Raw genomic sequence first — 57,220 nt, forward strand, 5'->3', positions numbered from 1 at the left:
TCCTCGACGAGGTGGTGATCCCCGCCGATCGGCTGGTCGGCGCGGAGAACGAAGGCTGGCAGGTGGCCCAGCGCACCCTCGGCGCCGAACGCGGCATGACCATGCTCGAACTGGCCGAACGGCTGGGCAACAACGGTTTCCGCCGCCTGGTCGAGAGCTGTCCGCTCGACGATCCGCTGGTCGCCGACCGTCTCGCCGAACTGGAGATCGAGCTCACCGGGCTGCGCGCGCTGTGCGCCGATATCGCGGGCGCCGAGGATCGGCCAGGCCCGGCCGACGCCTCGATCGTGAAACTGTTCTACAGCGAACTGCTGCAACGGATGACCGACTTCGGCACCGAGATGGCCGGGCTGGCCACCCACACCGAGCTGCGCAAACCACTGTCGAGCGGCTGGGAGTCCGGCGCCTGGATGCTGGACTTCCTCGGCTCGTGGGAATGGACGATTCCGGGCGGCGCCAGCGAGATCCAGCGCACCATCATCGGTGAGCGCGGCCTCGGCCTGCCTCGAGAACCCAGGGGAAAATGATGACCTCCGACGAGCACGACCTCGCCGACCTACACGACGAGGTGGCCGAGGTGGCGCGCGAGCTGCTGCGCCGATCCGCCGCCGCGCCCGACTGGACGGCGATCGCGGACGCGGGCTGGCCCGGCCTCGAGATCCCCGCCGCCTTCGACGGCGCCGAGGCCACCTTCGCCGAGGTCGCGGTGGTCCTCGCCGAGATCGGCAGGGCCGCCGCGAGCGGCGCGTATCCGGCGGTCGCGGCGCTCGGCGTCGGCGCGCTCACGCGCGTCGTCGCGACGCCGCGGCGCGACCAGCTCCTGCGCGAGACCGCTGTGGGCGCGGCCGTCCCGATCCTCGTGCTCGCGGGTGAGGCGACGGGACCGACGCGGTTCCGGATCGAGCCGTCGACGCGGGGGCCGCTGCTGCACGGCACGGCCGATTTCGTCCTCGACGCACCGGCTGCCGGACATTTGCTCGTCCCCGCACTCGATCGGGCGGCCCGAGGGGTGCTCGTCGAGGTCGATCCCCGCGCGCGGGGGCTGCTCATCGCCGAACAGCCGGTGCTCGACGCTACCCGCCGGTTCGGCAGCGTCGTCGCCGACGGGGTGGCGGTGGCCCCGGAGTCGTTGTGGCCCTTCGTCGATGACGATGCCGTCCGGGTGCTCGATCAGCTGCGTGACCGGGCCGCCGTCGCGGTGGCCTGTGACAGTCTCGGCCTGAGCCGGGCCATGCTCGACGCAACCGTCGCCCATGTCGGTACGCGCGAACAGTTCGGCCGACCGATCGGCTCGTTCCAGGCCGTCAAACACGCATGCGCCGACATGCTCGTGCGGGTGCGGGTCGCGGGCAAACTGGTCGAGGCCGCGGTGCGCGACCAGGCGCGTGAAGCCGCCGACGCGTCGACCTCGGCGTCGATGGCCAAGTCCTATGCGTGCGCGGCGGCGGTCGACATCGCGGGTAAGGCGATGCAGTTGCACGGGGGGATGGGCTACACCTGGGAGAGCGGCATCCACGTCTATCTCAAGCGGGCCGTGCTCAACCGTTCGCTGTTCGGTTCGCCTGCGCGACATCGCGCCGCGCTGGCCCGGCGGTATTCCGTTCAGGCGCCGCATCGGGCGGGCGCCTGAACGGAACCGGCCCGGCTACCCCCGCAGCCGGGCCTCGGCCAGTTCGCGCAGATCGCTGGACTTGATCTTGGCGCTGCCGGTGAGCGCGATATCGGCGTCGTCGAAGAACAGCACGTGGCGCGGCACCTTGTAGCTGGCGAGCTGCGCCTTGAGGAAGGCGCGGATCTCCTCGGCCGCGGGCTCCGCCCCGGCGTGCGGCACGATGCACGCGACGACCACCTCGCCGAGGGTCGGATGCGCGACGCCGACCGTGCGGGTGACCTTCACGCCGGGATGGTTGTTCAGGGCCGCGTCGACCTCGAGCGGTGAGACGTTCGCCCCGCCGGTCTTGATGATGTCGGTGAGCCTGCCCTCCCAGTAGAGCCGGCCCGTGTCGTCGAGGTAGCCGCCGTCGCCGGTGTGGAAGTACCCGTCGGGGTCGAAGGTGTCCTCGCGCCGGACCCCGAGATAGCCGAGCATCAGGGTGGGGCCCTTCACACAGATCTCCCCGCGGGCACCCCGCGCGACGATCTCGCCGGTGAGCGCGTCGGCGATCTTGATCGTCATGCCGGGCAGGGCAAGGCCGCTGCTGCCCGCGTGCACCTCGGGCGGGGTGTCGGCGGGGAAACACGTGGCGATCGTGAAGGTTTCGGTGCAGCCGTAGGCGTGGCCGGGCTCGTACCATCTGGTCGAGACGGTGGGATGTTGGGCGATGGGGGTGTCGTAGTCCACGAACCGCATGCTGCTCAGATCGACGGTGGCCCAGTTGGGGGCGGCTTCGAGCTGGGCCCACTGGTGCGGCCAGGCGACCGGGAAGTTCACCCGCTGCGCCGCCATCAGATCCAGTGCCTCGGCGGCGTCGAAGGTCGGCTGGAGCACGAGGACCCCGCCCGCCGCGAGCGTCGATCCCAGCGCCTGACCGAAATTGCCCGACCAGAAGAACCCGTTGGCCGCCCAGCACCGCACATTGTCGGCGGGGGTGAAGGCGAACATGCGCTGGAAGCGCCACATCTGGATGGTCACCCCGGCGTGCGCGCTGAGGATGCCCTTGGGCGTGCTGGTCGAGCCGGAGGAGAAGAACAGCACCGCCGCGTCGCTGGGCCGCACCGCTGCGGCGGTGGCCTCGACCAGCGCGCGGGGGGTGCCGTGGCCTTCGGCGAGGAAGTCGGTCCAGGTCTGGATCGCGGTGCTCGGTGTCGGCTCGCCGATCATCGCGAGCCTGCGCAGGAAGGGGAATTCGGTCGAGTCCAGCGCGGCGGGCTCGGCTGTGGCGATGCGGGGCTCGAGCTCGGTCAGGATCGCCGCGAAGTCCTTGCCCGCCACGGTCCGCTCGAACAGCAGCACCGAGACGCTGGACTCGCGCAGCAGGAATTCCAGTTCGGCGCGGGTGGAGAAGGTGCTCAGGGCCACGGCGACCCCGCCCGCGAGCGCGGCGCCGAACATCGCCGCGATCCATTCGGGCCGGTTGGTCATCAGCACCCCGACCCGGCCGTCCTTGCCGAGGCCGGTGGCGCGCAGCGCCGTGGCGACCTCGACGGCGCGCTCCCACAGCTCGGTGTAGGTCCACCGGATCTCGCCCTGTGCGGATGTGGCGATCACGACCTCGCGATCGCCGTACTTCTGGGTCACCGTGCGCAGGAACCCGGGCAGCGTGAGCGGCCCGAGGCCGGGCTCGCTGCTCAGGTCGGGTCCCGTCACGAGCGAAACAGCCTGTGCGGATACGGTTTCGGACTCCACGCCCATCATCGGCCTCTCTCGCGGATTCGTCTCGGCGCCGCTAGAACGGCAGCTCGACCTCGGCGGTGCAGTCCACCAGCACACCGAAGTCCTGATTGGTCAGGCGCAGCTTGATCTGCACGATCGGCACGCCCCAGGCCGACTCCGCGTCCTTGCCGATCACCTCGGCGTCGAAGTAGGTCACATCGCCCTCGAAGGCGGGCAGCCGGAAGTTCGCCTTGGAGTGGCGGACCATGCCGTCGTAACCGGCCCAGTAGGCGAGGTAGTCGGTGCACCAGGCGCCCATGGTGGCGCCGTAGCCGTAGGCGCGCGCCATCCCGACCTCGCTGGCCTTGTCGGCGTCGATGTGACCGCGCGACGGGCCGACGTAGAGTCCGTCCCGCTTGCGCGGGTCGATCTTGGCCCCCTCCTCGTCGAAGGCGAAACCCTCCACCCAGCCCGGGTCCTGATACACCCACGGGTCGGCGATGCCCGGCGGGGCGACCCAGCCGAAGGTGCCCCAGATGTTGAACAGGAACGCCCGGTACTCGGTGGTGAAGCTGGCGACCGTGTGCGGTCCGATCACGCGGCGCGGCAGGGTGTCGCCGACCTTCACCTCGTCGAAGTGAGGCGAGATTCCGTGGCGGTTGGACAGCAGCCAGTCGTTGCGCAGCGCGTCGACCGCGCCGAGTTCGGCCGGGGTCCAGCTCTTCACCGCGCCGAACTGGTTCTCGTAGAGCCCGCGTTCGGCGGCCTCGGCGGCGAGATAGCGGATCGCGGTGGACCGTTCGCGCGCCACCAGGACGCCGTGCTGGTTGGTGTGGGTGGTGTCGCCGCGCGAGAACATGGTCGGTCCGGCGAATTTCGTGTCAGCGACCTTGTAGTCGTGGAAGCGGCGCTGCTGGAACAGGGTGTCGCCGGGCCGCACCGGGCAGCCGTAGAACCACCATTCCTCGCCGCCGAAGATCAGGTGGCTGCCGGGAATGTGGCCGACGCAGGCGGGCGCCGCACCGTGCCCGTAGTCCAACGCCACGGCGATCGACTGCGGGGCGACGAGTCCGCCGAAGCGGGATTCCTTGGCGAACTCGTGATCCCAGTGCACGGGATTGGGGTAGTCCATCGCCATCACCCAGCGGCGAATGTCGGAGGTACTGCACGGGTCCCACAGTTGGCCGCCGCCGATCGGCTGACCGACCCGATGGTCGACATCGGACAGATCGAGTTGGGCGGTCGCGGGTCGGTCCGGCTTCGTGCTCACAGCTGCTCCTGAATTATCGATTGACGTCGACGACGATGCGACCGCGCACCGTGCCCGCGATGAGCCGTTCGGCGGCGGCGATGGTGTCGGCCAGCGTGATCTCCTCGACGATCGCCTCGATGGTGTCGGCGGCGAGGTCGCGGGCGAGCCGGGACCAGGCGGCGTCGCGTCGCGAGCGCGGCGCCATGACGCTGTCGATGCCGTAGAGGGTCACCCCGCGCAGAATGAACGGCGCGACCGAGGACGGGAAATCCATGCCCTGGGCCAACCCGCACGCGGCGACCGCGCCGCCGTAGCGGGTCTGGGCGCAGGCATTGGCCAGGGTGTGACTGCCGACCGAGTCGACGACGCCCGCCCAGCGTTCCTTCTGCAACGGCTTGCCGCCCGCACCCAGTTCGGCGCGGTCGAGCACCGTGGCCGCACCGAGCCGGCGCAGGTAGTCGGCCTCGTCGGTCTTTCCGGTCGCGGCGGCCACGGTGAAGCCGGCCGCGGTGAGTAGGGCGATCGCGATGCCACCGACTCCGCCGGTCGCGCCGGTGACCAGGACCTCGCCCTGCTCGGGTCGCACGCCGTGGTCGAGCAACGCGCTCACGCACAGACTCGCGGTGTAGCCCGCGGTGCCGATGGCCATCGCCTGCCGGGCGGTGAACGCCTCGGGCAGTGGCACGAGCCAGTCGCCGTCGAGCCGGGCGCGCTGGGCGAGGCCACCCCAGTGGGTCTCCCCGACACCCCAGCCGTTGAGTACCACGCGGTCGCCCTTGGCCCAGTCCGGGTGCGCGCTGTCGGTGACGATGCCGGCGAGGTCGATGCCGGGCACCATCGGAAAGCTGCGCACCACGGGGGAGGCACCGGTGATCGCCAGGGCGTCCTTGTAATTCAGCGTCGAGTACTCGACGTCGATGTCGACGGTGCCGTCCGGGAGCGCGGACTCGGCCACGCTGGTCAGCGCGACTCTTCGTCCCGCATCGTCTTTTTCGATCAGTACCGCGGAGAACTTCGCCGTCGTCGTGTCGTCCATGGCGAGCACATTACGTCAATCCTATTAAGGATAGCAATGCTTGACTGTTCAATGCGTCAGCGGGTGGTCCAGCCGCCGTCGACCACGATCGTCTGGCCGGTGACGTAGCTGCCCGCGTCGCCCGCCAGCCAGAGCACGGCCCCGACGATGTCCTGCGCGGTGCCCTCCTTCGGCAGTGGCGTATTGCGCCGCAGATACTCCGTGGCGCGCTCGCTCTCGTAGAGCGGCCCGGTGATCTCGCTGCGGAAGAAGCCCGGCGCGACCGTGTTCACCCGGATCGAATGCCGCGCCCACTGCACCGCGAGTTCGGCGGTGAGCCCGGACAACCCGGCCTTGCTCGCGGCGTAGGACGCCTGCGGGATGCCAGGGATGCCGACCCGCCCGCTGATCGAGGAGATGTTCACGATCGTGCCGCGACCGAGCGCGCGCATATGCGGAAACACCTGCTGCGACAGCCGCAGCGGCGCGACGAGGTTGAGGTCCATCGTGCGACGGACGGCGTCGAGGGGTTCGTCCTCGGCGCGTTCGGTGGTGAACATCGTGCCCGCGGCGTTGATCAGGATCTCCGGTGGACCCAGCGCGGCGACGACCGCGGGCACGATCGCCTCGAGCCCCTCGCCGCTGCCGTCGAGATCGGACAGATCGCACGCTACGGCGAGGCCGTCGATCCGCGCGGCGAGTTCGGTCAAACGATCCCGGCGCCGGGCCACCACCGCCACCCGGGCGCCCAGGTCGGCCAGGGCCGTCGCCACCGCGGCGCCGAGACCCGACGACGCGCCGGTCACGATCGCCACCCGTCCGTCGAGGTCGAAAAGCCGTGCGGTCGTGTCGCGCTCGGGTGTCATGGCGGTTTCCTCAGGCTTCGGTGGAGTGTGGTCGCCGGGCGGCGAGCGCGGGCAGTTTCGTGCGTTCGACCTTGCCCATCGCGTTGACCGGCAGGGCATCGACCACCGACCAGATCTCGGGCACCTTGTACGGCGAGAGCTCGCGCCGGCACAGCGCGGTGAGTTCGGCGATATCGATCGGGGCGCCGGCGCGCTCGAGCACGGCGGCGACGCGATGGCCGAGCCGGTCGTCGGCGATGCCACAGACCGCGACCTTGGCGACACCGGGGTGGGCGGCGATGACACGTTCCACCTCGAGCGGATAGACGTTCGCGCCACCACGGATGATGACGAGCTTCTTGCGGTCGAGCACGGTCAGCCAGCCGTCCGCGTCGACGGTCCCGATGTCACCGGTCGGGATCGGGCCGGGGGCCGGTGCCCGAATGCCTTCGGGCTCCCAGTAACCCAGCATCGGTCGCCACCGGTGCGCCCACGGCCCGGTGGTGACGCCGTCGAGGCGCAATTCACCGAGCTCACCCGCGGGGAGCCGGTGGCCGTCGTCGTCGTAGGCCGCGACCGTGTACTGCGGCAGCACCTGCCCGCAGGTTCCGGGGCGTGGGGCCGCGCGCGGCGGGTCGATGGAGACGACGGTCGGCGCCTCGGTCAGGCCGTAGGTGACGCGGGGCACGAGCCCGTGCGCCGCGTGGAACGCCTGCCGCAGCGATTCCGGGGTGTCGCCGCCGCCGCTCCATACCTCGGTGAGCGAGCTGAGATCGAGGTCGGGGCGGTGGGCGAGGTCGTAGAGCTGCGCGGGCGCGCCGTTCCATACGGTGACCCGTCGCGTGGCGATCCATTCGGCGACACCGTCGACGTCGCGCCGGTTCATCACCACCGCGCATCCACCGGCCTGGGCGGTGAGCAGGGTGGACAGGACCATGAGGTTGAGGATGGTGAGCGGAAAGCTGTCGCCCTTGCGCAGTTCGGGGCCCCAGCCGCGCGTGGCGACGAGCGCCGCGCCGGGCAGGAGCAGGTTGCGCTGGCTGTGCACTACGGCTTTGGGCTGTCCCGACGTGCCGCTGGTGAAGGCGATGGCGGCGGGTGCGTCGACGTCGGCCTCGACCCGCGGCGCGACCGACCCGGCGGCCATCCGGTCGGCCCATCGATCGGAATCGACGCACGTGGACGCGGTCAATCGGCAGTGCTCCCCGGCGAGCACGACCATCGGAGCGCAGAGCTCGTCGAGGTAGCGCTGCTCACTCGCCGTGAGCGCCTCGCCGATCCCCGCCCAGATCGCGCCGATCCGCTGCGCGCCGTGAAACGCGGCGACGATGTCGAGGTCGTTGGGCAGGCACGCGGCGACCCGGTCGCCGGGCCGCACGCCCAGTGACCACAGTGCCCCCGCAGCCCGGTCGGCCCGTTCGTCGAGTTCGGCATAGGTCCAGACGCCCGACACCGCCTCCACCGCGGCGGCGTCCGGGCGCTCGCGCAGGGCGGTGTCGAATACCCCGGCGACGGTCGCGTGCCGAGGTGGGTGCGAGCCCGACGGGTCGCTGTTGTCGATGTCGTCCACGACTTCTTCCCCTCACTATCCTTGTAATGATTCATACTATAGGCTCGGTCCCGCTGTCCCGGAGCACGCGCGAGCTCCTGGATGTGGCTTCCGCCGATGCCGAATCCGCCCGGCCGCCAACATCTCTCGGCTGCCGGATCCCTGTGACGGAGGAGAGGTCGAGCCGTGATGGCACCTCGAACAACGACGCGCTCGGGACCACTGTCCGAGCTGCGTGTCCTGGATCTGACCGCGATGGTCATGGGCCCCTACTGCACCCAGATCATGGCCGACATGGGCGCGGACGTGATCAAGATCGAGCCGCCCGCCGGGGACAACACCCGCTACATCTCGGTCGGCCCTGACCCGGCGATGAGCGGGGTATTCGTCAATGTGAACCGGGGCAAACGCAGCGTCGTCCTGGATCTGCGCTCGGAGCCAGGCAAGCAGGCGCTGCGCGCGCTGATCGCCGACGCCGACGTGTTCGTCCACTCGATGCGCGCCACCGCGATCGCCGGACTCGGCTTCGACTACGCCGCGGTGTCGGCGATCAATCCGTCGATCGTCTACACCAACTGCTACGGGTACGGCAGGCGCGGGCCCTACGCGAACTTCACCGCCTACGACGACACCATCCAGGCCGAGAGCGGCCTGCTTTCCGCGCAGGAGCAGTTGACCGGAACGGCGGGCTACGTCGGCACCATCCTGGCCGACAAGGTGGCCGGGCTGACGGCGCTCTACGCCACCACCATGGCGCTGTTCCATCGGGAGCGGACGGGGGAGGGCCAGGAGGTCGAGGTCGCCATGTTCGAGACCATGGCCGCGTTCATGCTGGTCGAACACGCCAACGGCGCGCTGTTCAGCCCACCGCTCGGTCCCGCCGTGTACCCCCGCGCCGTCACGCCCAACCGTAAGCCCTACCGGACCAGCGACGGCGGCTATGTCAGCGCGCTGGTCTACAACGACAAGCAGTGGTCGGCGTTCATCGACGCGGTCCGACCACCGTGGGCCGGACCGGAATTCGCCACCCTCGCCCAGCGCGCGGCCCGGATCGACACCGTCTACGGCCTGCTGAGCGAGACGTTCGCCGAGCGCACGACCCAGCAATGGCTCGATTTGCTGCGCGCGCTCGATATCCCGGCCGCCCCGGTGCGCACCCTCGACGAACTCTTCGACGATCCGCACCTGAACACGGCGGGTTTCTTCGAGACGGTCCAGACCGAGCACGGCGCGGTCCGCTTTCCCGGCCCGCCGACCTGGTTCTCCCGTACCCCCGGTCGGGTCGCCGGTGGCGCGCCCGGACTCGGCGCCCACACCACGGAAGTACTCGACGAGATAACGACCCATCACACCACCGCAGCATCGGAGCAGCAATGACCAGTCTCGGAGAAGCGTTTCGCGCGCGTTCCTGGCTCTTCGCGCCGGGCGACAGCAGGCGCAAGATGGAGAAGGCGGCGGCCAGCGCGGCCGACATCGTCATCTTCGATCTGGAGGACGCCGTCCTCGACGCGGCGAAAGCGCAGTCCCGCACGATGATCGCCGATCTGCTCACCGCGCGGCCCGCGGACGCGAGCCGGCTGTGGGTGCGGGTCAACCCGCTCGACGGGCCCCACACCCTGGCCGATCTGGCGGCCGTCGTCGCCGCTCGGCCCGGCGGCATCATGCTGCCCAAGTCGCGCGGTCGCGCCGATGTCGAACGTCTCGACCACTATCTGAGCGCGCTGGAGGTGGCCGCCGGAATCGAACAGGGCTCCACCAAGGTCATCGTGTTGGTGACCGAGACCGCCGAAGCCATGTTCACCACCGGCTCCTACCGTGGCGCGCCCCGGGTGGTCGCGATGACCTGGGGCGCCGAGGACCTCGCCGATTCGGTGGGCGCCGCCGAGAACCGAAATCCGGACGGGAGTTACGGATTCACCTACGAGCTGGCACGAAGTCTGTGTCTGCTCGGCGCCACCGCCGCCGGGGTGGCGGCGGTGGAGACCATCCAGGGCGACTTCCGCGACCTGGCCGGGCTGCGCGCCAGAGCCGAGCGGGTGCGTCGCGACGGCTACAGCGGCATGCTCGCCATCCATCCCGACCAGGTCGAGGTGATCAACGCGGCGTTCACCCCCACGCTCGCGGAATTGGCCGCGGCCCAGGAGATCGTCGACCTGTTCGCCGCCCATCCCGGCGTCGGCGCCCTCGGTCATCGCGGCGCCATGCTCGATCGTCCGCACCTGGCCCGCGCGCAGGCGCTGCTGGCATCGGGCGGACGGGCGTGAGCGTCTCGGTCGCGGCGACAGAGCTGGATCTGGGCCGCTACCTGCGCCACGGCGACCGCATCGTCATCGGTCAGGCGTGCGGCGAGCCGACCACCCTCGTCGAGGCGTTGATCGCGGATGGTCGCGAGATCGGCGGGCTCAGCGCGTTCATCGCCACCAGCTTCTCCGGACTGTTCACCCCCGAGACGGCCGACAGCTTCGCGCTGTCGAGCATGGGCGCGATCGGCACGTTGCGGTCGATGACCAAGGCGCACAAACTGACCGTGATCCCGTGCCACGTGAGCCGGGTCGCGCCGATGATCGCAGCGGGCACGCTCGGCTGCGACGTCGCCTTCGTCCAGGTGAGCCCCGCCGACGCGCACGGCAACCACAGCCTCGGGCTGATCAGCGACTACGTCCGGGCCGCTGTCACGAAGGCGCGGGTCGTGATCGCCGAGGTGAACGAGCGGGTGCCCTACACCCACGGCGCGCTGCTCGCGAGCGCCGACATCGACTGTGCTGTCACGGTTTCGCGGCCACCGGTCGCCGTCGCGCCGACCGCCGCCGACCCGACCGACGACGCCATCGCCCGACACGCCGCGCAGTACATCGGCGACGGCGCCGTGCTGCAGGTCGGCGTCGGAGCGGTGCCGGACGCGGTCCTGCGGCTGCTGGGCGATCGCACCGATCTCGGTGTGCACTCCGGGATGATCGGCGACGGTGTCGTCGATCTCATCGAGTCCGGCGCGATCACCAACGCGCGCAAGGGCATCGATCGAGGGGTGTCGATCACCGGGGCGCTGATCGGCACCGAACGGCTCTACTCCTTCGCCCATCGCAACCCGCTGATCGGCATGCGCGCCACCTCCTACACCCACGACGCGGGCGTGCTGTCGACCCTGGACAATCTGGTGTCGCTCAATTCCGCGCTCGAGGTCGATCTGACCGGCCAGGTGAACGCCGAACAGAGCGGTTCGGCCTATCTGGGCGGGACCGGCGGTCAAGTCGACTTCGTTCGTGGCGGCCTGCGCTCACCGGGCGGGCACGCCGTGATCGCGCTACCCGCCACCGCGAAAGGCGGCACCCTCAGCCGGATCACCGCGAGTCTGTCCGGGCCGGTGACGACCGCGCGCAGCGATGTGGATGTGATCGTCACCGAGTTCGGCGCCGCCGAACTCGCGGGCGCATCGGTCGCCGAGCGCACGCGCCGACTGATCGCCATCGCCCATCCCGACTTCCGGGCCGAGCTCGACCGAGCCGCCCACCTGATCCAGCAGCGAGGTTTCTGATGAACGACGCCGTGCTCTTCGACGCCAGGGCCGACGGTATTGCCGTGATCACCCTGAACCGGCCGGAAACCCGCAACTGTCTGGCCGCCGATGTGCGCGCGGGTCTGTACGCCGCGTGGGACCGGTTCGAGCACGATCCCGCGCTGCGCGTGGCCGTGCTCACGGGTGCGGGTGACAAGGCGTTCTGCGCGGGCGGCGATCTCAAGGAGATGGTGGACACCGGGATGCGGGTGCCCCCGCCGGAGATGTTCCCGCTGCCCTACGACACCATCGAGCTGTCCAAGCCCACGATCGCCGCGGTCAACGGCGCCGCGTTCGCCGGCGGGTGGATGATCGCGCAGGCTTGCGACCTGTGTGTGGCGAGCACGGCGGCGACGTTCGCGATCACCGAGGTGAAGGTGGGGCGCAGCTCGCCGTGGGCCGCGCCGCTGATTCATATGATCCCCCAGCGGATCATGATGGAGCTGCTGCTCACCGGCGCGCCGATCACCGCGCGCCGGGCCTACGAGGTGGGCCTGGTCAATCGCCTCGCCGAGCCGGGCGCGGTCCTGGCGGCGGCGCTGGAGCTGGCTGCCGAGATCCTGCGCGGCGCACCGCTGTCGGTGCGGGCGGCGCGGGATACGGTGATGCTCGCCACCGAGATGGGCCGTTCCGACGCGCTGGGGGCCGCCAGAGCTGCCGCCGTCGAGTGCTACGACAGTGCCGACGCGCAGGAAGGGCCGCGCGCGTTCGCGGAGAAGCGAACCCCGATCTGGCTGGGCCGCTGAGGCATTCGGCTGCCGCCACGACCGATTCGGTGGGTGCACCGGGAACGTCGGCTCGTGCCCGTGGGCCGAATCCGGGCGAGGGGAATGCGCTTGCCTCGGCCCGGTTCGGATGCCCTCGGTGGTCGTCGCATCGACCGTCGCGTGCGTCAATGCGTGCCGACCGTGGTCACTTCGGCGGGAAGCGCAGTGCGCCGTCGAGGCGGATCACCTCGCCGTTGAGGTAGTCGTTCTCGATGATGGACTGCGCCAGCTGCGCGTACTCCGGCGACTGCCCCATCCGCTTCGGGTGGGGGACCTGTGTGCTCCAGTGGGCCTCCAAGCGATCGGCGGCCTTGCCGTAGGCGGGGGTGTTGAACGTGCCGGGTGCGATCGTGACGACACGGATGCCGAGCGGGGACAGGTCGCGGGCCGCGACCAAGGTCATGCCGACCACGCCGCCTTTGGCCGCGGCGTAGGGGAGCTGGCCGATCTGGCCCTCGTAGGCCGCGATCGAGGCGGTGTTGACGATGACGCCGCGACTGCCTTCGTCGAGCGGTTCCTGCTTGGCGATCGCGGCGGCCGAGAGCCGCAGCACATTGAACACAGCGGTCAGGTAGAACTCGATCGTGGTGCGGAAGCCGTCGAGCGCGAGCGGGCTGCCGTCTTTGCCGACCAGTCGTCCGCCGCTGGCGGGGCCGCCGTGCGTATCGACCGAAATCCGCAACGGGCCCAGGGATTGCGCTTCGTCGATGGCGGCCTGAACGGACTCCTCGCTGGTGGCGTCGGTGTGCACGTAGCGGATGCCGAGTTCGGCCGCCAGCTCCTTGCCCTTGTCGTCGGCGACATCGGCGACGACCACCTTCGCCCCCGCGGCGTGCAAGCGACGGACGGTGGCCTCCCCGAGCCCGCCGGTACCGCCGACCACGATGGCGGAACTACCACTTATATCCATGTTGTTTTCCTCTCTTGAAATCAACACTCTCTTGCTGTGAGAATAATGTTCTCATGAACATTGGCATGATCCTAGACATGGCCGCCTCGGCCGGGAGCCGATCGGTGATCACGGTCGGCGACCGCTCGCTGACCGCGGCAGACCTGCTCGACCGCGCCCGACGTGCGACCCCGCGCTTCCAGGAGCACTCCGCGGTGCTGTATCTGGGCGCCAACCACCTGGCCTATCCGATCGCCCTGTTCGGCGCCGTGCTGGCCGGTGTGCCGTTCGTGCCGCTGAACTACCGGCTCGGCGACGCCCAGCTGAGCGCGCTGCTCGAACGCCACCCCGGCGCGCTGGTCCTACGACCGGAGGACCTCGACGCCCTGGTGGCAATCGACCCCGCCCAGCCCGACGCGCCCGAGGTGGCGACGCCGTGGGACGCGGACTCGGTGGCGGTGATCCTCTACACCAGCGGCACCACCTCCGCGCCCAAGGCCGCGCTGCTGCGCCACCGGCACCTGATGGCCTACCTGCTCAACACCGTGGAGTTCGGTGCCGCCGCAACCACCGACGCGACCTTGGTGTCGGTGCCGCCGTATCACATCGCGGGGCTGACGAACCTGCTCTCCAATCTCTACGCCGGCCGCCGGGTGGTCTATCTGCCCGCGTTCGACCCCGCCGAGTGGCTGGCGACGGTACGCCGGGAACAGATCACCCAGGCGATGCTGGTGCCGACCATGCTGGCGCGCATCGTCGCCGCGGTCGACGGACCCGACGCGAGCACCCCGACCTTGGCGACGCTGGCCTACGGCGGCTCGCGCATGCCGCGACCGGTGCTCGATCGCGCACTGCGGGTGTTCCCCGAGACCGGTTTCGTCAACGCCTACGGGCTCACCGAGACCGCGTCCTCGGTAGCGGTCCTCGGACCGGAGGACCACCGGGCCGCCGCCGCCTCCGCCGACGAGCTCGTGCGCGATCGTCTCGGCTCGGTGGGCCGTCCGCTGCCCGGCATCGAGTTCGAGGTCCGCAGTGCCGCGGGCGAACCCGTCGCGGTCGGCGAGACCGGATTGGTCTTCGTCCGTGGTGATCAGATCTCGGGCGAATACGGCGGCCGCAGCGCCCTCGACGCCGAGGGCTGGTTCCCCACCGGTGATCTCGGCAGGCTCGACTCCGCCGGCTACCTGTTCATCGACGGCCGCGCCGACGACACCATCATCCGGGGCGGGGAGAACATCGCACCGGCCGAGATCGAGGACGTGCTGCTCGAATGCCCCGGCATCACCGAGGCCGCGGTGATCGGCGTGCCCGACGCGGAATGGGGTCAGCGCCTGGTCGCGGTGGTCGTCGGGGTCGGTGACGAAGCGCAGGTCAAGCAGTGGGTCAAGGACCGGCTGCGTTCGTCGAAGACGCCCGACGCCGTCGTGTTCCGTACCGAGCTGCCCAAGACCGACACCGGAAAACTATTGCGACGCACCCTTGTCGCCGAAATGGAGGGCACCCATGCCTGAAGCAGTCATCGTCTCCGCGCTGCGCACGCCCATCGGGACCGCGCGCAAGGGGACGCTGCGCGACACCGACGGCTTCACGCTGGCCGATCATGTGGTCGCCGCGGTGGCGGCCGACCTCGATCCGAATCAGATCGACGATGTCATCCTGGGCGAGGGGCGTTACGGCGGCGGCGTGCTGGCCCGGCACGCCGCGGTCACCTCGGGGCTCACCACGGTGCCCGGCCTCGCCACCAACCGGCACTGCGCGGCGGGGATGGCGGCGGTGCAGTCCGCCGCGGCGAGCATCCGCGCGGGCATGGACCGGCTCATCATCGCCGGTGGTGTGAACGCCGATTCCACCGCGCCGCGCCTGCGTTTCCGGGTCGGCGAGGACGAATGGCTCGACCCGTGGACCTCGCCGACGCATCCCGATCGTCCGGAAGCGCCGAATCTGGACATGTCCATCACCGTCGGCTGGAACGCGGCGGTCAAAGCCGGTATCTCGCGTGCGGAGATGGACGCCTGGGCGCTGCGTTCGCACCGCAACGCCATCGCCGCCATCGACGAGGGGCGCTTCGCCGACGAGATCGTGCCGATCAAGACCCCGCACGGCCTGTTCGAGGTCGACGAGCACCCGCGCCGCGACACCACCATCGAGAAGCTGGCCGGGTTGAAGGTGCTGCACCCCGAGATCGAGGGTTTCAGCATCACGGCGGGCAACGCCGCGGGCGCCAACGACGGGGCCGCGGCCCTGGCCATCGCCAGCGATCGGCTCGGGCTGCCCGCGCTCGGTGTCATCCGGTCGTGGGCGTCGGTCGCGGTCGACCCCGCCGTCACCGGCCTCGCGCCCATCGAGGCGATCGCGAAAGCGGTGTCGCGGGCGGGGATCTCGCTGTCGCAGGTGAGTCTGATCGAGATCAACGAAGCGTTCGCGGTGGTGCCGCTGGCCGCGATCAAGGCGCTCGACATCGACCAGGAACTGGTCAACGTCAGTGGCAGCGGGTGCTCGCTGGGGCATCCGGTCGCGGCGACCGGGGCCAGGATGATCGCCACCCTGGTGCACGAATTGCGGCGCCGTGGTGGCGGTTTCGGCATCGCGGCGCTGTGCGCCGGTGGTGGCATGGGCTCGGCGACGGTCATCGAGGTAGCCGCGCCCTGAGGTGATACCGGGTGGCCTCCGCGGCCACCCGGTCGTTCAGGATTCGGCGAACCCGAACGCGCAGAAGTCCCAGACTTCGCCCGCGGTGATGGGGTGTGCGCTGTCCTCGTCGGCGCCGCCCGCCGACTGGGCGGTGAACATGACCGTCTGCATCACGACGGCGGCCATGCGGTGCGGGTTGAGGTCGGCGCGCAGCGCACCCGCCTTCTTGGCCTGTTCCATCAGGTCGGTGAACAGCGACAGCAGGGGCGCGTGCGCGACCTTGACCTGAGCGGGGTGCGAGACCAGTAGCTGCGGCGCGAAATCGGTGAACAGGGGCCGTTGGGCGACCGGGTCGGGCCTGCATAATTCGAACAGCAGCTCCACGGTCACCCGCAGCCGATCCAGCGGCTCGGTCTTGCCCTCGGCGGCCGCCGCCAGCTGATCCGCGGTCCGGCTCAGCGCGTCCTCGAACAGGGCGAGCAACAGCTCGTGCTTACCGTCGAACTGCAGGTAGAAGCTGCGCAACGACTGGCGCGAGCGGTCGACGACTTCCTGCACGGTGAAGTCGGTGGTGCCCTTCTCGGTGATGATCGCCTGCGCCGCGTCGAGGAATTTTTGCACCCGCTGTTCGGCGCGCAGTTTCGCCCCGCGGATGGACCGCTCGACGGCCCGCTGTTTCCACGCGGGCTCTTCGCTGACGCTGGTCACGGTTGCCTCCATCCTCGGTCAGGTGTGCAGAACATGCATGCACTGTACCGGAGAACGTCATATCCAAGGGCTACCAGCCCCGCGTGTCCGCGATCTTGGAGACTATTACTTTCTTCTGACGAGAATGTTATTCTCCGTATCGAAACTGACGGTTGCTGGCAAGGAGGCCCTCCGGATGCTCGTGGAGTTCGACTCCGATCAACGGCTGTGGCAGGAAACTGTGCGCGCCGTCCTCACCAAGGAATGTCCGCCCACGCTGATTCGCGCGGTCGCCGACCAGGACGCCGATCCGGACCCGCTGTGGCAGACCTACGTCGAGCTGGGCTGGACCGAATTGGTCGACGCAGGCGATGCGGTGGAACTGGCCATCGTGCTCGAGGAGCTGGGCCGGGCGACCGATCCCACGCCGTACCTGGCGACGATGAGCCAGTTCGCCCCGCTCGCACCGGAGTTCGCGCAGGGTGGGCGCTCGGGAACGGCCGTGTTCACCGGCGTCACGGTGCGGCGCGACGGTGCGGACTGGGTGCTCGACGGCACCGCGCACCATGTCCTCGACGGTGACCGCGCGCAGCACTACGCGGTCGTCACCGATGCCGGGGTGTTCGTCGTCGAGGCGGCCGAGGTGATCGCCCGGCGCACAGCGGTTTTCGACCCGGTCCTGCACCTCGCCGAGGTGAGCTTCGTCGGGGTGCGCGTGCGCGACGACCGGCGCGTCGCCTCGGTGCCCGAACGCGCGCGCCACCTCGCGCTGACCGGGCTGGCGTTGACCACAGTCGGTGCGTGTCAGCGGATTCTGGACCTGGTGCTCGAGCACGTGCGCACGCGTCAGCAGTTCGGCGTCGCGCTCGGTTCCTTCCAGGCGGTCAAACACAAGGCCGCCGACATGCAGATCGCGATCGAACGGGCCAGGGCGCTGGCCTATTTCGCGGCGCTGACGATCGCCACCGATGATCCACGCCGCCGGATCGCCGCCTCGATGGCGAAGGCCGCGTCCGGCGAGTGCCAGTCCCTGGTATTCCGCCACGGCGTGCAGTTGTTCGGCGGCATGGGTTTCACCTGGGAAAACGACCTGCAATTCGCGCTGAAGCGGGCCAAGGCCGGCGAGCTGCTGCTCGGCGGCGCGCACACGCATCGGGCGCTGATCGCCGAGGAGTACCGTGCAACTGACTTTTGACGCCGACGTCGAGGCCTTCCGGGCCGAATTCGTGGCGTTCCTGGACGAGAACCTGCCCGACGCGGCGGTCGCCGGCGCGGACCGGGCGGCGTCTAGCGCCGACATTCCCGGCTGGGCTCGCGAATGGCAACGCCTCCAGTTCGACAGCGGCTGGCTGCTTCCCGGCAACGCCCCGGAATACGGCGGCCGCAACGCGACGCTCGTGCAGCAGTACGTGCACCTCGAGGAGCTGTCCAAGCGGCACATGTATCACAGCTTCAACCCCCAGGGGCTCGGCATCATCGCCGCCTCGCTGCTGTCCTTCGGTACCGAGGAACAGAAGCAGAACTGGGCGGTGCGGATCCTGCGCGCCGAGATCACCGCGGCGCTGGGCATGAGCGAACCGGGCGCCGGGTCCGATCTGGCCGGACTGCGGACCCGCGCGGTGCTCGACGGTGACCACTTCGTCGTCAACGGCCAGAAGGTCTGGACCTCCGGGGCCCACGACGCCGACGTGCTGCTGACCTTCGTCCGCACCGACCCCGACGTCCCCAAGCACAAGGGGATCAGCGTGCTGCTGATCCCGACCGACACCCCGGGCGTGACCCGACGCCCGTTCGCGTCGATCTGCGGTCCGCACGATCTCGACTTCAACGAGGTGTTCTTCGAGGACGTCGTGGTGCCGGCGCAGAACCTGGTCGGTCCGCTGCACGGCGGGTGGGGCGTGGCCAACGGTTCCCTCGGGCACGAGCGCACGCTGCTGTGGCTGAGTTTCGCCGACCGCCTGCGGGAACTGATCGAGGACTTCCGCCCCGAGACCGTGCTCGAGCGTGATGCCTACGCGACCATGGTCATGGACAACCAGGCCCTGCGCCTGCTCGGCTCGGCGGCGCTGGCCCGCGCGGCCCGCGGCGATCAGGATGTGGCCGCGCTGTCGGTGCTCAAGGTGTTCGGTTCGGAGGCGGTGCAGAGCGCCGCGGAGCAGACGCTGCTCGCGGCGGGCGCGGACGGGCTGGTGCACCCGGCCGTCACCGCGCCGTTCAATCCGCTGAATCTGGACAACTTCTCGTGCAGTTGGTTCGAGCGCTACGCGCGCAGCTTCGCGGGGACCATCGCGGGCGGCACGTCCGAAATCCAACGCAACATCATCGCCGAGCGTGTGCTCGGTCTCCCTCGGAGCTGAGGAGCTCGCTGTGTACATCCGCTACGAGGTCGCCGACAAGATCGCGACCATCACCCTGGATCGGCCCGAGGCGGCCAACGCCCAGAACTCGGACCTGCTCGACGAACTCGACGGCGCGTGGACCCGCGCGGCCCAGGACCCCGAGGTCGCGGTGATCGTGTTGCGCGGCGAGGGCAAGCACTTCTCGGCCGGTCACGATCTGAAGGATCGCTGGCCTTCGCCGCAGGACATCACGCTGGAGTGGATCTACCAGAACGAGAGCCGCCGCTACCTCGAGTACTCGCTGCGCTGGCGCAATGTGCCCAAGCCGTCCATCGCCGCGGTTCAGGGGCGGTGCATCGCCGGGGGACTGCTGCTGTGCTGGCCGTGCGATCTGATCGTGGCCGCCGATGACGCGCTGTTCTCCGATCCGGTGGTGCTGATGGGCATCGGCGGCGTCGAATACCACGGGCACACCTGGGAACTCGGCGCGCGCAAGGCCAAGGAGATCCTGTTCACCGGTCGCGCGGTGACCGCGACCGAGGCCGAGCAGGTCGGCATGGTGAACAAGGTGGTGCCGCGCGCGGAGCTCGACGAGCAGACCCGTGCGTTGGCCACCCGGATCGCGGCCATGCCGTCGTTCGGTTTGCGGCAGGCCAAACGCGCGGTCAATCAGACACTCGACGTCCAGGGCTTCTACGCCGCCATTCAGTCCGTCTTCGACGTGCACTCGACCGGTCACGGGAACGCGTTGAGCGTGAACGGCTTTCCGATCCTGATGGCGCTGGACGAGATGAAACAGAAGATCGAGTGATTCGTCGCTCATGAAGAGAGGTACCACCAATGCGAAATACACTGCGCCGCAAGGCAATGGCCTGTTGTGGTCTCGTGGCGATCGCCCTCGTCACGGTCACCGGCTGCGGCTCCGACGACGAGGCTTCGAGTAGTTCGTCGACCACGTCGGCGGCCACCTCCTCGGCCAAGGCCGCGGCAGCCGACCCGGCGGCGGTCAAGTCCATCACCGATGCCTATGTGCTGTTCTTCGACGGCAAGGCGGGGGCCGACAAGAAGGTCGCGGTGGTCGAGAAGGGCGCCGAGTTCACCCCGTTGCTGCAGGCGCAAGCGGCCAACCCGCAGGCCCAGAGCACCTCGGTCACCGTGGGTGGGGTGAAGCTGATCGACGCGGACAACGCCGACGTCACCTATTCGCTGCTCATGAACGGCACGCCGGTACTGCCCGACCAGACCGGTCAGGCAGTGCGTCAGGGCGGCCAGTGGAAGGTGGCCGCGGCTACCTACTGCGCGCTGATGGCGATTCAGGGCGGCACCTCGCCCGCCTGTTGAGGTAGTCGAAACAGTGTGGCGCCCAGCGGTTTCCGCTGGGCGCCACACGTGTTTGCAGAGTGGTGAATCAGATATTTTCTCAAAGGGTTAACTTTATTCTCTTTCGATGAGAAGATGATTTCCGAAATGGAGAGCGCCGAGAACAGGCGCTTTGTTCGATGAGAAACAGGGCTCGGCCGCCGAGCTTGTGTCAGGAGGACATCGGTGAGATCGCAGCGAGTACTGATCGCCTTGATGGCGACCGCGTTGCTGGTGGCGGGCTGTAGCGGCCGCACCGGCAGCGGGGTCGAAGAGGCCGCGGCACCCGGCGGCAAGGCGGTGACGAGCGACTTCGGTGATCTGAACGGGGTCTGCCAGACCGGCAAGTCGACGAGTGCGCCGACGCAGGGCGTCACCGCCGGGCAGATCGAAGTCGGCGTGTTCACCGATATGGGTTTCACCAAGAACCCCGAATTGGTCGACGCCGCCAAGGTCTTCACGTCCTGGTGCAACGACAACGGCGGAATCAACGGTCGCAAACTGGCCTTCAATGTCCGTGACGCGAAACTGCTCGAGGTCCGCGCGCGCATGCTGGAAGCCTGCCGCGAGGACTTCGCGCTGGTCGGCGGCTCCGCCGCACTCGATGCCCTCGGCGTCAAGGATCGGCTCACGTGCACACTGCCCGAGTTCCCGTCGCAGGTGAGTCAGGCCGAGAACACCGGTTCCGATCTCCAGGTGGGATCCGGTGCCTCCTCCGCGCGCCCCTACGACACCTACGCGGGCATGCATCAGTGGCTGTTCAAGGAGGCCTACCCGGCCTCGGCGGCCGCTGTCGGCATCATCGTGGCCGACTCACCGGTGGTGAAGTCGATGGCCGACCGATACGGGGAGTCGCTGCCCGCCGAGGGCGCGACCCTGATCTACAACGACCTCTATCCGGCCGCGGGCGTCTCGGATTGGACGCCCTACGCGCAGTCCATCAAGGCCAAGGGCGTGAAGGGCCTGATCTTCCTCGGCGACTTCCGCAGCCTCGCCAAGCTCGAGGACGTGCTCACCAGCATGGACTACAAGCTGGACTGGGTCGACGTCACCAGCAACGCCTACACCCCCGCGTTCCTCGAGCTCGCCCGCACATCGCTGGGCGCGCAGAACAACTTCGCCGACCTGTCGGGGACCGTGCCGCTGGAATCGGCGGCCAGCGTCCCGGCGGTGCAGCGGGCCAAGGATCTGTTCGCCCAGTACGCGCCCGACGGGAAGCTGACCTACAACGGGCTGCGTTCGCTGGTGCAGTGGCTGCTGTTCGCGAAGGCGGCCTCGAGCTGCGGCGACAACCTCACCCGCACCTGCGTGGTGGAGGCCGCCCGTAAGGAAACAGCGTGGACCGCCGGCGGTTTGCAGGCGCCCGCCGACATGTCGACCCACACCGTGCCGCCCAAGTGCTTCAACGTGATGAAGGCGACCGCGCAGGGCTGGACGAACGCGGACTTCAAGCCCGACACCGGTCCGTTCCGTTGCGACATGAAGCCCTACGTCTACACCAAGGAATACGGTCGCCCGCTGACGCTGGCCGACGTCAACAAGAGCATGAGCGACGTCAAATAATGGAGCAGTTCATCGCTTTCGGCATCGTCGGGCTCAGCACCGCCGCGATCTACGCCATCATCGGCAGCGGCCTGGTCCTGACCTTCACCACGACCGGTGTCTTCAATTTCGCGCACGGCGCGGCGGGCATGGTCTCGGCCTTCGTGTACTGGCAGTTCACCGTGGGCTGGGGCGTGCCGACGCCGATCGCGGTCGCCCTGGTGTTGCTGGTGTTCGCGCCACTGTTCGGGTTGGCGTTCGCGCAGGCGCTGGCGCCGACCCAGGGCCTGGGCGACGCCGAGAAACTCGTCATGACGGTGGCGTTGCTCAGCGGCCTGATGCTCACCGCGCGCTGGATCTGGAATCCGGACGTGGCGCGCACCCTGCCGCGGTTCTTCGCCGACCAACCACCGCTGCACCTGGGTTCGGTGACGATCACCTGGCATCAGGCATTGACCATGGTGGTGGCCGTCGTGGTGGCCATCGCTCTGCGAATCCTGCTGTACCGCACCAGAACCGGTGCGGAGATGCGCGCGACCGTCGACGATCGGGCACTGGTCGGGCTCACCGGCGCCGACCCGCAGCGCGCCAATCGGGTGGCCTGGATGCTCGGCATCGAATTGGCGGCCGTCGGCGGCATCCTGATCGCGCCGATGGTGGCCCTGGACGCGGCGCAGCTGTCTCTGCTGATCATCAGCGCCTACAGTGCGGCGATCTTCGGACGGCTGCGCAGCCTGCCGATGACCTTTCTCGGTGCGATCGTCGTCGGCTGCCTGGAGAGCTATCTCACCGGGTATCTGCCACAGAACGAGTATCTGCCCGGACTGCGGCTGGCCGCGCCCGCGCTGCTGCTGCTCGTCGCGCTGCTGCTGTTCCCGCACGGACGGCTGCGCGGGCGCGATCGGCGGTTGAGCCCGGTGCCGTTGCCGAGCGTGCGTGGTTCGGCGGTGTTCGCGGTCGTCGTCGCGGTGGTCGGGCTCATGCTCGCCACCCTGCTCAGCGAAGCGGATCTGATCAGCTACGGCCTGATCTTCGCCTTCGGGGTGATCGCGTTGTCGTTCGTGCCCCTCGCCGGGTTCGCCGGCCAGATCTCGCTGTGCCAGTTGAGCATCGCCGGGATCGGCGCCGTCGCCTACGCGCATCTGGGCGCCGACGGGCAGTGGTGGGCGTTGCTCGCCGCCATGGCGATCGCGGGCGTCGTCGGCGCGCTGATCGCCCTACCGGCGCTGCGTTTGTCCGGGGTCTACCTCGCGCTCGGCACGGCCGCGTTCGCGGTGGTGCTCGACCGCTGGATCTTCACCCTGCCCTCGTTCGAGGTGTTCGGGGTGCGGATCGCCCTGTTCGACCAGGGCTCGGTGGATCTGGTCGGCCCCAGCCTGTTCGGCACGCAACTGACCAGCACCGCGCAGATCACCGTTTTCGCGGCGATCGTGCTCGGGCTGGCCGGATTCGCGGTGGCGATGCTGCGGCGCGGTCGGCTCGGCCGACGGTTGATCGCCCTGCGCGACAGCGAGGCCGCCTACGCGACCCTCGGCGGAAACCTGCTGGCGGCCAAGATGCTGGTGTTCTCGCTGTCGGCGGCGATCGCCGGACTCGGTGGGGCGCTCTACGGCATGCAGCTGCGGTCGGTGACCGCCGAGCAGTTCAGTTTCGTCGCGGGCCTGCCGATCTTCCTGATCGTGGTCATCGCCGGGCTGGGCGCGGTCGGCAGCGGATTGTTCACCGGCGCTGTCTATTCGGGCCCGCTCAACGCGATTCCCGTGTTGTTCCCGGCGCTGACCAATCTCGTCCATGTCCTGCCCGCCCTGGGCGGTATCGCCTTCAGCGGCGGGTTCCTCGGCCAGGGCGCCCTGGCGCAGATCCGTCGCGAATGGGCCGCGGCACTGCGCGATCGGGTCGTCATGGCGGTGCTGCTCGGTGGGCTGGCGTTGCTGTGGGCGTTGCGCCTGGGCGATGTCATCAACGGCTACGTGTTCACCGCGGGTGCGCTGATCGCGGCCATCGTGGTGCCGCGCTGGGCGAATCGGCGCCACCGTCCGCCCACACCGGCGCAGGTGCCCGTCGAATGGCTCGGCATCGATCAGGCGTGGACCACAGCAGACAAGGAGATGCTCGATCGTGGGATCGCTACTCGAAGTTGAGCAGGTCACGGTGACCTTCGGCGGTCACCGCGCCCTGGACAAGGCCGGGCTGAGCGCCGAGGCGGGCAAGGTGACCGGCCTGATCGGCCCGAACGGCGCGGGCAAGAGCACCCTGTTCGACGTGATCTGCGGATTGCGGCGACCGGTGACGGGCCGGGTCACCATGAACGGCCGCGACGTCACCCGGCTCGGGCCCGCCCGTCGGGCCGGGCACGGGATGGCGCGGACCTTTCAGCGGCTGGAACTGTTCGGCCGCTTGAGCGTTCGCGACAATCTGCTCGTCGCCGCGGAACTCGGGCGTCACCGGCGCGACGCCGCCGGGATCGTCGACGGGCTCCTCGACCGACTCGGTCTGGACGAGGTCGCCGACACCGCCGCCGACGATCTGCCCACCGGCACCGGCCGACTGGTCGAGGTGGGCCGGGCGATGGCCGCCCGGCCCAGCGTGGTCCTGCTCGACGAGCCGGCGGCCGGCCTCGACCACACCGAAACCGAGCGGTTCGCCGCGCTGTTGCGGTCGCTGGCCGCCGACGGTGTCGCGGTACTGCTCGTCGAGCACGACATGGGCCTGGTCATGAATGTCTGCGACCAGCTCTATGTGCTCGACCTCGGCGCGATCATCAGTTCCGGGCCGCCCGAGGTGATCCGCCGTGACGCCGCCGTACTCGCCGCCTACCTGGGAGAAGGATGACCTCGTCACTGGAATTACACGGTGTCCGCGCGGCCTACGACGCGATCGCGGTGCTGCACGGTGTCGACCTGCGGGTCGGCGCCGGCGAGGTGGTCGCCCTGCTCGGTCCCAACGGGGCGGGTAAGACCACCACCCTGCGGGTCGCGGCCGGGGTGCGTGCGGTCACCGCGGGCCGACTGGTCCTCGGTGGCCGAGACGTCACCGGGGCCGACCCCCGCGATCTGGCGGCCGCCGGGGTCTGCCTGATCCCCGAGGGCCGTGGCGTGTTCCCCAACCTGTCGGTCCGCGACAACCTGCTCATGATGACGTTCACCGGCAAGACCCATGCCGAGATCGAGGAGGTGGCGTTCAGCCGATTCCCGATTCTGGCCCAACGCGCCGATCAGATCGCGGGCACGATGTCGGGTGGCGAACAGCAGATGCTCGCGCTCGCCCGGGGATTGGCCACCGACCCCGCCGTGCTGCTGCTCGACGAACTGTCCATGGGCTTGGCCCCGCTGGTGGTCGAGCGGCTCTACGAACAGGTCGGTGAGATCGCCCGCCAAGGCGTGGCGGTGCTGGTCGTCGAGCAGTTCGCCGCCGCCGTCCTCGACATCGCCGACCACGCGGCCGTGCTGGTGCGCGGCCGCATCGAATACCAGGGGCCCGCCGACGGCGAACTCCGCCGCGAACTGGCCAACCTCTACCTAGGAAGTCACTGATGACCGAAACACGTGCCGACCGCTTCGCTCGCGAACTGGCCGAATTGAAGATCCCCGATCCCGCCGCGGGCCGGGGGAGTCTGTGGTTGCGCCTCGGCGCGACCGCGATGGTGGCGGGCCCGGCGCTTGCCGTGGTGGCCTACTTCCTGGCGCACAACACCTCCGATCCGCTGGCCCAGCGCGACGCATTGGCGCTCGCGCTGGTCGGGGTGGCGCTCAGTGTTGTCGGCGCCGCGCTGTTCGTCCGCTACTCGCTCACCGGTGTGCTGCGATTCTGGATGGCACGCCAGTCCTACGATCTGAACCAGCTCGGTGATCGTCTGTCGGAGAACCGAATTCAATTGGACGACGCCGCGTCCGTGGCGTGATGAGCGCCTGATCGAGATCGGGATCGCCCCAACATGAGGGCGATCCCGATCCAGGTCACACAGCGTAATACGTTCACACACAGCGTAATACGGTCACGCGCAGCGCAGTTCGGTCACACGCCGCGCGGGGTGTCGAGGAATTGCGCGTCGATCGCGGTGTCGAGCGCACCCATGGTCGCGCCGAGTTCGGCGGCCAGCGTCCGTACCGTGGCGACGTCCTTGCGCAGGAACTCACCGACCGCGGCATGGAACGCGGCCACCGAACCCTTCGCCGCCACACTGGTGGCGGCGCGGCTGGCTCCGCTGGCCCGCTGGAGCGCCGACAGCAGGGTCGCCTCGTCGACGCCGAGTTCGCCTGCCAGCTGCACGGCTTCGGTGATCAGGCCGAGCTGGGCCGCGAACAGCGCGTTGTTGACCAGCTTCACGCACTGGCCCGTGCCGAGTGGACCCACCGCCAGCACCGGGTCCGCGTAGCACCGCAGTACCGGAAAGGCACGGGCGACGGCGTCTTCGGCGCCGCCGGTGAACACGGTGAGCGTGCCGGCGGCGATATCGTGTGGCCCGCCGCTGACCGGCGCGTCGACCACCCCGATGTCGGAGGAATTGGCTTGTGCGGCAATGTCTTCGGCGGTTCGCGGGCTACCGGTGGTGTGCACGATGAGCACCGACCCGCCGGGCATGCTCGCCAGCAGCGGAGTATCGAGGCACACCTCGCGGACCTGGGCGTCGCTGAACACGCAGACCACGACGGCGTCCGCCCCGGTGCCGACCGCGGCGGTGAACGACACGGGCTCGGCGCCCAACTCGGTGATCCGTCGGCGCGCGTCGCCGGACCGACCGAGCGCGCGCACTTCGTGCCCCGCCGCGACGAGACGGCGCACCATCGGAGCGCCCATCCGCCCCACCCCGATGAACCCGATCCGCAAGGCGGTCATCGCGGATGGCCGATAAGGCTCAGTGTCTCGTCGGCCGCGGTCAGCGCGACACCGGTCTCGGCGTCGGCCCCGGTGGCGAGTTCGGCGAGCAGCCCGACGTCCTTGCGGAGGGTATGCCCGGCGTGCTCACCGATCCGAGCCAGCGTGCCGGCCAGGATACGACCGAGGGCGAAGCTGTTCGCCGACCCGTTCGCGATCACCTCGCCGAGCTTGGCCTGATCGACGCCGAGGTCGCGCCCGAGCGCCAGAGTGCTCGCCGCGGTCGCGAGGTTCGCGGTGAACAGCAGATTGTTGAGCAGCTTGGTGACCTGGCCCGCCCCGGTATCGCCCAGGTGCACCACCGGATCGGCGTAGGTGCCGAACACCGGCCTGCACCGGTCGACCGCCTCGACCGGGCCACCGGCCATGACGAGCAAACGCCCCTGGGCGACCGCGGGCGCACCGCCGCTGACCGCGGCGTCGATCAACGTAACGCCCTGTGCCGCAGCGGTTTCGGCGAGCTCGCGGCAGGTGTCGGGATGAATAGTGCTGTGCACGGCCACGATCGCGCCCGGCGCGAGTCCGCCGAGCACGCCGTCCTCGCCGGTCAGGACCTCACGGATGTCGGCGTCGTTGCCCACGCACAAACAGACCAGGTCGCTGGCCCGGGCGAGGGCGCGCGGGGTGGGCGCGATCTCGGCCGCGGTCTCGGCGAACTGCTCGAGCGTGGCGGGTCTGCGTGCCCACAGGGTGGTCCGATACCCGGCCGCCACGATTCGCTGCGCCATCGGCGCACCCTGACTACCCAACCCGATGAATCCGATGCGCATCAGCGCACCTCCTATTCGATATGCCACTCACGCAGTAGGTTCGGGCCGCGGGCGCCAGAACAGCGCGAGCAGTCCCGTGGTCGACACCACGCCGGCGCCGAGTGCGATGACGCCCCCGGCCCAGCCGGTGACAGTGATTCCGGCGGCGTGATCGATCGACAGGCGACCCGGGCCGGTGAAGGCCAGCGCCAGCGCGACCACCGCCAGGACGAGTACGTACTCGTACCCCTCCTTGAAGACGAAGAATCCGTTCGCGCGGTGCGCGAGCAGCCCGGCGACGAGCATGACCGCGATCACCGCCGCGCAGGCCAACGGTGTGGCGAGGCCGAGGATCAGCAGCACGCCCGCCCCGATCTCGGCGACCACACTCGCCCAGGCTTGCAAGACACCGTTGCGCAGGCCGAGGCCGGCGAACCAGCGGGCCGTGCCCGCGATCCGCCCGCCACCGAGCCAGTGGTTGAGACCGTGCGCGATCATCGTGGCGCCGACGACGAGCCGGATCAGAGTCGGCGCCACATCGGTGACATCCATGGGTTCACCTCCTGAGCCACGACGAGGTGGCTCGGTCGAATCGGGTCAGTTGTCGCTGGTCAGCAGGAGGACACCGCTCGGGGTCAGCCCGCCGCTGCTGGTCACCGCGACCCGCGCGCCCTCGACCTGGCGCGGGCCGGCCTCGCCGCGCAATTGGCTGACGGCCTCGTGCAACAGCCCCATACCGTGGGTGCGGCCGTGGGAGAGCTGGCCACCGTGGGTGTTGAGCGGGAGCAGCCCGTCGCGCGCGATGTTCTTGCCGCCGTCGAGGAAGTCCTTGGCCTCGCCGATCCCGCAGAAGCCGAGGGCCTCGATCCAGGACAGGCAGTTGAAGGTGAATCCGTCGTAGAGTTCGGCGACGTCGACATCGGTGGGGCGCAGCGAGGTACGCGACCACAGGTGCGCGGCCTGGCCCAGGACCTGTGGTTCATGGGTCAGGGTGCTCTGGTCCCATTCGATCCGTTCGAGGATCTGGGTACCGACCGCGGCGACCCGCACCGGCGGCTTCGCCAGATCCGGGGTGGTGTCGATCGCCGAGACCAGCACGGCGACCGCGCCGTCGCAGGGGACATCGCAGTCGTAGAGCCCGAACGGGGTGGTGACCGGCCTGGCGTCGAGGTACTCCGGCATCGTCAGGGGTTCGCGATAGACCGCCGTCGGATTCAGCTCGGCGTTGGCGCGCTGGTTCAGCGCGATCCAGCCGAGCGTTTCCCTGGTGGTGCCGTAGCGATGGAAATGCCGTTGGGCGTTCTGCGCCAACGTATGCGCGGCCGAGGTGGCGCCGAAGGGCATCATCCAACTGGTGGTCCGGCCGCCCGTCGGCGTGATCTTGCCGGTGCGCATGAGTTCGTTGTACGTCGCCTCCCAGACGGTGCGGAAGCACAGGACGTGCCTGGCCAACCCGCCGGCGACGGCCAGCATCGCCGCGATCACCGACCCGCCGGGACCGAAGGTCTCGAAACCGCCGTTGTACCAGGTCGGCCGCAGACCCAGCGCGGCCTCGAGCGCGGTCACCCCGCCCTCGCCGAAACCACCGACATTGCCGCCGCCGGGATAGGTCGACAGGCCGTCGATGTCGGCCATGGTGAGCCCGGCATCGGCGACCGCGCGCTCGCAGGCCGCGATCGTCAGCGACAGCGGCGAAACCATCAGCCGCCGACCGATATCCGACATCCCGATCCCGGTGATGGCGACCTTGTCCTCGAACTTGTCCCGGCCGATCATCGGCCGCACGTGCTCGCCGAACCGGTGCGGTTCGATCTCGTCGGCGGGCAGCGGCGCGGGTTCGGGCTGTTCGGCGGTCGGCCGGAACAGCGGCAACCACACATCCGCGTCCTGTTCGAACACGACCTCCATCCGCATCCCCAGCACGAGGTCGGCCGGGTCACAGCCCACCACATTGGTGGTCAGGCGAACCCGGGGATCCTCCTCGACCGCGACCTGGGCCACGACATACGGCGCGGGTAGCCCCGGCACGCTGAACCGCTGGTTGACGGTGAAGCCGACCAGGGTGGCGAAGCCGGAGACCTCCCGGACCCCGAGGGTGTGCCGGTGGCAGTACCGGCACACCGGTTGCGGTGGATGGATCAGGGCCGCGCAAGAACCGCACTCCTGGATCCGCAGGCGCCCGTCGGCGCCCGCGGTCCAGAAGAACTCGTTCTCCGCGGTCACCTGGGGCAGGGGCCGCCCCGATGGCTCGGCCATCTCGTTCCTCACCGATGGCTGGGCCATCTTGTTGTTCACCGATGGCTCGGCCATCGCGTTGCTCACTAGGTACTGGCGTCGCGCTGGGCTGTGACGGGTGCCGCGAGTTGCTGTTCGTCACAGATCGTCTGGAGTTTCGCCAGCGTCTCCTCGAGTCCGGCTCCCAGCCGCACGCCCGGAGTGAACGTCGCCGGGAGGTGCCGCATGCCCTGGATGACCCCGATGGTGTCGTAGTGCACCGCGGTCTCGGGATCGCAGCGGTAGTCCGGCATCCGGTCCAGCACGGCGAGCAGCATGCGCTTGAACACGGTGCGTGCCACGTTCGAGCCGATGCACCGGTGGATGCCGAGCCCGAAGCTGTAGTGCCGGTTGCGCCGTCGGTCCAGGATGACCTCGTTCGGGTCGTCGAAGACCGCCGGATCCCGATTGGCCATCGCCCACGACAGCCACACCCGATCGCCTTCCTTGAACTGGGTGCCGACGACCTCGCAATCCTCGGCCATCGTGCGCCCGTCACCCGGTGCCGGCGTGTAGTAGCGCAGGAATTCCTCGGTGGCGGAATCGAGGAGATCATCGCGCTCGCGGCTCAGTGTCTCGCGCTGGTCCGGGTTCTCCGAGAGCCATTCCAGGGCGTGCGCGGTGAGCGCGGTCGTGGTGTCGAAGCCGCCGCCGATGAGCAGGCCGAGCATGCCCAGCATTTCCATATCGGGAAGCGGCTCGCCGTTCATCGTCGCGTTGTTGATCGCGTTGATCAGGCCGGGCCGGGGGTTCTCCCTGATCTCGAACAGATTCTGCAGCAGATCGATGCCCATCGTCCGATGCATTTCCGCGACCCGCGGATACTCCGGCGAATCCGGCGGTGTGTACACCGACGCGTGCGCGGGCTCGTTGTAGATCGTCCATTTGGCGAGCGGGATACCCAGCATGCCCAGGGTCAGCACCGCGGGCACGATATTGGCCAGTTCGTCGACGAAATCGATCCGCCCCGACTCGATCTTCTCGTCGATCGCGGCGCGCACGATCTCGTCGATGAACGGGATCCAGCGGGCCACGGCGGCGGGGGAGAGATACGGATTCAGCGCCGCGCGCACCTCGCGATGCTCCGGCTCGTCCATTTCCAGAATGCCGCCCCGAACACCGCTCGCCCGTGGGGCTTTCGGAATGGAGATGCCCTTGTAGCCGCGCCGGACCCCGGCCGTGTCGTGGTCGTTGGAGATGTGCGGGCAACGCGCGAGTTCGAAGACCTCACGGTTGCCCGCCGCGACCCAGTGCCCGTCGTGGGTGTCGGTCCAGGCGATCGGGCACTGCTCATGCATGGATTCGGTGGTCGCGACGAATTGGTCCCGATATTCGGGGGTCATTCTATCGAACGAGAAATTCGGTTTCTTGCGTGTGTCGTCGGTCGCCACGTCGTCGACGCTCATGGCGGTGTCCTCTCAGGAAATATCGATGGCGCGTTCCGGGCAGGAGTGCGCTGCTTCGCGCACCTGCTCCTCCTCGTCGGGCGCGACGGTCTCACTGACCGGCGACGAATGACCGTCGAAGTCGCTCAGCTCGAATGATCGGGGAGCGGTCATCGCGCACAGCGTGTGGCCTTGGCAGCGCGTTGAATCGACTCGAACCTTCACGGCGGGAATTCCTTTCAGGCGTGGTAGTCGTACCACTTCAGGTATCCGCCCGCGTCCACCCGCAATTGGCTGCCGGTGACGAAACGGGACTCGTCGGATGCCAGGAACAGCACCGCGTCGCTGATGTCCTCGGGCTCGACATACGGAACCGGCATGGCCTGCATGGTGTGGAAGGCGGGTTCGGCGTCCGCGCGGGTCGGATTCTCGAGATCGGGCCGGAACGAGCGGTACATCGGCTCGCTCTGCAACATCGGGGTATTGCAGTTGGTGGGGTGGATAACGTTGGCGCGGATCTTCTTCGGCGCGATGTGGGTGGCGAGTTCGTGCACCACCATCGACAGCGCGCGCTTGGCGACCATGTACGCGACGCCGCCGGGATCCTTGCCCGGCTGGTCCACCTTGGTGGTGTCCATCAGCGCGGCCAGCGACCCGGTGGCGATGATCGACGCGCCGGCCTGCAGATGCGGCAGCGCGGCGTGGATGGCGTTGAGCACGCCGACCAGGTTGGTGTCGAGCACATCGGTCCAGGCCTGCCACTGCGGCTCGCCCTTCATCCCGGCGATCCCGGCCTGGGCGACGACGATGTCGAGGCGGCCCAGTTCCTGTACTCCCTGCGCGACCGCGTCACGCATCTGCGCGGCATCGCGCACATCGGCCTGGACGGTGACGATGCGCCGCCCGGACTTCTCGACCAGTCGCGCCGTTTCGTCCAGATCCTCGGGACGCGACAGCGGGTACTGGATGGTGTCGATGTCCTGACAGATATCGACGGCGATGATGTCGGCGCCCTCGGCGGCCAGACGCACCGCATGACTGCGGCCCTGGCCGCGAGCGGCTCCGGTGATAAAGGCGACCTTGCCCTCGACACGTCCCACGGGAATTCCTTTCGGTGTGTGCGGTGCCCACCGGAAGGCGGTGAGCCCGTTGTCTGGATTGGTACGACTAGGTGTTACGGCCGCCGTTGACCCCGAGGATCTGCCCGGTGATGTACCCGGCGCTCTCGGAGATCAGGAACGCGCACGCCGCGGCGATGTCCTCGGGTTGGCCCACCCGCCGCACAGGGGTGCGCTGGATGTGGTCGTCGATCGTGCCGCCGAGCAGCTTGGCCGCCTCCGCCTTGCGCAGCATCGGGGTGTCGATGAAGCCGGGCGGGACGGCGTTGACGGTGATCCCGGCCGGACCGAGTTCGAGCGCCAGCGATTTCGTCAGCCCGTTCACCGCGGACTTGGCCGCGACGTAGTGCGCCATGAAGGGCTGACCCGAATGTGTGCTCGACGAGGAGATGTTCACGATGCGACCCCACCCGGCCTCGAGCATGTCGGGCAGCACCGCCTGAACGCAGTGGTAGACGCCGTTGAGGTTGACGTCGATCACCCGCTGCCACTGCGCGAAGTCGATTTTGGAGAAGCGCCCCGTACCGTCCAGGCCCGCGGCGTTCACCAGGATCGTCACGGGACCGAGCTGGGTGCGGATCGCGGCGAAGGCCGCGCCCACCTGCTCGGGATCGGAAACGTCGGCGGTGTGGGCGAATTGGGTATCGGTCGGGCGCAGATCGAGCGTCGCCACGTGATACCCGTCGGCCTGGAGCCGTTGTGCGACAGCGAGACCGATACCGGAGCCGCCGCCGGTGACCACAGCGGTTTTCACGCCCAGGCCTCCTCGCCCGCGAGGGTGGTCCGGTGCAGTTCGCGTTCGGAGGACGCCTGATAGGGCAGCGCCCGATGCAGGATGCCGGTGTTGTCCCAGATCACCAGGTCGCCGACGGTCCAGTCGTGGGTGTAGCCGAAGCGTTCCTGCGTCGACCAGGCGAGCAGTTCGTCGAGCAGCGCCCGGCTCTCCGCGGGATCCATGCCGACGATGTGATCGGCGGTGGCGCCGATCACCAGGGATTTGCGGCCGTCCGCGCGCTCCCAGACCAGGGCCGTCTCGTGGCTCGGCTGGGTACGCCAGTCCGCGACCTGTTCGGGGGTCGGCTCCGGATGCACCAGCCGCTGGGACGCCTCGAAGCTGTGCACCACGCGCAGACCTTCGTAGCGCTTGCGGTCGGCTTCGGGGAGGTTCTCGTAGGCGGCGTAGGTGCTGGCGAACTGGGTGCCGCCACCCTCCATGGCGACGTGGCGGGCCGTGAGCACGGTGGCCTTGGCCGGCACCTCGTTGGTGGTGTCGTCGATGTGCCAGAAGAACGTGCCCTCGAGGTACTTGGCAGCCCGGTTCTTCGCGGGATCGAGGGTGATCGTGAAGATCTCCCGGCCGCCGGGTGCCAACACCGTGCCCAGCTCGCGGCAGAACGCGAGTTGAGCTTCGTCATCGAGGTGCAGACCGCGCACGACCAGCACACCGCGCCATTTCAGTGCTTCGAGGCACCGGCTGACCACCGTGTCGTCGTGCAGATCGGCGACGCCGGTGACTTCCACCCCGATCGCGGGACGCAGCGCTGTAGTGTGGATCACAAGAATCTCCCTTCCAGTTGCGAGAACCGTACTCTCGCTGAGGTTTCCTCCGCAAGGGCTGATGTCCGCTTTTCGGCGAACGGGCCGCCGGTGATCGCGGTGTCGGTCGCGGCATTCGGCTGATGCGAGCCCTTGCATATGGATATATTGTTCTCTAGAAGAGAGAATCACATTTCCAACGCTCAGCGAGGAGACGGGATGTCATCCCAGGACACGGACTCGATCGGCGCGTCCGCGCCGACCACGGCAGTCACCAAACGATTGCTGATAGACGGACAGCTGGTCGAGGCGGAACAGACCTTCGCCTCGCTCAATCCCGCGACCGGCGAGGTGTACGGCTACGCGCCCGAAGCCACGCTCGAACAGACCGAGGCGGCCATCGCCGCCGCCCGTCGAGCCTTCGACACGACCAGCTGGTCGACCGACGCGGCGTTGCGGGCTCGCTGCCTGGACCAACTCCATCGGGCACTGCTCGACAACGTGGAGGACCTGCGCGAGCTCACCATCGCCGAGGTCGGCGCCACCCGGCGGCTCACCCACGGCAACCAGCTCGACTTCCCGATCGAGATCGCTCGCTTCTACGCCGACCTGCTGCCCGAGTACTCGTTGACCGAGGAACTGAGCGAGCTCGAGATCCGCGGGGAGCGCCACCGGCGCTGGATCGAGAAGGAAGCCGCCGGTGTCGTTTCGGCGATCGTGGCCTACAACTACCCGCATCAGCTGGCCCTGGCCAAGCTCATGCCCGCCCTGGCGGCGGGCTGCACGGTGGTGCTCAAAGCTGCCCCCGATACCCCGCTGGCCACGCTCGCCCTCGGTGAGCTGATCGCCGAGCACACCGATATCCCGCCCGGCGTGGTGAATGTGTTGTCCGCCGCCGACGTCGAGATCGGCAAGCTGATGACCACCCACCCCGACGTGGACCTGATCACCTTCACCGGCTCCACTCCGGTCGGGCGCCAGATCATGGCGGCGGCGAGCGAATCGCTCAAGCGGGTCTTCCTCGAGCTGGGCGGCAAATCCGCGATGGTCCTGCTCGACGACGCCGACTTCGCCACCACGGCGGTGTTCGCCGCGTTCACCATCTGCACCCATGCGGGACAGGGCTGCGCGCTCACCTCGCGGCTGCTGGTGCCACGCGCGCGCCACGACGAGATCGTCGAGCTGGTCGCCACCAATCTGGGCTGGGTGAGCAGCGGGGATCCCAGTGACCCGAAAACCTATATGGGACCGCTGATCAGCGCCAAGCAGCGCGACAAGGTGCACGGCCTGGTCGAGCGCGCGGTCGCCGCCGGAGCCACGTTGGTCACCGGCGGTACGAAGGTCGATCCGGGCTTCTTCTACGCGCCGACCCTGCTCGCCGGCGTCGATCCCGACAGCGAGATCGCGCAGGAGGAGGTCTTCGGCCCGGTACTCGTCGTGATCCCCTACGACGATGACGACGACGCGGTGCGTATCGCCAACAATTCGATCTACGGCCTGTCCGGTGCGGTGTTCAGCGCCGATACCGAGCGCGCGCTCGGTATCGCCCGGCGTATCCGCAGCGGAACGTTCAGCATCAACGGCGGTAACTACTTCCAGCCGGACGCTCCCTTCGGTGGATTCAAGCAGTCGGGGATCGGTAGGGAAAGCGGTGTCGCCGGGCTGGAGGAATTCCTCGAGAGCAAGACCTACGCCGCGGTCGTCGGGTTGAGCGACGCGTCGGGCGGTGCCCAGTAGTGGGGCCGCTGGAGGGAATTCGCGTCCTCGAGGTCGCGATGTACGGTTTCGTGCCGTCGGCGGGCGCGGTCCTGGCCGACTGGGGCGCCGATGTTGTCAAGGTCGAACACGCGGTCACTGGCGATCCGCAACGCGGCCTCAGACAAATCGGCCGGATGCGGGTCGAAGGTGACCCCAATCCCAATGTCGAACATGCCAATCGGGGCAAGCGCAGCATCGGCGTGGACATGTCGGTGCCCGAGGGGCGCGCGGTGATCCACGACCTCGCCCGCGAGGCCGACGTGTTCCTCACCAGCTTCCTGCCGCAGGCGCGGACCAAATTCGGGATCGACGTGGACGACATCCGCGCGGTGAACCCGAAGATCGTCTACGCGCGCGGCAGTGCGCTCGGCCCGCGCGGCGCGGAATCGGACAAGGGCGGGTTCGACATGACCGCCTTCTGGTGCCGCGGCTCGGTCGCCGCCACCATCACCCCGCCGGGCACCGAGGGCATGGTCTCGCCCCCGGGGCCCGCCTTCGGCGACACCATCTCGGGGACGAACCTCGCGGGTGGGATCGCGGCGGCGCTGCTCAAACGGGAACGCACCGGCGAACCGTCGGTGGTCGATGTCTCGTTGCTCGGAAGCGGGCTGTGGGCGATGGGCCACACCATCGCGCTCTCGGCCCATCTCGGTGAGCCGATGGTGGCGCCGGTACCGGGTGCCCATGGCGCGCCGACCAATCCGCTCTCGGGTCTGTACGTCACGGCCGATGGCCGTTACCTGTCGCTGGTGATGTTGCAGCCGGTGAAGTTCTGGGCCGACGTGTGTCGCCACATCGACCGTCCCGAACTCGCGACCGATCCTCGTTTCGGGACGTCGGCCGACATCGCGGCCAATACCCAGGAGGCCGTGGCGATCCTGCGCGAGGCTTTCGCGAGCCGGACCCTCGCCGAATGGACCGAGCGCCTGGGGACCCTGTCGGGACCGTGGGCGCCGGTCCAGGACAGCCTGCAGGTCGGCTCGGACCCGCAGATCAGGGCCAACGAGTACCTGATTCGCGCCGGTGAGCTCGAATTGGTCGCCAATCCGGTGCAATTCGACGTCACCGCACCCGAACTGGCCCCCGGCCCCGAGTTCGCCGCCCAGACCGAGGAGATCCTCCTGGGCCTCGGTCTGGACTGGGAGCGGGTCATCGCCCTCAAAACCGCGGGCGCGATCACCTGAGATCTGCCCACGATCACGAAAAGCTCCGGCGGGCACCCACAGTGGGTGCCCGCCGGAGCTTTTCTGTTCGGCCCGGCAGTGTCGCGGACGCCATCCGCTCCGAGCCATCGCGACAGCGAGCGGCCCGCCTCGGGTAGGTGCCACCGAGGCGGGCCGCTCGTCTTCCGTTGTGTGCGTGCCGATTCGATCAGCGGCCGCGTTCGACCTGATCGAACGGCAATCCTCGATCGGCGGCGGCTTCCCGGGGCATCCCGAGGACCCGCTCGCTGATCTGGTTGAGGGCCATCTCGGTGCTGCCGCCCGCCAGGCTCCACGCCTGGCGCATCAGGTAATCCTGTCCGGCTTGGCCGGTCGCGGCATCGTCGGCGTCGCAACCCGTCGCGGCGGCGGCGCCGGCGATCCGCACCGCCATATCCGCTTGCAGCCACGAATTCCGGGCGCTGAACAACCGGACCATCGATCCGGCCGCGGGCACGAACTCACCCGCCGCGATACCGCGGGTGATGTGGCCGATCAGCTGATCGTGCACCATGTTCAGCGCCCGCGCCTCACCGAGATCCTCCCTGACCCGCGGGTCATCCAATTGCCCGGTCCGCCTGGCCGATTCGATGAGACCGGAGATATCACGCCCACTGTGGGTCTGGATTCCGCTGGAGTAGGGCGACGCGCCCCCGACGGCGCTGCGCTCATGGAACAATTGCCGGTTCGTGGTTTCCCAGCCGCCGTCGACCTCGCCGAGCACCGCCTCCGCGGGCAGCACGACATCGTCGAAGAACTCCTGGCAGAACTCCCGAGACCCGTCGACCTGGGTGATGCGCTGGATAGTGACACCGGGCGCGCGCACCGGAACCAGGAACATGGTGAGCCCGGCGTGTTTGGGCACCGACCAATCGGTGCGGGCCAGGCACAGCCCGTAGTCGGCGGCGTACGCGCCCGAGCTCCAGATCTTGGCGCCGTTGAGCACCCAGGAATCGCCCCGGCGCTCGGCGCGGGTGGTGAGCCCGGCCAGGTCCGAGCCGCCGCGCGGTTCGGACAGGAACTGCACGAGCAGTTCCTCACCGCGCAGCACCGCCGAGAGGTGGGTGCGCTTCTGTTCCTCGGTGCCCTTGTCCAGAATTGTCGGCGCGCACACGGTCAGGGTCGGGATGTTGAGCGCCAGCGGCATCTCGTAGGCGCGCGACTCCTCGCTGAACACCCGCTGGTGCTCGGGTGTCAGGCCCAGCCCGCCGTACTCCTTCGGAAAGCAGATGCCGGCGAAGCCGCCGTCGTAGAGGATGCGTTGCAGCTGTTTGGCGCGCTGCCAGGATTCCTCGGACTTGCTGGTTTCCCCGTGCTGATTGGGCGGTGCGGGCTCGAGGTTGTCCGACAGCCAACGTCGGGCGCGGAGGCGGAATTCGTCGACGGGCTCCAGCTCGGCGGTGCTCGGTTCGGTCATGCGACCTTCCTGTCCAGGAGATCGGTGAGGCGACGGCGATGCTCCTCCGGCGTCCCGTACAGCGCGCGCCCGAGGGTGACCCGCCGCAGATACAGATGCATATCGTGTTCCCACGTCACCCCGATGCCGCCGTGGATCTGCACGCAGTCCTGGAGCAGGCCGGGGACGACGGCCCCGATATAGGACTTCGCGACGCTGACCGCCTCGGCGGTTCTGGTCGGGTCGCCGTGGAACGCGTTGGCCGCGGCCCAGGCGGTGGCACGGCAGGCCTCGAGCGAGGTCTTGTGTTCGGCCGCACGATGTTTGAGCGCCTGATAGGACGCCAGCTGCCGGCCGAAGGTGTAGCGGTCGAACATCCACCGCACGGTGAGTTCGAAGGCGTGCTCGGCCGCGCCGGTCGACTCCGCGGCGGTGAGCGCCGCGGCGACCTGCACCTGGGTCTCCAGCGCGGCGGCGGTCTCGCCGGGATAGCGCTGAACGACGGCGTCCTCGCCGACCACGACATCGACCAAGGAGACTTTCGCGGTGCGGCGAACGAGGTCGAGTGTCCAGGTCGGGGTGACGGTGACGCCCGGTGCGTCGGCGGCGATCAGCACCTGGACCGGCCCCTGGGGACCGCGCGCGGAAACCAGCAGCACGTCCGCTTGATCGCCGCACTCCACCCGATCCTTGACGCCGGAGATCCGGAAACCGGTGCCCTCTGGCACCGCGACGGTATCCACCGCCGCGGGCCCCAACCCGTGTCCGGGCTCGTAATGGGCCCAGGCGGCGATGGTTTCGCCACTGAGCACTGCGGCGAGCAGGTCCGCGAAGCGGTTCTGCTCCCTGACCAGCGAGGTCAGCACGGCACTGGTGGTGATGAGCGGGCCGGGCGCGCAGGCCCGCCCGAACTCCGTCGCGACCAGGGCGAGATCGGCCATCGGCACCGCCGAGACCGATCCGCCGCCGAGCCGCTCCGGGACCAGCGGTGCGGTCCAGCCGAGTTCGGCGCCCTGGCGCCACCATGCGCGATCGAACCCGACGCCGGAGGCGGCGAGGCCACGCACGACGTCGAGCGGAACGGACTTGGCGAGGAATTCGCGCGTGGTCGAGCGAAACAGCCGCTGGTCGTCGGAGAGCTCGAAGTTCATCAGAGTGATTCCCAGACAGTCACTTTCATGGCTGCCGGGTCGATGGCCGGGCTGAGCGTGAAACGCCCGTCGGCGGAGCGAACCTTGATCTCCTTCAGTACCGCACCGGCATCGCCGTCGATGAGGTAGTCGGCCTGATAGGTGAATTCCGGGGCCTGCCCGCCGACCGGTTGGGCCCGGAATCGGGTGCAGGACTCGACGCCCGGGATCGCCAGCATGTCGGGAATGTGCACCTCGGTGTACCAGGTGTTGTATTCCTCGTCCATGCCCGCGCGGGGACTGGAGAAAACGATCAAATGCATGGCGATGTCCTTCGGTCGGTTCGGGTGCTCAGCTGATGCGCTGGGCGGTATAGCTAACGCAGTTGGTCTTTCATGACCTTGCCGGTGGCGTTGAGCGGGAGCTCGTCGAGGAACCGCACGGTTCGGGGCGCCTTGTAGCCGGCCATTCGATCGCGGGCCCACGACACCAGTTCCGCCTCCGATACCGGGCCTTTCGCGACCACGAAGGCGCGGCCGACCTGCCCGAGCCGTTCATCGGGCACACCGACGACAGCGACCTGGGCCACGGCGGGGTGCTCGAGCAGAAACGCTTCGACCTCGGCCGGATAGGCATTGAAGCCGCCGACGATGTACATGTCCTTCTTGCGACCGTTGATCCGCAGGCGACCGTCCAGGTCGAGGCTGCCGAGATCGCCGGTGTGCAGCCATCCGTCGGCATCGATGGCCGCCGTCGTCGCGTCCGGATCGTCGAAGTAGCCCTGCATGACGGAGTAACCGCGCACCAGCACCTCGTCGTCCTCGGCGATGCGCACTTCCACACCGTCACACGGGGTTCCGACGGTGGTCGCGACCTGCTCGAAGGTATCGCCGGGCCGCGACGCCGTCGCGGTGCCGGCTTCGGTGAGCCCGTAGCCGGTCATGATCGACTGGAACGGCAGTTCGGTCTTGACCCGCCGGATCAATTCGACCGGGATGTCGGCGGCCCCGGTGACCGCGGCCCGCAGCGACGACAGATCACGGGTAGCCGGTGCTTCCAGCAGGGCGTGATAGAGGGTGGGCGGGCCGGGCAGCATCGTCACCCGTTCCCGTTCGACGAGCTCGAGCACCTGCTCGACGTCGAACACCGGCACCGGCAGCATCGTGGCGCCGCGGATGAGCGAGCTGATCAACCCCGCCTTGTACCCGAAGGTGTGGAAGAACGGGTTGACCATCAGATAGCGGTCGCCCTCGCGCAGATCGGCCAGATCGCACCATTCCGCGTACAGCCGCAGGGTCTGGCGGTGATTCATCATCACGCCCTTGGGTCGACCGGTGGTGCCCGAGGTGTAGATGATGTCGGCGATGTCGGTGCCGTTGACTTCCCGTTCGAAAGGCTCACCGTCGGCGAGGAAATCCGATTTCAGGTCGATCACCGGCACGCCCTGCGGGCCGGTGTAGTCCGTCCCGAGGAAGCCCTGCTGCACCAACAGCAGCTTGGCGCCGCTGCGCCGCACGACGTCGGCGGCTTCCTCGGCCTTGAACCGGGTGTTGATCGGGACCAGCACGCCGCCCGCGGTGACCAGCCCGAACGCGGCGATGATCCACTCGGCCGAGTTGGGCGCCCAGATCGCCGCCCGATCGCCGCGCTCGATGCCCGCCGCCGCGAAAGCGCCCGCGGCCTTGCGCACTCGGTGGGCGAGATCGATGAAGCTCAACCGCTGTGGCCCGTCGACGATCGCTTCGGCAGTGCCGAAGCGATCGGCGGCGCTCAGGACCATCTGCGGGATGGTCTGCCAGGTCATACCTTCAGCAGCCTCGCGAGATTGCCGCCCATGATCTTGGCCTGATGCTCCAGGCTCAGATCCTTGATCTCGTGGATGTAGCGTGCCGGTTCGGCCAGGCCCTCCGGGTGCGGGTAGTCCGAACCGAACAGGACGTTGTCCACCCCGAGCAGGTCGGCGATCCCGCCGAGGTCCTCCTCCCAGAACGGGCTGACGAAGATGCTGCGCTTGACCGCCTCGACCGGATCCTGATGGCCGAAGCCCTCCGGCGCCTTCTTGGCGACGTCGGCGAGGTTCTCCAGCAGCGGCGCCAGCCACGACGCGCCGTTCTCGATGACCGCGACCTTGAGTTCGGGGAAGCGGAACAGCGCGCCGTGGCACACCCACGAGGCCACCGCGTCCTGGATCGGACGCCATTCGGTGGTCATCCGGAAGGTGTTGGTCTGGAACGGCAGCATCTCCAGGCTGGAGCCCTCCCACTCGGCGTTGTGCCGCGAGTAGCCGCTGTCGGAGGAGTGCATGGTGACGAGGATGTCGTGCTCGACCACCCGCTTCCAGAACGGGTCGAACTCCGGCAGCGCGAACGAGCGAAGCCCGCGCAGACCGGGGACCGGGGCCGGGCGCACCAGAATCGCCTTGGCGCCGTGCTCGACGCACCAGTCGAGCTCCTCGATCGCCTTCTCGACGATCGGCAAGCTCACCACCGGCACGGTGAAGATGCGGTCCTTGTAGACGAAATTGCCGTCTTCGCCCCAGGTTTCGAGCAGCCACCGGTTCAGCGAATGGATCACCGCGTGGATGAGATCGGGATGGTGGCGCATCCGTTCCTCGACGAGGCTGGCCAGCGTGGGGAACATCAGCGAGCGGTTGAGCTGCAGCTCGTTCATGAGCTCCAGGCGCGCGCCCGGCTCGCGGAACGCCGGGATCGACTTCATCGACTTGCCGAAGATCTCGCGCCGGCTCTTACCCTCGGGGTTGCCGTTCTTGAAGTAGTCCTCCATGGCGCCGGGACGGGCGACGACCTCGAAGGTGGGGTTGGGAATGTATTCGCTGATCTGGCCGAGGACCGCGATCTTGGTACGCCCGTTGATCTCGACGTACTTGATGGTCCCCTCGTACTCGGCAGGGAGGAACTTGGTCAGCGCCTCCTTGGTTTCGTAGAGGTGATTGTCCGCGTCGAACAACTGATACGGCAGATCCAGCTGCGTCATGAGAGCCTCCTTGTTGGTTAGTGAGAATCATATTCTCACAAGATGCGCATGGCAATATTCAGTCGCTACATTTGCGTCCAGACGGCCTTGGTCTGCAGGTAGGCCTCCAGGCCCGCCTTGCCGGACTCGTAGCCCCAGCCCGACTGCTTGTATCCGCCGAAGGGCATGGAGTGGTCGAAGACCATCTGGCAGTTCAGCGAGATGGTTCCGGCCTGCAGTTGTTTGGCCAGTCGGTGGCCACGGCCGATGTCCTTGGTCCAGACGGTGGCGGCCAGACCGTAGGAGCTGTCGTTGGCCATCGCGACGACCTCCTCTTCGGTGTCGAAGGGCAGGACCGTGACGATCGGGCCGAAGATCTCCTCGCGGTAGAGGCGGCTGGTGGCGGGGTCGACATTGGTGGCCACGGTGGGGTGCACGAAGTACCCGGTTCGATCGAGACGCTGACCGCCTGCCACGAACTCGATGCCCTCGGATTTGCCCTGATCGACATAACCCAACACCCGGGTGAGCTGCTTGGCGCTGATCAGCGGGCCGGCCATGGTGCCCTCTTCCCTGGGCCCACCCATCTTCATGTTGTCGGCCAGGTTCGCGATGCCCGCCACGACCTTTTCGTAGGAGCCGCGTTGCACGAAGACGCGCGAACCGCACACACACGCCTGGCCCGAATGCACGAAGGCGCCGAAGCCGGCCATCATGATCGCCATATCGAGATCGGCGTCGTCGAAGATCAGCACCGGCGATTTGCCGCCGAGTTCGAGGGTGATCTTGTTGAGGTTGCTCGCCGCCGAGGCCGCCACGATCGCCCTGCCGACCTCGGTGGAGCCGGTGAAGGCGACCTTGTCCACGTCAGGGTGCGCGGTGATCGCCGCGCCGGTGGTGTGTCCGTAGCCGTTGACCAGATTGACCACGCCCTCCGGTACGCCGGCCTGGGCCAGGAGCCGGTCGAGTACCAGCGCCGAAAGCGGAGTCTCCTCGGCGGGTTTCACCACGCTGCTGCACCCGGCCGCGAGGGAGGGGGCGACCTTGGCGCAGTAGTTGAAGACCGGCCCGTTCCACGGGAAGATCAGCCCCACGACATCGTAGGGCTCCTTGAGGGTGTAGCCGTGTTGCCGCGATTCCACGCCGGTGAGCCCGCCGGCGTTGATGTCGTGCGCGATGCCGTCGATCTTCGTGCACCAACCGGCGTAGTAGCGGAACCATTCCGAGCCGATGCCGACGGTGAGCGCGGCCTGGTTCTGTGGGATTCCGGCGTTGGCCGATTCGAGGTCGGCCAGCAGCTCGGTGTTCTCGTCGATCAGATCCGCGACGCGCCAGAGGATCTTGGCTTTCTCGCTGCCCGCCAGGTTCTTCCAGATGCCGGATTTCGACGCCGCTTTCGCCCGTGCGACGGCCTCGTCGACAGCTTCGGAGCCGCCGTCGGTGAATTCGGTGAGCTGTTCCTCGGTGACGGGATCGACGACGGGGATCGCGTCTCCGGTGCCCGGTCGGTTGCGGATCTCGTCCAGCACAGTCTGCACGGTCATGGCGTAACTCCTCGCATGTCAGCGGTGACTCGAGCGCAACGGATTCGGTACGCGGAATGCACCGTCGTCGCAAGGTTAGGCGCATAACCATCGAGGTGTCCAGACCCCAAATCGGCTCCGGTGAGGAACGGGGAAGCTAGGTGGAAGCCCGCACGATGAGGCGGGCGACATCGGTCGGCCGCGGCGCGGGGGGTGCCGGATATCCCAGTTCGGTGAGGACAGCGGCGATCGCGGCATCGGCCACCGCGGCGGGGATGTACTCCACCGTCGTCAGCGGCGGATCACACAGCGCCCCCATGGGATTGGCCTCGATGCCGATCACGGCGAGGTCGTGCGGGCAGCGCAGACCCGCCTCCCGCAGACCGTGCAACACCAGACCCGCGATCTCGTCGCTCTGCGCGCAGACCGCGGTCACCCCGTCGCGCACCCACCTGGTGACCAGCTCGGCCGCACCGCTCGCGGTCACCTCGTCCACGGTGATCGGCGGCAGATCGTGCGCACGCGCGGCGTCGACGATTCCCTGGAGCCAATAGTCGCCGAGGGCACGCCATTTGGCGATATCGGTGCGTCCGAACGCGATCTTGCGATGTCCGCGCGAGACCAGGTGCCCCACGCGCATCGCCCCGACGGTGAGCAGGGGATCGCCGAGCGCGGGCAGCAGCCCGATCTCGATCAGGGGAACCTTCGCGGCGCGCACCTTGCCGCGCGCGTCGCTGCTCAACGGGAACAGGCTCACCACCGCGATCGGATCGAGATTGTCGATCGCGTCGATGATGCGTTCGTAGTCCTCGGTCTCGAAGATCTGCACCTGGAGCAAACCGTACTGCGCGAGCGCGGCGGCCATCAGGCTGCCCGCCTGAATCGGCATGTCGCCCACCGCGACTCGCGGCAGGATCGACAGCACCACCCCGCTCTCGCCGCGCGCGAGATTTCGGGCGGCGACATTGGGGCGATAGCCGAGTTGTCCGGCGGCGCGGTAGACAGCCTCCCTGGTGCGTGCGGAGATGCGTTTGCCCGCGGAATTGTTCAGGACGTAGCTGACGGTCGCCGTGGATACGTTCGCCAGCCGGGCGACATCGGCGTGGGTGGGCCGCGCACTTCTGCCGACACTCGTCGCGTCGGGATCGGGAGCGGCCATGCACTCATGATGGCACCGTCACCGCGGACCCGGTGTGTAGGGGCCGCCGTACGGCGTGGGAATGGTCAGCGGTCCCACCGGTGCCTGCTCGGCGGTCTGCAAGGGATCGACGGGCGGTGGCGCGGGGACGGGGTCGTCGGCCGGTCGCGGCGCGTTGCGGGCGCCGCGCGGCATGAGGGTGGGATCGGGGTCGGTGCAGTCCGCGTGCAGATAGGGCGGCGCGTAGTCGGGGACCGAGCCGCCGCGGCGCGGCACGTTGTAGTCGCAGGCGTAGCGGGGGTAGATGCTGGCCAGTGCCCAGACACCGCCGTCGTGGAACGCCGAGGCCACCGCGTCGAGGGCGGATCCGGCGCGCTGGCGGGGAAAGAAGAACTCCTCGAGGGCGGGAATCCGGGAGTAGGCGACCCGTGAGACGGTGACGAGATTGCCCAGCAACTGCACCATCGTCGGTGAGTTCTGCGCGAGGATGGTGTCGAGTTCGGTCAGCAGCGGTGGTGTCTGCGCCAGCAGTTGTTCGTAGCCGCCGGTCATCGCCGCCATGCCGCCCGTCACCGCGGCGAGGTTCGCCGACGTGTCACGCAGGGCGGTGCGCCCGTCGTGCAGGGTCGTGACCACGACTCGGCTGTTGCGCAACAGGTTCACGGTGTTGGGCAGCACGGCGTCGAGCGTGGAGATGAGGAACGTGCCACCGTCGATGATGTCGGCCAGCTTGTCGGGCCCGGCCGGACCGACACCCAGTTCCCGCGAGATGGTCGCGAGCCGGCCGGGATCGATCTGGGCGAGGGTGCCGCTGAGGCTTTGCAGCATGTCCGCCATCGGCACGGGGGTGGCGGTGCGATCGGCGGTGACCAGCGCTCCGTCGGTCAGATACGGGCCGTCGTTGCTCGCGGGCAGGAAGTCGAGATACTGCTCGCCCGCCGCGGACAGGGCCGCCGCCCGCACCTGCCCCGACACCGAGATTCGCACATTCTCGTCGATGGCGGCGACCGCGATCACCTTCTGGTCGACCACCCGCACCGAGTCCACGCGCCCGACCCGCACGCCACGCAGGGTCACCTCCTGCCCGGGCAGCAGCCCGCCCGACTGGGTGAGTTCGACGCGTACCCGATACGGGTGATCGAGCGGATCGACGCCGAAGGTGGACAGGATCAGGTGCGAACAGGCACCGGTGAGGATGGCGAGCAGTCCGAGCAGCGAGACCACCGCCCGATGCCGGTGTGCGGCCCGGACGACCCCGACGAGCGCGCGCGCCGGTGTTTCCATCCGGCTCGGCCGGGGTGTCGTGGTCATCGTGGTGCTCCTGCCAGCCGGACGCCCAGCCGATCGATCATGTGCTGGAGCGAGCCGACGAAGGCGGTCCAGTCGGTGATGTCAGGGGCCCGCCCGCCGACGCCGCCCGGATTCGCCGGGTCGGGAATCGCGAGCTGGGCGACGTCGACCGCGACGTGCCCGTTGGGACCACTGATCATCTTGAGCACGATCTTGATCATCTCGTTCACCGAGTCGAGGTCGGCGTCCGGATTGAGGGCCGCGGCGTTGAGTCCGGCGGCCAATCGGTTGATGTTGGCGGCCATGCTCGTGTTGTTGGTGCCCGCGACACTGGGGAACCGCGCGAGCTGGATGGCGATCGTATGGACGCGATCGACCAGGGTGACCAGGGAATCGGTGTTCTCGGCGAGGACCGCGACGGCCGGTCCGGCCGCGGCCACGGTGTCGGCGAGGGTGGATTGCTGGGCGGCCACCGTCGCGCTGAGATCGGCCGCGCCGTGCAGAACACCGTTGATCTGGTCGGTGCGATCGGAGAGGCCGCGCAACAGTGTTCGGGTCTCGTCGAGCAGCGCGGCGAGCCGGTCACCGCGGCCGCCGACGTGGTCGCTGAGCGCGGCGACGACGGTGGTGAGGTACTGGATGGTGCCGCCGTTGACGAGAAGCGATGCGCGAGTGAGCATTTCCTCGATCGTCGAGGCCGCCGAAGTCGACTCGAGCGTGATCGCGGCACCGTCGTCGAGTACCGCGCCGCCGGGCTCGACAACCGGCGGCGGCTTCATCGCCACGAAGACGTCGCCCATCGGGGTGGCCGACCGCAGCTGCGCCGAGGTGCCGACGGGCAACCGGACCGACGAGGTGATGCGCAGGGTCACCAGGGCGGTGTAGTCGCGTGCCGACATGGACTCGACCTGACCGATATCGGCGCCGTTGAGCGTCACCTTCGCCTTCATGGGCAGATTGAGCGCGTTGGAGAAGGTCGCGGTGAGGGTGTAGGTGTCGCCGCCGAGCCCTGGTGCCGGCAGCGGCAACTGGTCGAGCCCCACGGCACATCCACTGGTGGACAGGGCGAGCGCGACGGCGACCGCGAGTCGGGGCGCGAACTGGGTGCGAGGTGTCATCGGCCGCTCTTTCCCGCGATGCCCGCCAGGATGGCGGTGATACCGAAATCCGGTCCCATATCGCGCATGGTTCCGGTCGCGCAGCCCTGGTTCTGCAGTTGGAGCAGGTTGCAGATCTCCTTGACCATCTGGCCGTCGAGCAGCAGCCGGTTGATGTCCACCACGGCGCGCAGTGCGCGGACATTCGGGTCGACGGAGTTGTAGGCGTTGTCGACGACCATCGGGAACACATCGAGGAACTGGGCGAGGTTGTAGTCGTAGGCGGCCAGGGAACCGGTCACCGTGTTCGCGTTGGTGGCGAGACCGGAGATGGTGCCCTGGTGGCGTCGCAGCAGTTCGGTGACCTGGCCGATGATCCGGTTCAGCGCGGCGCCGGTCTCGCCGGAACCCAGCTGTTGTTCGGCCAGGAAATCGGTGAGTTGTGCGACGGCGCCGCCGAATTCGCGCAGCGTCCCGTCATTGCGCGCGGCGGCCGCGGTGAGCTCGTCGAGGTTGGTGACGACGGTGGTGATCGCGTCGCGGGTGGCGGCACCGTTGTCCTGGCCCTGTCGCAACGCCCGGGAGAGTTCGCCCAGGGCCGCCCGCATCTCGTCGCCGTTGCCCGTGGTCGCGGCGGACCCCAGGTCGATCAGGTCGGCGACCGGTCCCGTGCCCTTGCCGTCACCGCCCAGCGAGGTCGACAACTTCTGCGCCATCGACAGCAGGGCGTCGAACTCGACCGGCGACTTCGTGCGGGCGGTACCGAGTACCGCTCCCGCGGGCAGGGTCGGTCCGCCACGGTAGACCGGGGTGAGTTCCACGTGACGGTCGGTGAGCAGTGAATCCGAGATCGTGACCGCCTGCACGTCGGCCGGTAGCTGAATCGCGCTGTCGATTCGCATCTCGACGACGACCTCGGTGCCGCGGGCCTCGATCCGGACGATCCGCCCGACCTTCATGCCGAGCACCGAGACCGGATTGCCCTCGTAGAGGCCGTTGGCATTGGCGAATTCGGCGGTGATGGTGGTGGTATCCGCCTGCGAACCGACCGAACAGCTGGTCAGACAGGCGACGCTCACCGTGATCGCGGCGAGTTTCAGGGTGGAGATCAGGGCTTTCATCGACAGTCCTGGTGATAGGGGGCGCGGCCGTTCTCGACGGCGACGGCACTCAACGCGCACATCCACGAGTCGACGAAGGCGCCGTCGGGGGCGCTGGCATTGAGTTCGGCACCGGTACCGGTGGCGTTGGCGAACATGCGCCAGGGGACCGGAAGGATCTGCAGGATGTTGCGCAGCAGGTCGTCGTGGCCTGCCATCATCGCGGTCATGTCACGCAGGTCGGTCAGCAATTGTTCGACCTCGGCGTGGTCATCGACCACGATCGGCTCCAGCCGCGCGACCAGCGTGGTGATCGCGTCCAGTAGTCGGCGTAGCGCGTCCTGGCGGGCGATGATCTGGCGCAGCACCGTGCCGCCCTGACCGACCACCGAGGCGAGTTCGGCTTGCTGGGAGCGGATCACGGTGCTGACCTGGTCGGTACTGGTGAGCAGCGTGCCGATTTGGTCGCGTCGGGTCGCGATGGTGGTCGACAGGGACCGGATGTCGCGCAGGATGCCCGGCACCAGCGACGGCATGCCGTCGAGTCCGCGCGACAGCGAGGTCATCGACTCGGCGATCTTGTCGGCGTCGAGTTGGTCGAAGGTCGTGGTCGCGTCCTGCAGTGCGGTCTCGAGGTCGTAGGGAACGGTGGTCTGGGACAACGGAATTCGATTGTCACGCAGTTCGCCGCCGCCGGACGAGCGCAGTTCGACATAGCGCGAACCGAGCAGCGTGGTGAGTTTGATCGCGGCTGCGGCATCGGCGCCGAGGACGACCTCGTCGTCGACCGACAAGCTCACTTCGACGTGGTCGCCGGCGAGCCGGGTGCCGGTCACCGTGCCGACGGGAATGCCCGCCCAGGTCACCGGGTCACCGGCGGCGATGCCCGCGGCTTGCGCGAAATCGGCCCGCACCGTGCGGGTGCCGAGGTTCAGCGAATTGACCACGACCAGCACGAGCAGCGCCAGCACCACCGAGAGCACGGCGATGAGGCCGGTTCGCAGCGACTTGTCGGTGGCGATCGCGCCGGAACCTCGGCGCGTCGAGACGCGAGTGAGGGCGCGCAGTGGTGTCTTCATGGGTCCTACCTACAGATCGCGGAGTGCTGGGGCCGACCGGTCGGGGAGGCGCCGCCCAGGATCTGCGCGATCACCGGATCGATGCCGGGGATGATGCTGAAACTGATATCGCACACATAGGCGTTGACGAAAGCGCCCGCGTCGGTGGCCCGGATCATGGCCTGGAACAGCAACGGAATATTGAAGCCGAGGAAGGCGAAACGTTGGTTGCCGTCGACGAAGTGCCGCGCGAAGCCGGGTTCGCGGTTCATGAACTCCGTCAGCGACGGACTCGCGCCGTCGACCACCGCGGCGGCGTCGGCCACGACGGTGGAGATCCGCGCGGTCTGGTCCAGCAGCGTGTCACGGCGGGATTCGAGCGCGTCGAAGATCTTGCGGGTCTGGGTGAACGTCGTCTGTAGTCCGGCGCTCTGCCCGGCCAGCGTGGTCATCACCGCCGACAGGTTGTCGATCAGTGTGCCCAGGATCTGGTCGGGCCCGGCGAAGGACTGGACCAGGGTCGCGGTCTCGGTGATCAGGGCGGCGACCGCGCCGTCGTCGCCCTGCAGGGCGCGGATCAGCGCGGAGGTCAGATTGTCGACGTCCGCGGGGTCGAGGGCGCTGAACAACGGCTGGAATCCGTTGAGCAGCCCCGACAGATCGAAACTCGGCTCGGTGCGCTCGAGGGGGATCCGCGCGCCGGGCGCCAGCGCCGTCGGGTCGCCGGATTCGGCCCGGCTCAACCCGAGATAGCGCTGTCCGATCAGATTCTGATAGGTGACCGAGGCGATGGTGTTGGCGTAGACGGGCTGATCTCGTTGAATTCGGAAGCCGACCTCGGCATCGGGACCGTGGATGCGGATGGAGTCCACCCGGCCGACCTGTACTCCGGCGACCCGGACGTCGTCGCCGACGCGCAGTCCCGAGACATCGCTGAACACCGCGGAATAGGCGTGGGTGTCACCGGTGACATCACGTTGCAGGGTCACGCGGACCATCCAGATCAGCAGGGCGGCGACGAGCAGGAAAGCGGTCAGTCCGGCGAGGTCGCGTGTCATTTTCACCGTGGTTCTCCGGTGGGTGGTTGGGCGGGCACCGTCAGGCCGAGCAATTCGGCCAGGCTCGCGGCTTCCCTTGGTAGACCGAGGCTTTCGGCCACAATGTCGCGCTGGGTGAGCGTGTTCACCGGCTGGTCGGCGGCACCGATGACCGCCGGCCCCGCGGCGGGTCCGTTCGCGCAGCTCGCACCGGCCAGTTCGCCGTACCGTGGGCAGTCGGTGCGGGTGTATTGCTTGTGCGGGGTGAGCTCGACGATCACCTTGGCGGTGCCGCTCTGGGTCGCGGGTTGCCAGAAGTCGCGCGCGAACACCTGCGCGATCCGGGTCTGTGAGGTCGTCATCTGCACGAAATTGGCGCTGCCCGCGGCGAGTAGCTGCAGCACCGGGCCCAGTCTGGAGTTGAGGTCGATGACAGTGTCGGTCCGGTTGTTCAGCGCGGTGCCGACTGTCGTGGTGGTCGCGATACCGCCGGTGAGCAACTCGGACAGGCGGATTCGCTGCTCGGCGACGCTGCGGAGCGGAGTGACCGCGCTGTGGAGCGCGGCGAGCAGATCGGGAGCCGATTCCTGGAGTCCGAGTACCGCGTCGGAGAGCCCGGTGAGCAACGCGGTGTCGGCGGAGCCCGAGAGTTCGGCGTCGTAGGCCCGCACGATGCGCGCGAGCTGGGTGCCTGCGGCCAGCGCGTCCGCGCCGCGGCCGCGGGTCGCGCGTTCGACGGTTTCCAGGATCCCGACGGTGGGATCGCCGTCCGGGCGTCCCACCGCGTCGACGATGCGGCTCAACGCGGTGAGCGAGGTCTGCAGCTGCACGCTGGCTCGGCTGTGGTCCTCGGGTATCGACGCGCCGGCGCGCAGGGCGGGGCCGGGCCCGTTGTCGATGAGCTGGATCGAGGGCACCGCGAACACGTTGCTCGGGACCACCCGTGCTGTCACCGTCGCCGGGATGGTGGCCGCGTGCTCGGGCGTCAGCTCGATGCGCACCCGGTTGGGGTGGGCGCGGTCCGCGGCGACCACTTCCTGCACGCTGCCGACCAGGATGCCGCGATATTTGACGTCGGATCGTTTCGGCAACCCGTCGCCCACGTCGACCAGCATCGCGGTGACCTCGATCGTCTGCGTGAACGCGCCTTCGGATCGGGCGACCATCGCCGCGACGGTGGCGGCGACCACGGCCAGTGCGGCGATCCCGCGCACGAACAACTTGGTGTTGTTCAGGTGCCGGTCATCGGATTCGAACACTATCGACATCGCGCTACCCACTGATCCTGGAGCCGGCGTCGAAACCCCACAGCGCCAACGTCATCAACAGATTCACCGAGATCATCACCGTGATGCTGGCGCGCATCGCCCGCCCGGCCGCGACGCCGACCCCCTGCGGTCCGCCGCGCGCGTAGTAGCCGAAGTAGCACTGGATCGTGGTGGTGATGGTGACGAACACGATCGCTTTCAGCAGCGAGAACACGACGTCGGTGCCGCTGAGCACCAGGTCGAAGTAGTGGGCGTAGGTGCCGAAGGATTGTCCGCCGACGAGCCCGACGAACAGTTCGACGGCGAGGTAGTCCGCGGCCAGCGCGGCCAGGAACAGGGGGATCACCGCCACGATCGAGGCGATCAGCCGCGTCGAGACCAGGAAGGGCACCGGCCGGATCGCGATCGCGTCGAGGGCATCGATCTCCTCGGCGATCCGCATCGCGCCCAGCTGGGCGGTGAACCGGCACCCTGCCTGCGCGGCGAAGGCGATCGAGGCCATGATCGGGGCGAGTTCGCGCGTGGCCGCGGTCGCGGCGATCATGCCGGTCGCGGGCTCCATGCCGAGCAGTTTCAAGGCGTTGAAGCCCTCGATGCCGACGATGCCGCCGGCGGCGGCGCCCAGGATGATCATCACTCCCGCCGTTCCGCCACCGACGATGAGCGAGCCGTTACCCCAGGTCACATCGGACAGGATGCGCAGCGATTCGCGGCTGTAATGGCGCAGCGCCACCGGTATCGAGACCACCGCGCGCACGAAGAAGGTGAACATGTGCCCGAACCGGATGACGCCGCGCCACGGCCCCGCCGCCACGGCGAGCACGGCCCGCGCGCCGGGCGGGCGATACACGCTGGCCATCAGAGGGTCGTCCTCGGGAACAGCATCGTGTAGATCTGGGTGAATCCGAGGTTGACCACCATCAGCACCACGATGGACGCCACCACGGCGGCATTGACCGAATTCGCCACCCCACCCGGCCCACCCCGGGTGTTGAGGCCCTTCTCGCACGCGATGACGACGACGATCACCCCGAACACCGCGGCCTTGACCATCGCCAGGTACAGATCACCCGAGGTCGCGAACGAGGAGAAGGTCGCCATGTAACTGCCCGGCGTACCGTCCTGGACATAGACATTGAACAGATAGCCGGCGAGGAATCCGACGAAACAGCTGACCGCGGTGAGCGCCATCGCGATCAGGATCCCGGCGGCCAGCCGCGGCACCACGAGCCTGCGCAGTACCGAGACCCCCATCACCTCCATGGCGTCGATCTCCTCGCGGATCTTGCGTGACCCGAGATCGGCGCACAGCGCCGAGCCCACCGCCGCCGCCAGCAGGATCGCGGTGACCAGCGGCGCCGACTGCCGGATCACGGCCAGGCCACTCGCGGCGCCCGCCAGCGCGGTCGCCCCGACCTGTCCTGCCAGCAAACCGAACTGGATGGACAGGGTCGCGCTGATCGGCACCGCCACCGCCACCGTCGGCAGCAGCGAGGTCTTCACCATGAACATCGCCTGGCCGACGAATTCGTCGAAGGGAAAGCGTCGCCCCGCGATGTCGGTGACCAGGTAGCGGAAGGCATCCCGGCCGAGTTCGACCTGTCGTCCGACGGTCTGTAGCGAGGCGACGGGGTGGCGCCGGGTGTATTGCTTGGACCAGTCTTTGATCTCGGTGACCGCGGATGCGCTGGGTTCCACTACTAGCTCTCTTTCCGATGTCGATGTCGCGTCAGCCCGGTGTGGGCGCGGCGAGTTCGCGAAGGGAGGCCAGGAACAGTTCGTCCATGCGCGGGCTCAGTTCGCTCAGGGTGGCCGCGCCGGCATGGCCGACGGAGCCGAAGACGCGTTCGAGGGCGTCGGCGGGCGTGGTGGCGCCGATGGACAGGCACAGGCACGCCACGCCTTCGGCGCGCAGTTCCTCGAGCGCCTTCGCGGCGTCGGCCTCGGCGTAGCGGCCCTCGTAGCCGTCGTCGTAGGGGCAGCCGTCCGACAGCACCACCAACAGCCGATTCTGTGTTCCCGCTTCGTTTTTCAGAATCTCGCCCGCGCCACGGATCCCTGCCCCGAGCCGGGTGTAGTTCGAGGGCGCGAGCTGATTGAGTCTGGCTCGACCGACCGCGCCGAAGCGCTGGTCGAAGGTCTTGATCGCCGGCAGGTACACCGCGTGGCGGCCCTCGGAGCGGAAGGCGTACACCGCGACGCGGTCACCGAGCTCTTCGAGCGTCACGGCCAGGGTGGCGGCCGCGCGCCGCTGGTGCTCGTGCACGGACAGGCCCTCCAGGTCGGCGTCGGTGGACGAGCCGGAGGCGTCGAGCAGGATCATGACGCCGAGATTGCGTTCGAGCCTGCGGTGTTCGAGATACACGTTCTCCGGCCGTGAGTAGCCCGAACGCAGATCGACGAACAGGTCGATGAGCGCCTCGATATCGAGCTCGTCACCATCTGGTCGCCCGCGCAGCACCTTCGGGCCGAGCCCGACCCGAGCCAGCCGCCGCCGCAGCACATCGTCTTCCGGTACGCGAGCTGCCGCGATATCGGTGGGTGCGGTCAGCGGGAAATCGACGACCCGGCACCAATCCGGTTTGTACCGGTTGTTGAACACGTCCCACTCGGGATGGAGAGCGCCGCCGATTCCGGCGGCGGCGCCCGGCTTGTCGGTGTCGGTGAACACGATTCGGGTGGGCAGCGGCCGGGCGTTGGGGCCGACCATCCGCGCCCGCCGTACCGCGCTGACCGGTGCCTCGGTGCCGCCGGGCGAGTCACCGTCCGAACGCGAACTGCCCATGGCCTTGCGCAGGAATTCCATCGCCGATTTGCCGCTGAAGAGGGGATTCTCGAAGAGTTTGAGAATCTTGCTCTCGTCGGACTTCTCGACGCTGTCCTCGATCTCGTCGTCGGCCTCGGGGATTTCGCTGAGGTCGAACTCCAGGCGCAGTTCGCGCTCGCTCGCTCGCCCGCCCGGACCGGGGTCCGAGGCCACCAGCTGGGAGGGTTTGAGGGTGCCGAACCAGGCGGGCGGCTCCTCGACCGGTGTTTTCCCCTTGGCTGCCGCGAGCGAATCCGCGGCAGTCGTGGTCGCGGGGGTGCCGCGGAGCCCGACCTCGGTGACGAGCGGAAGCCGTTGGGCGAGTTCGGTGAGGACACGATGGCCTTCGAGCGCCAGATAGCGACGAGCCGCCGTCGGACGCCCGCGCAATGACCGCACCAATGCCGGATCCAGGCTCCCGGCGCCGAGCAGTGCGCTCTGCACGAGCATTTCGCGGCGTTGCTCGGCATCGGTCGCGCCGCCCGACACGAACACGATATGGCCGTTCGTGTACGGGATCCCGCCCGCCGGCAGCTCTGCGATACCCACAGACCTGCCGGCGAGATAGGTGGCCAGGAGCCTGAACCGCTCCGGCCCGTTCGGATCGTTGTCGATCATGGCCGGCCGAGGACGGCGTCGACGAGTTCGCCGAGGGCGGCGACGATATCCGCATCATCCGAGAGCGCCTGCACCACAGCCGATTGCACGGCGGTACGCAGGGCCAATCCGCCCGCGACGAGGCCGCCGGCGAGGATCAGCATCCGGGTGGAGGACACCTCGCGCAGCGGCGAGTTGTCCAGGTTGCGGATGGCGCTGCCGACCGCGACCAATGCCCGCGCGGTCTCGGCGTCGACCCCGGCTTCGTGGGCGATCACCTCGCGCTCGATCTCGGGCGGCGGGAAGCCGAGTTCGATCGCGACGAAGCGCTGCCGAGTCGACTCCTTGAGGTTCTTCAGCACACTCTGATAGCCGGGGTTGTAGGAGATCACCAGCTGAAACCCGGGCGCCGCGGGCAAGGTCACGCCGAGTCGGTCGACCGGGAGTTCGCGGCGGTGATCAGCGAGCGGGTGGATCACCACGGTGGTGTCCTGGCGCGCCTCCACGACCTCGTCCAGATAGAAGATGGCGCCCGCACGCACCGCCCGCGTCAACGGCCCGTCCACCCAGACCGTTTCGCCGCCCTTGAGCAGGAAACGTCCGACCAGATCCGCCGAGGTCATGTCCTCGTGTCCGGCGACAGTGATCAGTTCGCGGCCGAGCTCGGCGGCCATGGTTTCCACGAAGCGGGTCTTTCCGCAGCCCGTGGGGCCCTTGAGCAGCAGCGGGAGGCCGCCGACGGCCGCCGCCCGGAAGACCTCGACTTCGTCGCCGACCGCCCGATAGAACGGTGCCCGCGGAACATCGAGTACAGCGCTGGCTCGATTGGTCATGTCAGTTTCCTTTGTCGGTGTCGGCGAAGGGAACGATCTTCGGCAATTCCGCACCGTCGGGCAGAACGAGTTTCCCGTTCGAATCTATGTAGCCGCTGTTGCGGAAGGGGACCGGCAGATCGGGATGCGGGCAGAGCCGGTCGGTGCCTTCACCGCAGATGCCCATGTTGAAGTACGAGCGCTTCTGGATGTCCTCGGGCCAGGGATCGGTGTGCAGGGCGAAGAACTGCGCGGGCAGGTTGTAGCCCACGAAGAAGAAGGTGCTGACGGCCGCGAAGATCGCCAGAAAGCGCGTGAACTGTTGTTTGACGAATCCGCCCTGGATCTGGTCCAGGCCGCGCTCGACGATGGTCCGGCCGCGGTCGTCGGTGAAATAGCGCAGCGAGCAGAGGCCGGCCTGAACGCCGCCCCACATGAGCCCCTCGTACAGCGGCCACTGGTAATAGGTGCCGGCATTGATCGACCATGCCTGGAGTGCGCCGGGGTAGGTGAAAAGGCCCATCGGCATCAGGAACAAACCCTCGATGACGAGATCGAAGAAGAATGTCCAGACGAGCAGCGCGCCGATCAGTCCCATGGTGCTGATATTCGGGAAGCGCTTCTTGACCGTTCGCATCACCCAGCAGCCGAGGATCGTGCACAGCAGCACGCCATAGGAATAGCCCGGTGCGTTCATCAGGATCGGCTCGGCCATCATGGCGCCCGGTTCGCCATAGGATTGCCAGCCCGGGACGTCCTGCACCCATGAGCCCATGTTGAACATCCAGGTGTTGTACGTGCTCCACGTATTGAAGTAATTGAGCAGCGGATCCTGGAAGAACATCAGACCGCAGGCCACGAACAGCATGCCGTCGAGCGTGATTCGCCGCTCACGCAGCCATGGCCGGATGATGAAGAAATACGCGCCGATCGGCAGACCGAGCAGGATCACGCCGGTCCAGACGGTGAGAATCACCTTCATGAAAGTCGGCGGATCGCTCGGTCCGGCGGGCACGCGTTCGAAATTGGGTCCGGTGACCCAGCGCAGCCACACGTATATCTGGAAGGCGAGGATCAACCCACCGAGAGTTGCCCAGATTTTCACCGCTTTGCTGGTGCCCTGAACTTTTGCGCCGAGGGCGGCCACGTTGCTGAGCGGCTCGGTGACGGTGTTTCCCTTTTTGAGCTCTGATGGTCCGCTCACAGCGCACCTCCTCGATGAATTGATGTGGTCCGATGTGCGTCGATACGCGCGAAATTCGGAATGGAATCGGCGAAGGCCGTAGAAGTCGATGGGAGAGTCATCGATCACGCTCCTGGAGTATCTGTTCCGTCAGAAATATACCATCAAGTATCT

At 68.4% G+C, this 57,220-nt stretch carries 52 protein-coding genes and 1 pseudogene (1 of these 53 only partly in view); 19 read left to right on the forward strand and 34 right to left on the reverse strand.

The genetic code is table 11. The annotated features are described in order from the left end of the window. Window positions 1-527: the final stretch of an acyl-CoA dehydrogenase family protein gene (locus tag NA12_RS01080; protein WP_067444868.1), read on the forward strand. The gene continues 643 nt to the left of window position 1, outside the view; only the last 527 of its 1,170 coding nucleotides appear in the window; its start codon lies beyond the left edge, outside the window; its stop codon occupies window positions 525-527. Next, on the forward strand, window positions 524-1,630 hold the full coding sequence (locus NA12_RS01085) for an acyl-CoA dehydrogenase family protein (RefSeq protein WP_067444871.1): 1,107 nt from the start codon (window positions 524-526) through the stop codon (window positions 1,628-1,630). The genes NA12_RS01080 and NA12_RS01085 overlap by 4 nt, the downstream gene beginning before the upstream one ends. A 15-nt stretch (window positions 1,631-1,645) precedes the next feature. Here NA12_RS01085 and NA12_RS01090 read toward each other — a convergent pair whose 3' ends face one another. The 5 genes from NA12_RS01090 to NA12_RS01110 all read right to left on the reverse strand — a co-directional run bounded on the left by NA12_RS01090 (window position 1,646) and on the right by NA12_RS01110 (window position 7,995). Then, window positions 1,646-3,307, reverse strand: a complete 1,662-nt coding sequence (locus NA12_RS01090; RefSeq protein WP_207905588.1) for a class I adenylate-forming enzyme family protein — start codon at window positions 3,305-3,307, stop codon at window positions 1,646-1,648. A 79-nt stretch (window positions 3,308-3,386) separates the two neighbouring features. Further along, window positions 3,387-4,583, reverse strand: a complete 1,197-nt coding sequence (locus NA12_RS01095) for a MaoC family dehydratase (RefSeq protein ID WP_067444876.1) — start codon at window positions 4,581-4,583, stop codon at window positions 3,387-3,389. A 13-nt stretch (window positions 4,584-4,596) separates the two neighbouring features. Continuing rightward, entirely contained in the window at window positions 4,597-5,601 is a 1,005-nt protein-coding gene (acuI, locus tag NA12_RS01100; protein ID WP_067444879.1) for an acrylyl-CoA reductase (NADPH), read from the reverse strand. 56 nt (window positions 5,602-5,657) lie between these two features. Further along, window positions 5,658-6,446: an SDR family NAD(P)-dependent oxidoreductase gene (locus NA12_RS01105; RefSeq protein ID WP_067444881.1), complete on the reverse strand. Its 789-nt coding sequence runs from the start codon at window positions 6,444-6,446 to the stop codon at window positions 5,658-5,660. A 10-nt stretch (window positions 6,447-6,456) separates the two neighbouring features. Next, window positions 6,457-7,995: a class I adenylate-forming enzyme family protein gene (locus tag NA12_RS01110; RefSeq protein WP_207905589.1), complete on the reverse strand. Its 1,539-nt coding sequence runs from the start codon at window positions 7,993-7,995 to the stop codon at window positions 6,457-6,459. A gap of 168 nt (window positions 7,996-8,163) precedes the next feature. Here NA12_RS01110 and NA12_RS01115 point away from each other — a divergent pair, with 168 nt between their 5' ends. The 4 genes from NA12_RS01115 to NA12_RS01130 are packed head-to-tail and all read left to right on the forward strand — an operon-like array spanning window position 8,164 to window position 12,273. After that, entirely contained in the window at window positions 8,164-9,351 is a 1,188-nt protein-coding gene (locus NA12_RS01115) for a CaiB/BaiF CoA transferase family protein (RefSeq protein ID WP_067444884.1), read from the forward strand. Continuing rightward, complete coding sequence (locus tag NA12_RS01120; protein ID WP_067444887.1) at window positions 9,348-10,238, forward strand: HpcH/HpaI aldolase/citrate lyase family protein; 891 nt, start codon at window positions 9,348-9,350, stop codon at window positions 10,236-10,238. Before NA12_RS01115 ends, NA12_RS01120 begins: the two co-directional genes overlap by 4 nt. Further along, window positions 10,235-11,506, forward strand: coding sequence for an acetyl-CoA hydrolase/transferase family protein (locus tag NA12_RS01125; protein ID WP_084472256.1), 1,272 nt, complete (start codon window positions 10,235-10,237; stop codon window positions 11,504-11,506). Before NA12_RS01120 ends, NA12_RS01125 begins: the two co-directional genes overlap by 4 nt. Then, the gene (locus NA12_RS01130) at window positions 11,506-12,273 is read left to right on the forward strand and encodes an enoyl-CoA hydratase-related protein (protein WP_067444890.1); all 768 of its coding nucleotides are present in this window, start codon (window positions 11,506-11,508) and stop codon (window positions 12,271-12,273) included. The genes NA12_RS01125 and NA12_RS01130 overlap by 1 nt, the downstream gene beginning before the upstream one ends. A gap of 166 nt (window positions 12,274-12,439) precedes the next feature. Here NA12_RS01130 and NA12_RS01135 read toward each other — a convergent pair whose 3' ends face one another. After that, complete coding sequence (locus tag NA12_RS01135) at window positions 12,440-13,204, reverse strand: SDR family NAD(P)-dependent oxidoreductase (protein WP_067444894.1); 765 nt, start codon at window positions 13,202-13,204, stop codon at window positions 12,440-12,442. A gap of 53 nt (window positions 13,205-13,257) precedes the next feature. On the opposite strand from NA12_RS01135, the gene NA12_RS01140 reads away from it, so the two are divergent. Together NA12_RS01140 and NA12_RS01145 are read left to right on the forward strand one after the other, a co-directional pair. Beyond that, on the forward strand, window positions 13,258-14,694 hold the full coding sequence (locus tag NA12_RS01140; RefSeq protein WP_067444897.1) for a class I adenylate-forming enzyme family protein: 1,437 nt from the start codon (window positions 13,258-13,260) through the stop codon (window positions 14,692-14,694). After that, window positions 14,687-15,832: a thiolase family protein gene (locus NA12_RS01145; protein ID WP_067444900.1), complete on the forward strand. Its 1,146-nt coding sequence runs from the start codon at window positions 14,687-14,689 to the stop codon at window positions 15,830-15,832. The genes NA12_RS01140 and NA12_RS01145 overlap by 8 nt, the downstream gene beginning before the upstream one ends. Window positions 15,833-15,868: 36 nt before the next feature. Here NA12_RS01145 and NA12_RS01150 read toward each other — a convergent pair whose 3' ends face one another. Further along, window positions 15,869-16,522 (reverse strand): TetR/AcrR family transcriptional regulator, encoded by a 654-nt coding sequence (locus NA12_RS01150; RefSeq protein ID WP_174551036.1) that lies wholly within the window; start codon window positions 16,520-16,522, stop codon window positions 15,869-15,871. A 175-nt stretch (window positions 16,523-16,697) separates the two neighbouring features. Between NA12_RS01150 and NA12_RS01155 the strand changes: the two genes are divergently transcribed. The 9 genes from NA12_RS01155 to NA12_RS01195 all read left to right on the forward strand — a co-directional run bounded on the left by NA12_RS01155 (window position 16,698) and on the right by NA12_RS01195 (window position 25,642). Continuing rightward, on the forward strand, window positions 16,698-17,696 hold the full coding sequence (locus NA12_RS01155; protein ID WP_067445231.1) for an acyl-CoA dehydrogenase family protein: 999 nt from the start codon (window positions 16,698-16,700) through the stop codon (window positions 17,694-17,696). Then, a complete protein-coding gene (locus NA12_RS01160; protein WP_067444907.1) occupies window positions 17,680-18,858 on the forward strand; it encodes an acyl-CoA dehydrogenase family protein in 1,179 nt (392 codons plus the stop codon). The genes NA12_RS01155 and NA12_RS01160 overlap by 17 nt, the downstream gene beginning before the upstream one ends. 10 nt (window positions 18,859-18,868) lie before the next feature. Beyond that, window positions 18,869-19,651 carry an enoyl-CoA hydratase gene (locus NA12_RS01165; RefSeq protein ID WP_067444910.1) on the forward strand — a complete coding sequence of 261 codons (783 nt, stop codon included), beginning with the start codon at window positions 18,869-18,871 and terminating at the stop codon, window positions 19,649-19,651. A 29-nt stretch (window positions 19,652-19,680) separates the two neighbouring features. Continuing rightward, window positions 19,681-20,181 (forward strand): MTB12 C-terminal domain-containing protein, encoded by a 501-nt coding sequence (locus NA12_RS01170; RefSeq protein WP_067444912.1) that lies wholly within the window; start codon window positions 19,681-19,683, stop codon window positions 20,179-20,181. Between the two features lie 234 nt (window positions 20,182-20,415). After that, on the forward strand, window positions 20,416-21,762 hold the full coding sequence (locus tag NA12_RS01175) for an ABC transporter substrate-binding protein (RefSeq protein ID WP_067444914.1): 1,347 nt from the start codon (window positions 20,416-20,418) through the stop codon (window positions 21,760-21,762). Beyond that, entirely contained in the window at window positions 21,762-23,882 is a 2,121-nt protein-coding gene (locus tag NA12_RS01180) for a branched-chain amino acid ABC transporter permease (RefSeq protein WP_067444916.1), read from the forward strand. The genes NA12_RS01175 and NA12_RS01180 overlap by 1 nt, the downstream gene beginning before the upstream one ends. Then, window positions 23,860-24,573: an ABC transporter ATP-binding protein gene (locus NA12_RS01185; RefSeq protein ID WP_067444920.1), complete on the forward strand. Its 714-nt coding sequence runs from the start codon at window positions 23,860-23,862 to the stop codon at window positions 24,571-24,573. The genes NA12_RS01180 and NA12_RS01185 overlap by 23 nt, the downstream gene beginning before the upstream one ends. Continuing rightward, complete coding sequence (locus NA12_RS01190) at window positions 24,570-25,274, forward strand: ABC transporter ATP-binding protein (protein WP_067444921.1); 705 nt, start codon at window positions 24,570-24,572, stop codon at window positions 25,272-25,274. The genes NA12_RS01185 and NA12_RS01190 overlap by 4 nt, the downstream gene beginning before the upstream one ends. Further along, on the forward strand, window positions 25,274-25,642 hold the full coding sequence (locus NA12_RS01195) for a hypothetical protein (RefSeq protein WP_067444923.1): 369 nt from the start codon (window positions 25,274-25,276) through the stop codon (window positions 25,640-25,642). Before NA12_RS01190 ends, NA12_RS01195 begins: the two co-directional genes overlap by 1 nt. 113 nt (window positions 25,643-25,755) lie before the next feature. On the opposite strand, the pseudogene NA12_RS01200 reads toward NA12_RS01195, so the two are convergent. The 9 genes and pseudogenes from NA12_RS01200 to NA12_RS01240 all read right to left on the reverse strand — a co-directional run. After that, window positions 25,756-26,595 (reverse strand): annotated as a pseudogene (locus tag NA12_RS01200) (NAD(P)-dependent oxidoreductase); the annotation flags it as partial. Beyond that, window positions 26,574-27,386: an NAD(P)-dependent oxidoreductase gene (locus NA12_RS01205; protein WP_067444929.1), complete on the reverse strand. Its 813-nt coding sequence runs from the start codon at window positions 27,384-27,386 to the stop codon at window positions 26,574-26,576. The pseudogene NA12_RS01200 and the gene NA12_RS01205, both read right to left, overlap by 22 nt. Window positions 27,387-27,413: 27 nt before the next feature. Next, window positions 27,414-27,917, reverse strand: coding sequence for a DoxX family protein (locus NA12_RS01210; protein WP_067444932.1), 504 nt, complete (start codon window positions 27,915-27,917; stop codon window positions 27,414-27,416). 45 nt (window positions 27,918-27,962) lie between these two features. Next, window positions 27,963-29,621: a thiolase C-terminal domain-containing protein gene (locus NA12_RS01215; protein WP_067445233.1), complete on the reverse strand. Its 1,659-nt coding sequence runs from the start codon at window positions 29,619-29,621 to the stop codon at window positions 27,963-27,965. Between the two features lie 65 nt (window positions 29,622-29,686). Continuing rightward, window positions 29,687-31,045, reverse strand: coding sequence for a cytochrome P450 (locus NA12_RS01220; protein WP_067444935.1), 1,359 nt, complete (start codon window positions 31,043-31,045; stop codon window positions 29,687-29,689). Between the two features lie 12 nt (window positions 31,046-31,057). Then, window positions 31,058-31,249, reverse strand: a complete 192-nt coding sequence (locus tag NA12_RS01225; RefSeq protein WP_067444937.1) for a ferredoxin — start codon at window positions 31,247-31,249, stop codon at window positions 31,058-31,060. A gap of 14 nt (window positions 31,250-31,263) precedes the next feature. Continuing rightward, window positions 31,264-32,124, reverse strand: coding sequence for a mycofactocin-coupled SDR family oxidoreductase (locus NA12_RS01230; protein ID WP_067444939.1), 861 nt, complete (start codon window positions 32,122-32,124; stop codon window positions 31,264-31,266). Window positions 32,125-32,191: 67 nt separating this feature from the next. Further along, complete coding sequence (locus NA12_RS01235; RefSeq protein WP_067444942.1) at window positions 32,192-32,896, reverse strand: SDR family NAD(P)-dependent oxidoreductase; 705 nt, start codon at window positions 32,894-32,896, stop codon at window positions 32,192-32,194. Then, window positions 32,893-33,699, reverse strand: coding sequence for a TauD/TfdA dioxygenase family protein (locus NA12_RS01240; RefSeq protein WP_067444945.1), 807 nt, complete (start codon window positions 33,697-33,699; stop codon window positions 32,893-32,895). Before NA12_RS01240 ends, NA12_RS01235 begins: the two co-directional genes overlap by 4 nt. A 198-nt stretch (window positions 33,700-33,897) precedes the next feature. On the opposite strand from NA12_RS01240, the gene NA12_RS01245 reads away from it, so the two are divergent. Continuing rightward, the gene (locus NA12_RS01245) at window positions 33,898-35,415 is read left to right on the forward strand and encodes an aldehyde dehydrogenase family protein (protein ID WP_067444948.1); all 1,518 of its coding nucleotides are present in this window, start codon (window positions 33,898-33,900) and stop codon (window positions 35,413-35,415) included. After that, window positions 35,415-36,620 (forward strand): CaiB/BaiF CoA transferase family protein, encoded by a 1,206-nt coding sequence (locus NA12_RS01250; protein WP_067444950.1) that lies wholly within the window; start codon window positions 35,415-35,417, stop codon window positions 36,618-36,620. The genes NA12_RS01245 and NA12_RS01250 overlap by 1 nt, the downstream gene beginning before the upstream one ends. Window positions 36,621-36,807: 187 nt before the next feature. Here NA12_RS01250 and NA12_RS01255 read toward each other — a convergent pair whose 3' ends face one another. The 18 genes from NA12_RS01255 to NA12_RS01340 all read right to left on the reverse strand — a co-directional run bounded on the left by NA12_RS01255 (window position 36,808) and on the right by NA12_RS01340 (window position 57,067). Next, a complete protein-coding gene (locus NA12_RS01255) occupies window positions 36,808-38,055 on the reverse strand; it encodes an acyl-CoA dehydrogenase family protein (RefSeq protein ID WP_067444953.1) in 1,248 nt (415 codons plus the stop codon). Further along, a complete protein-coding gene (locus NA12_RS01260) occupies window positions 38,052-39,185 on the reverse strand; it encodes an acyl-CoA dehydrogenase family protein (protein ID WP_067444956.1) in 1,134 nt (377 codons plus the stop codon). Before NA12_RS01260 ends, NA12_RS01255 begins: the two co-directional genes overlap by 4 nt. Continuing rightward, on the reverse strand, window positions 39,185-39,487 hold the full coding sequence (locus NA12_RS01265; protein ID WP_132369824.1) for a DUF4286 family protein: 303 nt from the start codon (window positions 39,485-39,487) through the stop codon (window positions 39,185-39,187). Before NA12_RS01265 ends, NA12_RS01260 begins: the two co-directional genes overlap by 1 nt. 53 nt (window positions 39,488-39,540) lie before the next feature. After that, the gene (locus NA12_RS01270; protein WP_067444961.1) at window positions 39,541-40,968 is read right to left on the reverse strand and encodes a FadD3 family acyl-CoA ligase; all 1,428 of its coding nucleotides are present in this window, start codon (window positions 40,966-40,968) and stop codon (window positions 39,541-39,543) included. Beyond that, window positions 40,965-42,158 (reverse strand): amidohydrolase family protein, encoded by a 1,194-nt coding sequence (locus NA12_RS01275; RefSeq protein ID WP_067444964.1) that lies wholly within the window; start codon window positions 42,156-42,158, stop codon window positions 40,965-40,967. Before NA12_RS01275 ends, NA12_RS01270 begins: the two co-directional genes overlap by 4 nt. A gap of 65 nt (window positions 42,159-42,223) precedes the next feature. Next, window positions 42,224-43,681, reverse strand: coding sequence for an aldehyde dehydrogenase family protein (locus NA12_RS01280; protein ID WP_067444967.1), 1,458 nt, complete (start codon window positions 43,679-43,681; stop codon window positions 42,224-42,226). A gap of 136 nt (window positions 43,682-43,817) precedes the next feature. Further along, on the reverse strand, window positions 43,818-44,819 hold the full coding sequence (locus NA12_RS01285) for a LacI family DNA-binding transcriptional regulator (RefSeq protein WP_067444970.1): 1,002 nt from the start codon (window positions 44,817-44,819) through the stop codon (window positions 43,818-43,820). 18 nt (window positions 44,820-44,837) lie between these two features. Then, window positions 44,838-46,109 (reverse strand): MlaD family protein, encoded by a 1,272-nt coding sequence (locus NA12_RS01290; RefSeq protein ID WP_067444973.1) that lies wholly within the window; start codon window positions 46,107-46,109, stop codon window positions 44,838-44,840. Next, window positions 46,106-47,206: an MlaD family protein gene (locus tag NA12_RS01295; protein WP_067444976.1), complete on the reverse strand. Its 1,101-nt coding sequence runs from the start codon at window positions 47,204-47,206 to the stop codon at window positions 46,106-46,108. Before NA12_RS01295 ends, NA12_RS01290 begins: the two co-directional genes overlap by 4 nt. Then, on the reverse strand, window positions 47,203-48,306 hold the full coding sequence (locus tag NA12_RS01300) for an MCE family protein (protein ID WP_174551037.1): 1,104 nt from the start codon (window positions 48,304-48,306) through the stop codon (window positions 47,203-47,205). The genes NA12_RS01295 and NA12_RS01300 overlap by 4 nt, the downstream gene beginning before the upstream one ends. Continuing rightward, on the reverse strand, window positions 48,303-49,364 hold the full coding sequence (locus NA12_RS01305) for an MCE family protein (protein ID WP_084472258.1): 1,062 nt from the start codon (window positions 49,362-49,364) through the stop codon (window positions 48,303-48,305). Before NA12_RS01305 ends, NA12_RS01300 begins: the two co-directional genes overlap by 4 nt. Window positions 49,365-49,369: 5 nt before the next feature. Continuing rightward, window positions 49,370-50,401: an MlaD family protein gene (locus NA12_RS01310; RefSeq protein ID WP_067444979.1), complete on the reverse strand. Its 1,032-nt coding sequence runs from the start codon at window positions 50,399-50,401 to the stop codon at window positions 49,370-49,372. 2 nt (window positions 50,402-50,403) lie between these two features. Further along, window positions 50,404-51,648 carry an MCE family protein gene (locus tag NA12_RS01315; protein WP_067444982.1) on the reverse strand — a complete coding sequence of 415 codons (1,245 nt, stop codon included), beginning with the start codon at window positions 51,646-51,648 and terminating at the stop codon, window positions 50,404-50,406. Between the two features lie 4 nt (window positions 51,649-51,652). Beyond that, on the reverse strand, window positions 51,653-52,507 hold the full coding sequence (locus NA12_RS01320) for an ABC transporter permease (RefSeq protein ID WP_067444983.1): 855 nt from the start codon (window positions 52,505-52,507) through the stop codon (window positions 51,653-51,655). After that, on the reverse strand, window positions 52,507-53,346 hold the full coding sequence (locus tag NA12_RS01325) for an MlaE family ABC transporter permease (protein WP_067444985.1): 840 nt from the start codon (window positions 53,344-53,346) through the stop codon (window positions 52,507-52,509). The genes NA12_RS01320 and NA12_RS01325 overlap by 1 nt, the downstream gene beginning before the upstream one ends. A 31-nt stretch (window positions 53,347-53,377) precedes the next feature. After that, a complete protein-coding gene (locus NA12_RS01330; RefSeq protein WP_067444988.1) occupies window positions 53,378-55,072 on the reverse strand; it encodes a nitric oxide reductase activation protein NorD in 1,695 nt (564 codons plus the stop codon). Next, on the reverse strand, window positions 55,069-55,884 hold the full coding sequence (locus NA12_RS01335; protein ID WP_067444991.1) for a CbbQ/NirQ/NorQ/GpvN family protein: 816 nt from the start codon (window positions 55,882-55,884) through the stop codon (window positions 55,069-55,071). The genes NA12_RS01330 and NA12_RS01335 overlap by 4 nt, the downstream gene beginning before the upstream one ends. Before the next feature lies 1 nt (window position 55,885). Further along, window positions 55,886-57,067, reverse strand: a complete 1,182-nt coding sequence (locus NA12_RS01340) for a spirocyclase AveC family protein (RefSeq protein ID WP_067444992.1) — start codon at window positions 57,065-57,067, stop codon at window positions 55,886-55,888. Window positions 57,068-57,220: the final 153 nt, after the last annotated feature.

It is taken from the genome of Nocardia alba NBRC 108234, from assembly GCF_001612665.1.
In the GTDB taxonomy this organism is placed as follows: domain Bacteria; phylum Actinomycetota; class Actinomycetes; order Mycobacteriales; family Mycobacteriaceae; genus Nocardia; species Nocardia alba.

Excerpts from the sequence above, each read along its gene's own strand:
- NA12_RS01085 (WP_067444871.1), top strand. The coding sequence starts at position 524 with ATGATGACCTCCGACGAGCACGACCTCGCCGACCTACACGACGAGGTG.
- acuI (WP_067444879.1), bottom strand. The coding sequence starts at position 5,601 with ATGGACGACACGACGACGGCGAAGTTCTCCGCGGTACTGATCGAAAAA.
- NA12_RS01105 (WP_067444881.1), bottom strand. The coding sequence starts at position 6,446 with ATGACACCCGAGCGCGACACGACCGCACGGCTTTTCGACCTCGACGGA.
- NA12_RS01115 (WP_067444884.1), top strand. The coding sequence starts at position 8,164 with ATGGCACCTCGAACAACGACGCGCTCGGGACCACTGTCCGAGCTGCGT.
- NA12_RS01120 (WP_067444887.1), top strand. The coding sequence starts at position 9,348 with ATGACCAGTCTCGGAGAAGCGTTTCGCGCGCGTTCCTGGCTCTTCGCG.
- NA12_RS01130 (WP_067444890.1), top strand. The coding sequence starts at position 11,506 with ATGAACGACGCCGTGCTCTTCGACGCCAGGGCCGACGGTATTGCCGTG.
- NA12_RS01135 (WP_067444894.1), bottom strand. The coding sequence starts at position 13,204 with ATGGATATAAGTGGTAGTTCCGCCATCGTGGTCGGCGGTACCGGCGGG.
- NA12_RS01140 (WP_067444897.1), top strand. The coding sequence starts at position 13,258 with ATGAACATTGGCATGATCCTAGACATGGCCGCCTCGGCCGGGAGCCGA.
- NA12_RS01145 (WP_067444900.1), top strand. The coding sequence starts at position 14,687 with ATGCCTGAAGCAGTCATCGTCTCCGCGCTGCGCACGCCCATCGGGACC.
- NA12_RS01155 (WP_067445231.1), top strand. The coding sequence starts at position 16,698 with ATGCTCGTGGAGTTCGACTCCGATCAACGGCTGTGGCAGGAAACTGTG.
- NA12_RS01170 (WP_067444912.1), top strand. The coding sequence starts at position 19,681 with ATGCGAAATACACTGCGCCGCAAGGCAATGGCCTGTTGTGGTCTCGTG.
- NA12_RS01175 (WP_067444914.1), top strand. The coding sequence starts at position 20,416 with ATGGCGACCGCGTTGCTGGTGGCGGGCTGTAGCGGCCGCACCGGCAGC.
- NA12_RS01180 (WP_067444916.1), top strand. The coding sequence starts at position 21,762 with ATGGAGCAGTTCATCGCTTTCGGCATCGTCGGGCTCAGCACCGCCGCG.
- NA12_RS01190 (WP_067444921.1), top strand. The coding sequence starts at position 24,570 with ATGACCTCGTCACTGGAATTACACGGTGTCCGCGCGGCCTACGACGCG.
- NA12_RS01195 (WP_067444923.1), top strand. The coding sequence starts at position 25,274 with ATGACCGAAACACGTGCCGACCGCTTCGCTCGCGAACTGGCCGAATTG.
- NA12_RS01205 (WP_067444929.1), bottom strand. The coding sequence starts at position 27,386 with ATGCGCATCGGATTCATCGGGTTGGGTAGTCAGGGTGCGCCGATGGCG.
- NA12_RS01210 (WP_067444932.1), bottom strand. The coding sequence starts at position 27,917 with ATGGATGTCACCGATGTGGCGCCGACTCTGATCCGGCTCGTCGTCGGC.
- NA12_RS01215 (WP_067445233.1), bottom strand. The coding sequence starts at position 29,621 with ATGGCCGAGCCATCGGGGCGGCCCCTGCCCCAGGTGACCGCGGAGAAC.
- NA12_RS01220 (WP_067444935.1), bottom strand. The coding sequence starts at position 31,045 with ATGAGCGTCGACGACGTGGCGACCGACGACACACGCAAGAAACCGAAT.
- NA12_RS01245 (WP_067444948.1), top strand. The coding sequence starts at position 33,898 with ATGTCATCCCAGGACACGGACTCGATCGGCGCGTCCGCGCCGACCACG.
- NA12_RS01255 (WP_067444953.1), bottom strand. The coding sequence starts at position 38,055 with ATGACCGAACCGAGCACCGCCGAGCTGGAGCCCGTCGACGAATTCCGC.
- NA12_RS01260 (WP_067444956.1), bottom strand. The coding sequence starts at position 39,185 with ATGAACTTCGAGCTCTCCGACGACCAGCGGCTGTTTCGCTCGACCACG.
- NA12_RS01265 (WP_132369824.1), bottom strand. The coding sequence starts at position 39,487 with ATGCATTTGATCGTTTTCTCCAGTCCCCGCGCGGGCATGGACGAGGAA.
- NA12_RS01270 (WP_067444961.1), bottom strand. The coding sequence starts at position 40,968 with ATGACCTGGCAGACCATCCCGCAGATGGTCCTGAGCGCCGCCGATCGC.
- NA12_RS01275 (WP_067444964.1), bottom strand. The coding sequence starts at position 42,158 with ATGACGCAGCTGGATCTGCCGTATCAGTTGTTCGACGCGGACAATCAC.
- NA12_RS01280 (WP_067444967.1), bottom strand. The coding sequence starts at position 43,681 with ATGACCGTGCAGACTGTGCTGGACGAGATCCGCAACCGACCGGGCACC.
- NA12_RS01285 (WP_067444970.1), bottom strand. The coding sequence starts at position 44,819 with ATGGCCGCTCCCGATCCCGACGCGACGAGTGTCGGCAGAAGTGCGCGG.
- NA12_RS01290 (WP_067444973.1), bottom strand. The coding sequence starts at position 46,109 with ATGACCACGACACCCCGGCCGAGCCGGATGGAAACACCGGCGCGCGCG.
- NA12_RS01295 (WP_067444976.1), bottom strand. The coding sequence starts at position 47,206 with ATGACACCTCGCACCCAGTTCGCGCCCCGACTCGCGGTCGCCGTCGCG.
- NA12_RS01300 (WP_174551037.1), bottom strand. The coding sequence starts at position 48,306 with ATGAAAGCCCTGATCTCCACCCTGAAACTCGCCGCGATCACGGTGAGC.
- NA12_RS01305 (WP_084472258.1), bottom strand. The coding sequence starts at position 49,364 with ATGAAGACACCACTGCGCGCCCTCACTCGCGTCTCGACGCGCCGAGGT.
- NA12_RS01310 (WP_067444979.1), bottom strand. The coding sequence starts at position 50,401 with ATGACACGCGACCTCGCCGGACTGACCGCTTTCCTGCTCGTCGCCGCC.
- NA12_RS01315 (WP_067444982.1), bottom strand. The coding sequence starts at position 51,648 with ATGTCGATAGTGTTCGAATCCGATGACCGGCACCTGAACAACACCAAG.
- NA12_RS01320 (WP_067444983.1), bottom strand. The coding sequence starts at position 52,507 with ATGGCCAGCGTGTATCGCCCGCCCGGCGCGCGGGCCGTGCTCGCCGTG.
- NA12_RS01330 (WP_067444988.1), bottom strand. The coding sequence starts at position 55,072 with ATGATCGACAACGATCCGAACGGGCCGGAGCGGTTCAGGCTCCTGGCC.
- NA12_RS01335 (WP_067444991.1), bottom strand. The coding sequence starts at position 55,884 with ATGACCAATCGAGCCAGCGCTGTACTCGATGTTCCGCGGGCACCGTTC.